Source organism: Paenibacillus luteus, assembly GCF_006542765.1.
GTDB classification, from domain to species: domain Bacteria; phylum Bacillota; class Bacilli; order Paenibacillales; family Paenibacillaceae; genus Pristimantibacillus; species Pristimantibacillus luteus.
Genome location: NZ_SKCD01000032.1, coordinates 1 through 56,701, shown reverse-complemented (window position 1 = coordinate 56,701; position 56,701 = coordinate 1). Strand labels below are relative to the sequence as shown.

General features: G+C 46.5%; 49 protein-coding genes. 35 read left to right on the top strand and 14 right to left on the bottom strand.

Annotation, left to right across the window (positions count from 1 at the left end; all coding sequences use genetic code 11):
- On the top strand, positions 1 to 223 hold a 223-nt coding region (locus E0496_RS36250; RefSeq protein WP_206669836.1), incomplete at its 5' end, for a hypothetical protein.
- A gap of 233 nt (positions 224 to 456) precedes the next feature.
- On the top strand, positions 457 to 1,386 hold the full coding sequence (locus E0496_RS22230; protein ID WP_141503978.1) for a methyl-accepting chemotaxis protein: 930 nt from the start codon (positions 457 to 459) through the stop codon (positions 1,384 to 1,386).
- Positions 1,387 to 1,410: 24 nt separating this feature from the next.
- On the opposite strand, the gene E0496_RS22225 is transcribed toward E0496_RS22230, so the two are convergent.
- Positions 1,411 to 1,821: a hypothetical protein gene (locus tag E0496_RS22225; protein WP_141503977.1), complete on the bottom strand. Its 411-nt coding sequence runs from the start codon at positions 1,819 to 1,821 to the stop codon at positions 1,411 to 1,413.
- Positions 1,822 to 2,057: 236 nt separating this feature from the next.
- On the opposite strand from E0496_RS22225, the gene E0496_RS22220 reads away from it, so the two are divergent.
- The gene (locus tag E0496_RS22220) at positions 2,058 to 2,573 is read left to right on the top strand and encodes a DUF2569 domain-containing protein (protein ID WP_141503976.1); all 516 of its coding nucleotides are present in this window, start codon (positions 2,058 to 2,060) and stop codon (positions 2,571 to 2,573) included.
- Positions 2,574 to 2,634: 61 nt separating this feature from the next.
- Here E0496_RS22220 and E0496_RS22215 read toward each other — a convergent pair whose 3' ends face one another.
- Positions 2,635 to 3,399: a MerR family transcriptional regulator gene (locus E0496_RS22215; RefSeq protein ID WP_141503975.1), complete on the bottom strand. Its 765-nt coding sequence runs from the start codon at positions 3,397 to 3,399 to the stop codon at positions 2,635 to 2,637.
- A gap of 260 nt (positions 3,400 to 3,659) precedes the next feature.
- Here E0496_RS22215 and E0496_RS22210 point away from each other — a divergent pair, with 260 nt between their 5' ends.
- Positions 3,660 to 5,288 carry a family 10 glycosylhydrolase gene (locus E0496_RS22210; protein ID WP_141503974.1) on the top strand — a complete coding sequence of 543 codons (1,629 nt, stop codon included), beginning with the start codon at positions 3,660 to 3,662 and terminating at the stop codon, positions 5,286 to 5,288.
- A 115-nt stretch (positions 5,289 to 5,403) separates the two neighbouring features.
- Here the strand turns inward: E0496_RS22210 and E0496_RS22205 are convergent, their stop codons facing one another.
- The 4 genes from E0496_RS22205 to E0496_RS22190 all read right to left on the bottom strand — a co-directional run bounded on the left by E0496_RS22205 (position 5,404) and on the right by E0496_RS22190 (position 8,949).
- The gene (locus E0496_RS22205; protein ID WP_141503973.1) at positions 5,404 to 6,249 is read right to left on the bottom strand and encodes a Cof-type HAD-IIB family hydrolase; all 846 of its coding nucleotides are present in this window, start codon (positions 6,247 to 6,249) and stop codon (positions 5,404 to 5,406) included.
- Between the two features lie 71 nt (positions 6,250 to 6,320).
- On the bottom strand, positions 6,321 to 7,301 hold the full coding sequence (locus tag E0496_RS22200; RefSeq protein ID WP_141503972.1) for an ABC transporter ATP-binding protein: 981 nt from the start codon (positions 7,299 to 7,301) through the stop codon (positions 6,321 to 6,323).
- A gap of 21 nt (positions 7,302 to 7,322) precedes the next feature.
- A complete protein-coding gene (locus tag E0496_RS22195) occupies positions 7,323 to 8,141 on the bottom strand; it encodes an ABC transporter permease (RefSeq protein WP_141503971.1) in 819 nt (272 codons plus the stop codon).
- Positions 8,142 to 8,151: 10 nt separating this feature from the next.
- A complete protein-coding gene (locus tag E0496_RS22190) occupies positions 8,152 to 8,949 on the bottom strand; it encodes an ABC transporter permease (protein WP_141503970.1) in 798 nt (265 codons plus the stop codon).
- Between the two features lie 183 nt (positions 8,950 to 9,132).
- Between E0496_RS22190 and E0496_RS22185 the strand changes: the two genes are divergently transcribed.
- Positions 9,133 to 9,381: an NAD(P)H-dependent oxidoreductase gene (locus tag E0496_RS22185; RefSeq protein ID WP_241674930.1), complete on the top strand. Its 249-nt coding sequence runs from the start codon at positions 9,133 to 9,135 to the stop codon at positions 9,379 to 9,381.
- A gap of 100 nt (positions 9,382 to 9,481) precedes the next feature.
- On the opposite strand, the gene E0496_RS22180 is transcribed toward E0496_RS22185, so the two are convergent.
- Entirely contained in the window at positions 9,482 to 10,234 is a 753-nt protein-coding gene (locus E0496_RS22180; protein ID WP_141503968.1) for an SDR family NAD(P)-dependent oxidoreductase, read from the bottom strand.
- Between the two features lie 51 nt (positions 10,235 to 10,285).
- On the bottom strand, positions 10,286 to 11,053 hold the full coding sequence (locus E0496_RS22175; RefSeq protein ID WP_141503967.1) for an SDR family NAD(P)-dependent oxidoreductase: 768 nt from the start codon (positions 11,051 to 11,053) through the stop codon (positions 10,286 to 10,288).
- A gap of 327 nt (positions 11,054 to 11,380) precedes the next feature.
- Here E0496_RS22175 and E0496_RS22170 point away from each other — a divergent pair, with 327 nt between their 5' ends.
- The 13 genes from E0496_RS22170 to E0496_RS22110 all read left to right on the top strand — a co-directional run bounded on the left by E0496_RS22170 (position 11,381) and on the right by E0496_RS22110 (position 30,953).
- Positions 11,381 to 11,980 carry a TetR/AcrR family transcriptional regulator gene (locus E0496_RS22170; protein ID WP_141503966.1) on the top strand — a complete coding sequence of 200 codons (600 nt, stop codon included), beginning with the start codon at positions 11,381 to 11,383 and terminating at the stop codon, positions 11,978 to 11,980.
- A gap of 131 nt (positions 11,981 to 12,111) precedes the next feature.
- On the top strand, positions 12,112 to 12,717 hold the full coding sequence (locus tag E0496_RS22165) for a TetR/AcrR family transcriptional regulator (RefSeq protein ID WP_206669837.1): 606 nt from the start codon (positions 12,112 to 12,114) through the stop codon (positions 12,715 to 12,717).
- Between the two features lie 243 nt (positions 12,718 to 12,960).
- Entirely contained in the window at positions 12,961 to 14,508 is a 1,548-nt protein-coding gene (locus E0496_RS22160; RefSeq protein ID WP_161601521.1) for a GH35 family beta-galactosidase, read from the top strand.
- Positions 14,509 to 14,526: 18 nt separating this feature from the next.
- The gene (locus tag E0496_RS22155) at positions 14,527 to 16,272 is read left to right on the top strand and encodes a DUF5605 domain-containing protein (protein ID WP_141503964.1); all 1,746 of its coding nucleotides are present in this window, start codon (positions 14,527 to 14,529) and stop codon (positions 16,270 to 16,272) included.
- 94 nt (positions 16,273 to 16,366) lie between these two features.
- Positions 16,367 to 18,109: a sensor histidine kinase gene (locus E0496_RS22150; protein ID WP_141503963.1), complete on the top strand. Its 1,743-nt coding sequence runs from the start codon at positions 16,367 to 16,369 to the stop codon at positions 18,107 to 18,109.
- Between the two features lie 17 nt (positions 18,110 to 18,126).
- Complete coding sequence (locus E0496_RS22145; RefSeq protein WP_141503962.1) at positions 18,127 to 19,737, top strand: response regulator; 1,611 nt, start codon at positions 18,127 to 18,129, stop codon at positions 19,735 to 19,737.
- A gap of 142 nt (positions 19,738 to 19,879) precedes the next feature.
- Positions 19,880 to 21,427 (top strand): ABC transporter substrate-binding protein, encoded by a 1,548-nt coding sequence (locus E0496_RS22140; protein ID WP_141503961.1) that lies wholly within the window; start codon positions 19,880 to 19,882, stop codon positions 21,425 to 21,427.
- Between the two features lie 197 nt (positions 21,428 to 21,624).
- Entirely contained in the window at positions 21,625 to 22,560 is a 936-nt protein-coding gene (locus E0496_RS22135) for an ABC transporter permease (RefSeq protein ID WP_421924453.1), read from the top strand.
- Positions 22,561 to 22,577: 17 nt separating this feature from the next.
- A complete protein-coding gene (locus E0496_RS22130; protein ID WP_141503960.1) occupies positions 22,578 to 23,465 on the top strand; it encodes a carbohydrate ABC transporter permease in 888 nt (295 codons plus the stop codon).
- The gene (locus E0496_RS22125; protein WP_175598108.1) at positions 23,462 to 25,036 is read left to right on the top strand and encodes a glycoside hydrolase family 43 protein; all 1,575 of its coding nucleotides are present in this window, start codon (positions 23,462 to 23,464) and stop codon (positions 25,034 to 25,036) included. Before E0496_RS22130 ends, E0496_RS22125 begins: the two co-directional genes overlap by 4 nt.
- Positions 25,033 to 27,693, top strand: a complete 2,661-nt coding sequence (locus E0496_RS22120; protein ID WP_141503959.1) for a glycosylhydrolase-like jelly roll fold domain-containing protein — start codon at positions 25,033 to 25,035, stop codon at positions 27,691 to 27,693. Before E0496_RS22125 ends, E0496_RS22120 begins: the two co-directional genes overlap by 4 nt.
- Complete coding sequence (locus E0496_RS22115; protein ID WP_141503958.1) at positions 27,680 to 29,944, top strand: glycoside hydrolase family 3 protein; 2,265 nt, start codon at positions 27,680 to 27,682, stop codon at positions 29,942 to 29,944. Before E0496_RS22120 ends, E0496_RS22115 begins: the two co-directional genes overlap by 14 nt.
- A 265-nt stretch (positions 29,945 to 30,209) precedes the next feature.
- Positions 30,210 to 30,953 (top strand): SDR family oxidoreductase, encoded by a 744-nt coding sequence (locus tag E0496_RS22110; RefSeq protein WP_141503957.1) that lies wholly within the window; start codon positions 30,210 to 30,212, stop codon positions 30,951 to 30,953.
- 84 nt (positions 30,954 to 31,037) lie between these two features.
- Here the strand turns inward: E0496_RS22110 and E0496_RS22105 are convergent, their stop codons facing one another.
- Entirely contained in the window at positions 31,038 to 31,424 is a 387-nt protein-coding gene (locus tag E0496_RS22105) for an SET domain-containing protein (protein WP_141503956.1), read from the bottom strand.
- Positions 31,425 to 31,714: 290 nt separating this feature from the next.
- Between E0496_RS22105 and E0496_RS22100 the strand changes: the two genes are divergently transcribed.
- The 8 genes from E0496_RS22100 to murI all read left to right on the top strand — a co-directional run bounded on the left by E0496_RS22100 (position 31,715) and on the right by murI (position 42,440).
- Positions 31,715 to 32,293 carry a hypothetical protein gene (locus E0496_RS22100; protein WP_206669835.1) on the top strand — a complete coding sequence of 193 codons (579 nt, stop codon included), beginning with the start codon at positions 31,715 to 31,717 and terminating at the stop codon, positions 32,291 to 32,293.
- A 92-nt stretch (positions 32,294 to 32,385) separates the two neighbouring features.
- The gene (locus tag E0496_RS22095) at positions 32,386 to 32,637 is read left to right on the top strand and encodes a hypothetical protein (protein WP_141503954.1); all 252 of its coding nucleotides are present in this window, start codon (positions 32,386 to 32,388) and stop codon (positions 32,635 to 32,637) included.
- A 170-nt stretch (positions 32,638 to 32,807) separates the two neighbouring features.
- On the top strand, positions 32,808 to 34,160 hold the full coding sequence (locus tag E0496_RS22090) for an O-antigen ligase family protein (RefSeq protein WP_206669834.1): 1,353 nt from the start codon (positions 32,808 to 32,810) through the stop codon (positions 34,158 to 34,160).
- Between the two features lie 91 nt (positions 34,161 to 34,251).
- A complete protein-coding gene (locus tag E0496_RS22085) occupies positions 34,252 to 36,387 on the top strand; it encodes an S-layer homology domain-containing protein (protein ID WP_141503952.1) in 2,136 nt (711 codons plus the stop codon).
- A gap of 247 nt (positions 36,388 to 36,634) precedes the next feature.
- Positions 36,635 to 38,746, top strand: coding sequence for an S-layer homology domain-containing protein (locus E0496_RS22080; RefSeq protein WP_141503951.1), 2,112 nt, complete (start codon positions 36,635 to 36,637; stop codon positions 38,744 to 38,746).
- Positions 38,747 to 38,978: 232 nt separating this feature from the next.
- A complete protein-coding gene (locus E0496_RS22075; RefSeq protein WP_141503950.1) occupies positions 38,979 to 39,449 on the top strand; it encodes a RidA family protein in 471 nt (156 codons plus the stop codon).
- Positions 39,450 to 39,646: 197 nt separating this feature from the next.
- On the top strand, positions 39,647 to 41,491 hold the full coding sequence (locus tag E0496_RS22070) for an LTA synthase family protein (RefSeq protein WP_141503981.1): 1,845 nt from the start codon (positions 39,647 to 39,649) through the stop codon (positions 41,489 to 41,491).
- A 151-nt stretch (positions 41,492 to 41,642) separates the two neighbouring features.
- Positions 41,643 to 42,440, top strand: coding sequence for a glutamate racemase (murI, locus tag E0496_RS22065; RefSeq protein WP_141503949.1), 798 nt, complete (start codon positions 41,643 to 41,645; stop codon positions 42,438 to 42,440).
- A 67-nt stretch (positions 42,441 to 42,507) separates the two neighbouring features.
- Here murI and E0496_RS22060 read toward each other — a convergent pair whose 3' ends face one another.
- From E0496_RS22060 to E0496_RS22050, 3 genes are all read right to left on the bottom strand, one after another.
- Positions 42,508 to 43,272 carry an exodeoxyribonuclease III gene (locus tag E0496_RS22060; RefSeq protein ID WP_141503980.1) on the bottom strand — a complete coding sequence of 255 codons (765 nt, stop codon included), beginning with the start codon at positions 43,270 to 43,272 and terminating at the stop codon, positions 42,508 to 42,510.
- An 85-nt stretch (positions 43,273 to 43,357) separates the two neighbouring features.
- Positions 43,358 to 44,005: a DUF2306 domain-containing protein gene (locus tag E0496_RS22055; protein WP_141503948.1), complete on the bottom strand. Its 648-nt coding sequence runs from the start codon at positions 44,003 to 44,005 to the stop codon at positions 43,358 to 43,360.
- Between the two features lie 63 nt (positions 44,006 to 44,068).
- Complete coding sequence (locus E0496_RS22050) at positions 44,069 to 44,656, bottom strand: TetR/AcrR family transcriptional regulator (RefSeq protein ID WP_161601520.1); 588 nt, start codon at positions 44,654 to 44,656, stop codon at positions 44,069 to 44,071.
- Between the two features lie 769 nt (positions 44,657 to 45,425).
- Between E0496_RS22050 and E0496_RS22045 the strand changes: the two genes are divergently transcribed.
- The 8 genes from E0496_RS22045 (at position 45,426) to E0496_RS22010 (ending at position 53,687) form a co-directional block, all read left to right on the top strand.
- On the top strand, positions 45,426 to 45,803 hold the full coding sequence (locus E0496_RS22045) for a hypothetical protein (RefSeq protein WP_206669833.1): 378 nt from the start codon (positions 45,426 to 45,428) through the stop codon (positions 45,801 to 45,803).
- Between the two features lie 128 nt (positions 45,804 to 45,931).
- Entirely contained in the window at positions 45,932 to 49,255 is a 3,324-nt protein-coding gene (locus tag E0496_RS22040; protein WP_161601519.1) for an NEAT domain-containing protein, read from the top strand.
- Positions 49,256 to 49,486: 231 nt separating this feature from the next.
- A complete protein-coding gene (locus E0496_RS22035) occupies positions 49,487 to 49,954 on the top strand; it encodes a MarR family winged helix-turn-helix transcriptional regulator (RefSeq protein ID WP_141503945.1) in 468 nt (155 codons plus the stop codon).
- Positions 49,951 to 50,724, top strand: a complete 774-nt coding sequence (locus E0496_RS22030) for a pirin family protein (RefSeq protein ID WP_141503944.1) — start codon at positions 49,951 to 49,953, stop codon at positions 50,722 to 50,724. The genes E0496_RS22035 and E0496_RS22030 overlap by 4 nt, the downstream gene beginning before the upstream one ends.
- A 36-nt stretch (positions 50,725 to 50,760) precedes the next feature.
- Positions 50,761 to 51,381, top strand: a complete 621-nt coding sequence (locus tag E0496_RS22025) for an NAD(P)H-dependent oxidoreductase (RefSeq protein WP_141503943.1) — start codon at positions 50,761 to 50,763, stop codon at positions 51,379 to 51,381.
- Between the two features lie 171 nt (positions 51,382 to 51,552).
- A complete protein-coding gene (locus tag E0496_RS22020) occupies positions 51,553 to 52,365 on the top strand; it encodes an undecaprenyl-diphosphate phosphatase (protein WP_141503942.1) in 813 nt (270 codons plus the stop codon).
- Positions 52,366 to 52,499: 134 nt separating this feature from the next.
- Positions 52,500 to 53,150 carry an SGNH/GDSL hydrolase family protein gene (locus tag E0496_RS22015; RefSeq protein WP_141503941.1) on the top strand — a complete coding sequence of 217 codons (651 nt, stop codon included), beginning with the start codon at positions 52,500 to 52,502 and terminating at the stop codon, positions 53,148 to 53,150.
- 57 nt (positions 53,151 to 53,207) lie between these two features.
- The gene (locus E0496_RS22010) at positions 53,208 to 53,687 is read left to right on the top strand and encodes a heme-degrading domain-containing protein (RefSeq protein ID WP_175598107.1); all 480 of its coding nucleotides are present in this window, start codon (positions 53,208 to 53,210) and stop codon (positions 53,685 to 53,687) included.
- An 87-nt stretch (positions 53,688 to 53,774) separates the two neighbouring features.
- On the opposite strand, the gene E0496_RS22005 is transcribed toward E0496_RS22010, so the two are convergent.
- Positions 53,775 to 54,281 (bottom strand): DUF2062 domain-containing protein, encoded by a 507-nt coding sequence (locus tag E0496_RS22005; RefSeq protein WP_141503940.1) that lies wholly within the window; start codon positions 54,279 to 54,281, stop codon positions 53,775 to 53,777.
- A 212-nt stretch (positions 54,282 to 54,493) separates the two neighbouring features.
- Entirely contained in the window at positions 54,494 to 55,885 is a 1,392-nt protein-coding gene (locus E0496_RS22000; protein ID WP_141503939.1) for an aldehyde dehydrogenase, read from the bottom strand.
- Between the two features lie 252 nt (positions 55,886 to 56,137).
- Here E0496_RS22000 and E0496_RS21995 point away from each other — a divergent pair, with 252 nt between their 5' ends.
- A complete protein-coding gene (locus E0496_RS21995) occupies positions 56,138 to 56,563 on the top strand; it encodes a DUF6157 family protein (RefSeq protein WP_141503938.1) in 426 nt (141 codons plus the stop codon).
- Positions 56,564 to 56,701: the final 138 nt, after the last annotated feature.

Below are 56,701 nucleotides of genomic sequence, written 5' to 3'. Positions count from 1 at the left end.
CTGTCTTTTCTTTATACTCATCACTAAACCGCTGCCTGCTCTCACCCATACTAGACACCTCTTCCTCTTTGTTGTTTATTATCTGCATTCTCTTATGAGGTGTCCACTTTTTATTCTAGCTGCATTTATAGACCTATTACTCAAAAAACAGCCTTTTTCCGCCGATCGGGTGCTGCATAATACGGTTTGCTCCTACAGAGAAGAATTTGCATTATTAAATTGATTAGCTTCATGGGCAAGGTGCCTCAAGCACCTTGCCTTTTCATTTTAAGGAATAGGTAATCTGTGGTTGCCATCACCGTTACAAGAATGAGAAAACCGCTCTATGAAGGCGTTTAAGCCGGAAATGGACTTAATATAGAAAAAACTTGCAGTTTATGTACATGGTTTGTACAATGCTACTTGAGTAGTGAAATCCACCTACACGTAATATGACTGATAAAGGAGATTCACAACATGACCGGACAAAGTGAATTGCGATACAGAACAACACAAGTGCTCGAACAAGGGTCTGTCTTGACGGCCGTTGAGCAGTCGCTCGCTATGATTGAATTTGATGAACAAGGAAAGGTTTTATGGGTTAATGAAAATTTTGCACAGGCAATGGGTTATCGGTCGGCGGAGATGATAGGCATGCTGCACAAGCAGTTTTGTTCGCAGGATTTTGTGGACAGCGCGGAATACATGCAGCTTTGGAATGGGTTGCGAAAGGGGAAGTCCTTCCAGGACAAAATAAGAAGAATAACGAAGCAAGGAAACCCTATTTGGCTGGAGGCCACGTACATGCCCATCTTGGATGAAGAGGGACAGGTGATGGCGGTTTTAAAAATAGCTACCGATATTAATACAAGGGAACAGACAACTTCAAAGATTACTGGCGAATTATTGGAAATGTCTGATGAGCTGCTTCATCGTGCGAAGGAAGGCATATCCCAAAGCCAAGAGGTAGAAACGGCTATTGAGAAGGTTGCGGTAGGCGCCAGCGAGAACATAGCGGTACTCGAAGCGCTTGAGCGTCAGACGGATTTAATCCGCGGCATTGTACGCACCATTCGTGATGTGGCTTCCCAGACGAATCTCTTGGCGCTGAACGCGGCAATTGAAGCTGCGCATGCGGGAGAGCATGGACGGGGATTCAATGTGGTAGCGACCGAGGTGCGCAAGCTGGCGGGACAAGTTCAGGAAGCGACCAAGGAAGTGAATGGTTATGTAGAGGGAATTGTGAACCAAGTTCAAGAAATCGTTAAAGGCACAAAAAATTCGCAAGCTGTCGTATCGGAAAGCCAGCAGCGCATCAAACATGCAGTCGATGAATTCACGGGCATTGGTGAAGCGGCTCGTCAACTGGACACGCAGGCGAGAGAGCTAAGAGAAACCATGCAATAACGGGAGGAGCAGCGGCTTTTCCGGCTATTTTGGAGAGGCTGAGTCTGGGTCTCTCTTTTTTGTGTCTGGATCTTGGTGCATGCTTCTAGTTTCTATGCCCACCAAGCAACCAAGCAGTAAGAGAAACGCCGGTACCGGAGAGAATAAGATGATTAACAAAGCATTAGTTGAAGTGTTGGTAAAAAACTCGGTTTGCAATAAAATAGCTAGAACAATAATCATATTGACAGCATAATGAACCGTGCTATAAAACAGAGAGATCCAGCGCCCGTCCGAGAAATAATAAGCAAGAATGGCAGGGATAATTAAAAAGAAGGATAAACCGAAAACGGGGATCGCGTCCGGAACGGAAGAGCCTGTGAGTAGAGTGAAGAAAATAAGAGTATAAAGAACAGATGGCGCAGCAATTACTTGCATTTTGAAGAAATACTTCATAGAACACCTGCTTATCATAAAATTCCTCATGATTAAGGGATAACCAACTTCTGGTTTGGTAAATAGAAAGCATTACCTTTTAACCATAACATGAATTATCGTAATTCCAATAATAATTCCTGACAAAAAATAGTTGATCTTTGTTTATGGATATGGAAATATAGGAAGGGAATTCCTGTCGGTTCATCGTATTGATTGTACAGGGGGGCTGTATTAGAAAGAGGAGGAATTTGGAGTTGGACACGGACACACCGCAAGAACGGGTAAAGGCTATGCCTGGTTCTCCATCAAGTATTTCCGGCTTTGGGGGCTGGCTGGTTCTCGTGCAGATAGGCTTGTATATGACATTCTTTCTGCAAATTGTACAATTGCTTCAGTATTCCTTGCCTGCTCTAGGCACAGGAACATGGGATGTTCTGACTTCCAAAGATTCGGAGTTATATGATCCCCTATGGGGAACGGTCATTGTATTTGAAGTGGTCTACAATGTCTTTCTCCTGGTTTTTACCGCTTTTATTATGATTCAGTTTTATCGGCAGAAAGCGTCGCTGCCCCTATTCATGATTATTTTCTACGGGCTAAGCCTACTAATCGGTGTTGTCGATTACGTGCTGCTCGCTCAAATTCCGCTAGCCCAAGAAATGGAAGATGGGAGCTCTATAAGAGACCTTGTTCGTTCGCTCTTCACTTGTCTCATCTGGATTCCTTATTTCATCAGATCTGTACGGGTGAAAAATACGTTCATCAAATAAAACAGATCGACTTTTCACCGCAGCATGCGGTGGAAGTCGATCTGTTTTTTACCAAAGGGAGCTAGCTGCTGTGAAGCATATAATAAGCCATTGCTTGCTGAAGCCACTCCTCCTCCTCAGCAGTGAAAGGGGAGGGAGGCATCTGTTCCATTTTAGCCAATATCTCTTCTTCAGCTTCGAGTACGCCGCTAAAGTCCGCAATGTTTTCTTCTCCAACAAATGCCAAATTCAGCTTCATATGCTCATCAATTAGCCTTTGAACTTCGGGATGCTCGACAGGCGTTCCTGTTAACCGTTTGACTTCTTTGGAGAACTGTATAAATCGTTTGTCCAGGCTCTCCATCTCTTGCTCATCCCGATCATAAAGCTTCGTAATGGCCTCCTCCGATACAAACTGCTCCAGCCAATGCCGCTGCTCGTTCTCCGTTTGTATGCTGTGAATGAGGCTGAGAAGGATATCGCTGTCTACTTCTTTTTCCTCTGCTATCGTCGTCATGACTCTATTTATGGTTTTTAATGAGCTTTTAATATAGGCCTGTTTCTCTTCGAAGGCTTGTTTTTGCAATTGCAGCGTATCATTTAACGCAGAGTTAAATTTCGTTTCTTTCAACAGCTTTATAATTTCATCCAGGCTGTAGCCAAGAAACTTAAAGCTCACAATTTTCTGAATCGTAAGGATATCGTGTTGATCATAGATGCGATGGCCGGAGTGAGGAGCCTTCTGTGGTGTCAGCAATCCGATGTCATCATAATAATGCAGAGTCCGGATGGAAATCCCCGTCTTTTTTGAAAATTCACCGATTAAATATCCTTTATCCTGGTTCAATTTTACCCACCGCCTTCAAAAGTTCGCATTCGCTTCCATTTGATCATATCTCCTAACGTGACTGGAGGTGCAAGCATTTTGTTATTCTTTGATCATATAAAAGTATGGATTATAAATCTCTCATTTCCCGAAATGTTTTGTTTTGTAACGCAACCATTGCGCTTCACATAGCGTCTAATTTCCTGAAATGCTTTTATTTACATAGGGCGATGATAGCTGTTAATACTTGATAACGCATGAAGATAGGGGAATTGAAGCAAATGAAATTAGGGAAATGGACAATCGTATTGCTGCTTACAGCGATGTGCTTAATGGTTGCTGCACCTGTCAGCCAAGCGGCTCAGGCCACAGCCATACAAATCATCATGAACGGAAAAACGATTGAGAGCGAGGTATCGCCTTATATTATTCCGAAGGTCAACGTGACGATGGTACCTCTGCGCATTATTAGTGAGGAGCTCGGAGCAAGCGTCGATTGGAATTCTCCTAGGCAGCTAGTCACGATTAAAGGCAGCGACGGCAAAACGATTTCTATGAACAGCGGCAGTACCTCTGCCGAAGTGAATGGCGCAAGCATCCGGCTGGACGCTTCGGTTGAGGTTAAGGCTGGCCGGGCGATGGTTCCGCTTCGGTTCGTCAGTGAGCAGCTTGGTTTGACGGTGGATTGGAATCAAATCGACAAGAAGATTACACTTACGAGCAAGGTGGTTACTGATCCGTCAGACGGAGGAACGCTGCCACCTGAACCTTCGCTGCCCCCGCAGCCTGATCCTGATCCGATACCGGAAGAGGGTACGAAGCTGCGCGGGGCTTGGGTTTCTACCGTTTATAACCTAGACTGGCCATCCCAATCTTCCTATCAAAATGCGGTCAAGCAAATGGGCGAATACATAAGCCTGCTGGATGAGCTTCAGGCTATGGGCATGAACGCCGTATTCGTACAGGTAAGGCCTGCAAGCGATGCGCTGTACCCGTCCAAATTAGTGCCATGGTCAAAATATTTATCAGGCGTTCAAGGATTGGCGCCTACGTATGACCCGCTTGCTTTTATGATTGAGGAGACGCATAAACGCAAGATGGAGTTTCATGCTTGGTTTAATCCATTTCGGGCAAGCGTAGATACCAAAATCGACCAGTTAGCCACCAATCATGTGGCGAAGCAGCAGCCGGATTGGATCGTTAATGCCGGGGGCAAGCTGTACATTAACCCAGGTATTCCACAGGCGCGCCAGCATATTATCGACACGATTATGGAAGTCGTGAACGGCTACGACATTGACGGCGTGCATTTGGATGATTACTTCTACCCATCTAATGTGGATTTTGCCGACGATGAAGCCTTTAAGAGTTACAATGCTGGCAGCATAAAAACGAAAGCCGATTGGCGGCGCAGCAACATCAATACCTTTGTCCGCCAGCTCGGAGAGACGATTCATAAAGTAAAGCCGCAAGCGGAATACGGGATCAGCCCATTTGGGGTTTGGCGGAACAAGTCGGTCGACCCCACGGGTTCAGATACGAAAGCGGGCGTAACGGCTTATGACAATATGTATGCGGATGTACGGACATGGATTCAAAACGGTTGGATTGATTACGTGACACCGCAAATTTATTGGAGCCTGTCCTTCACGGCAGCCCGCTATGACAAGTTGGTTGATTGGTGGGCACAAGAGGTGAAGGGGACCGGAGTTGATCTTTATATCGGCCATTCCCCCTACAAGCTGGGAACAAAGGAAGCAGGCTGGGATAGCTCCAAGGAGCTTATTAACCAGCTCGAATATAATAAAAAATATCAAGAAGTGAAAGGCGATGTTTTCTTTAGTGCCAAGGATTTGCGAAAAAATACATTAGGCATCAAGGATGCACTGCGGACTTATTATTCGAAATAGCAAGCAAAAAAACGTTCTTGTTACCCAAGCATTTCTGGGTATGCAAGAGCGTTTTTTTGCGATTTAGAATGGGGAAGCGGACTCTTAACTAAACCATATAAACCAGCAATATCGCTTATAGAGCTTGCAGTTCAAACGTTCGGGCAATGTAACGGGCAACGCCATCGCCGTCATTGCTCTCTATAACCAGACTGGCATGCTGGAGCAATTGGGTATGGGCATTGGCCACGGCGACCTTGGTACCGGCTGTTTCAAACATGCCCATGTCATTCAAATTATCTCCAAATACTGTCACATCTGCAGGCTTGCAGCCGGTGAGCTCTGCCCATTGCTTAAGCCCTTCCTTCTTGTTGGCAAGCTGATGGCTAAACTCCAGAAAATAGTGGTCCTCAATATAATTATCTTTCATCAGATGGACATGGACATGATTCCCGAATTGCTCCGCCACCTCATCACGCAAGGGCTCTAGCTCTTCAAGCCTCCCAATATACGTAATAATCAGTGTTCGGAGTTGTTCCGGGCATTTCAAGCAAGCGACCTCGCGAAAGCGAGGATCGTTTGGGCGGCTTTCAAAAAATTGCAAATCTCCATGCCGGGTGAGCGCTTCATGCAAAACCCGTTCCTTATCCATCTCATCCAGAGCGAATAAAAAAGGGATTAGATTGCGACTTTTTCCAATACTTATAATTTGGTTTGCCGAGTCCATATCCAGCCAGCTGCCGCCGATAACCTTATTCGTCAAGGGATCATAGATAACCGCACCATTATACAAGACAATAGGATGTTTCCAAGGAATGACCGAAACGATTTTATTGGAGCTGGTATAGCTTCTGGCTGTCGCATAACTGATGACGATGCCTTTCTCTAACGCATTCGTAATCACCTGTACTGAATTCTCGGATAAGGTTGCATCTGAGCGAAGCAGCGTTCCGTCCAAATCGGTCAGAAAATGGTTTTGCATGCATGATTCGCCTCCGAGATTGAGATAGAGTTTTAATTGTGATAATAGAGTTTTAATTATGAAAATACAGATTAAGTTGTTTTGTAGACCTCTCGAATGGCATCTTCGATATTGGGCTCTTTAACGCTTAAATCTTGAATCGGCAGCTTCTGCGACAGTTCGGAAATAAGCTGGGCGGCAGAAATGCGATCTTTTTCGAACTTATACCAAATTTTTAGCCCGTCTTGTTTAATGATTTCTGCCAATGGATGGGTTAAATCGCTGAATGGATGCTGCAGCTCTACAACAAGCAGCCGATGCGGCGCAAGCTTATGGATAAGGGATACCATCGGGCCATCCTCGACGACCTTTCCATGATTCACCACAACTAGCCGGCTGCAGAGCTGCTCTACATCATCCAGATCATGCGTTGTCAAAATAACTGTGACTCCTCGTTTTTGATTAATTTCCTTAATGAACAGGCGAATGGCATGCTTCGCATCGGCATCAAGACCAATTGTCGGCTCGTCGAGGAAAAGAATCGATGGCGAGTGCAGCATGGCCGCGGCAATATCCCCCCGCATGCGCTGTCCAAGCGATAGCTGACGCACGGGTGTATGGATAAATTCTTGAAGCTTAAGGACATCTGTCAGAATGGACAAGTTGTCCTCGTAGGTTTCTTTGTCGATTTGATAAATCCTGCGCAGCAGCTCAAAGGATTCGCCTAGCCGCAAATCCCAATAGAGCTGGGTCCGCTGTCCGAAGACGACGCCGAGTTTGCGAACAACCGATTTGCGGTCGGCTTGGGGAGAAATGCCGCATACCTTGATCGAGCCGGAGGTCGGATGCAAAATGCCAGTAAGCATTTTAATCGTTGTGCTTTTTCCAGCGCCATTTGGGCCGATATAACCGACAATTTCACCTTGCGCAATCGAGAAGGTGATGCCGTCTACGCCGCGGACCGTTTTTTTCTCGGGGAACAGCAGCCCTTTGAGCGCGCCCCGCAATCCGCTTTCTTTTTTGGTGATGATATATTCCTTTACTAGGTCATTGACCTCAATTACAGCTTCCATCGTTGCCAGCACCTCGCTTATTTATGAGCCTGCACTCTCGTAGCTTTTCATACCAAACCGGAAAATCCATTGTGACAAGAAGAAGCAGGCGAAGCCGATAACGGGAGTCGCAAGCGCGAAGCTAAGCGGCAGTTGGAACGCCTCGCTGCTTTTGTTTAAAAACTCGGCTGCGGGATAGAAGCTAATGAACCCGATCGGCAGGATGAATGTGAATAATACTTGTATGGCGTAAGGATAAATGCTAATAGGATACATGGTTCCTCTCTCTAGCATGGAAAGCGTGAACCCGACCATGGAAGCATTCCGCTTGGTCCAGAACGCAATCGTACCCAAGCTGATAAATAGCGCGGCGCGTATCATCACGCCCCCAAGCAAGACGAGCAGGAGCTTAATAATGTTAAGTAACGTCCACTCGAAGCCGACCAGCTGGCAGCCATAAATGAAAATGATGATGCCTGGAATGCAGTCAATCAAGCCAATAAAGTTGATATAGCTGGCTACTAGTTGGAAGAAAACGTTCATGGGGCGAAGCAGCAGACGGTCAAAGGCTCCCTCGATGACCATCCGGTCGATATGCCAGGTATTAATGAAAAAGACGACAAAGATACCATGGCTGATTAGACCCAGTCCGTATAGAAAGGTAAGCTCTGGAAAGTCCCATCCGTTCAACGGTTGGAAGCGGTCCACAATGATTTTGAGCATCCAGATACCGGAGAAGTATTGGATCGGAATCATGAGAAGCCAGCTGAACAAAAATAACGGATATTCCAGCTGGCGTTGGATCGCTAAGCGAGCAAAGCAGGCTGCGACAGAAAAGTAGTGCCGTATGGACGATCCCATCTTTGTATGATCAGCCTCCTTGGATTAGTGTTTTGGATTTGGTCCGTTTCCAGCATGCAGCTAGCAGAATAAATAATAAGGCTACCCAAATGAATTGAACTCCCATAGCCGCAAGAGCATCCTGTATGCCTATGTTTCCTATGTAAATGCCAAGCGGTGTCTGATAGGTGTACTGGAAAGGAAGGAATTTCGATACGGTCTGTACGCTTTCTGGAAAGAACCAGAGCGGCACGATACTTCCGGACAATACGCGAACGATACTGTCTTTCACCATCCCCATGTTGCCAAGTTCCATGACCCAAAAGGCGATGAGTCCGATAAGAGCGCTAAGCAGCCAGAGGATAGCATAGCTTAAGAGGCAGCTTGGGATAAATAATAGAAAACCAGCTAACGATGCAGGCCAAGGAACTCCAAAGAAGAGAGCAGCGAAGACAAATAAGGGAATAACCTTGTTAATCATAGCGCTGAGCATGCCGCCCAGATCATCAGCTAAGTAACAGGCGAGCAGAGGAATAGGCCGATAAAAATCAGTGACGATTTGCCCTTCTCTAATTTTGTAATAGATCGTATCCTGCACTCCGCAAACAAAAACAGATGCCAGCATAATAGAGAGAACGGTATAGGTAGTTAAATCTTGAAGACTAAGCGCATTAATTTGCTGCGTTCCCCCGCCATAAGCAGCCTTCCATAAGAAAACCGATGCCAGCATTAGAATGAGATTGGTCCCGACGGAAGCAAACACTTCAAAACGGTAAGCGAGGCTGGTTAACAGTCTCATTTTAGTCATATACCAATAAGCCTGAAGCATAGACGACCCCCTGAATCTATTTCATTTGTAAATATTTATCAGTATAAGAGAGCGTAATGAAAGTTACAATAAGAAAATATTTTCCATATGGAGAATTAATGTGTAATTTGTATCGTATCAGCTGCGATTGAAGTAGGCCCAGATCAGCTTGGGATGGAATTGGTTGAAGTTTACGTCAAAATTATGGATGACTATCAAAATGAGATGCTGCTGCAAATGCAAGCCCAGACGATAAGAGAGGATGTAATCATCCTTGGGTGCATCTCTGAGGATATTGAACGCGTCTTTACCTATGGTTTTGCTTACAAGTACGTTAATGGGGAACAGATGGGATTGTTACAAGGGAAAAAAGCAGTCATTATCCATACGCAAGGCAAATCCAATGAGGAATACGCGGCTAGCGGCCTTGATCAGGCGCTGCGTCTGACCTAAGCAATGCTTAATTTTTGCATAAGAGCACCATGCAGGCATAACGAAAAAAGGTTGAACCCCTTCATGATAAGTGGGTCCAACCTTTTGGCATATAATACGATTAAGAACGCTTAAAGATCAGGAAGCCATCCTCAACCGGAATTGTTTGTCCATTGATGGCTGAAGCCTCTTCAGAGAACAGAAAAGCAACGACATCGGCAATTTGCTCAGGTTGAATCAATTTTTTGCTCAAATGCTGCTCGGCAAGGAAGGTTTTGAAATCGTCACCGTCCTTAATGATTGGTGTATCAATGAAGCCGGGAGCTACTGCGGTTACGCGGATACCGTCATCAGCAAGCTCTAGCGCGGCTGACTTTGTCATCATAATGACAGCTGCTTTGGCCGCTTGGTAAGCGAAGCTTCCTTTGGCTGCCATATAGCCGAAGATAGAGGCCGTGTTGATGATGGTTCCTTTCACACCCAGCTCTTTCATCTTCTTGGAGCCATAATAAATGCCAAGGTACACGCCGAACTGATCAACCGAAATCACATGGTTAAAATAATCAGGGGTATGCTCCTCGAAGGAACGAATATCGCCTACGCCTGCATTGTTGAATAGTCCATCAAGCGTGCCATGGGTGTCAACCGCTTGATCAATCATATGTTGAACATCCGATTCACTGGATACATCGGCGCGAACATAAGAGGCTTGTCCGCCTGCTTGCTTGATAAGCTCAGCTGTTTCTTTGGCAGTTGCTTCATTATAGTCCGAAGAGACGACGATCGCGCCTTCGGCAGCCAGCTTCAGGGAGGTTGCGCGTCCAATGCCGCTGCCTGCCCCTGTAACGATAATCACTTTATTTTGTAATTTCATTTGTATTCACTCCATTCGTATGGTCAACTATATAGCTTATGATGCAAATGATTACTGTCCGATCATGCCGCCGTCCACCGTGTAGAGGGAGGCCGTAACGAAGGAAGCCTCATCGGAGAGCAGGAAATTCATGACGGCTGCGACCTCTTGCGGCTCCCCGTAGCGCCCCATAGGTGTAGCAGCTTCATTAGCAGCTTTGAAATCTTCAGGGCTGCCGAAGTTTTCTTCAATTTGGCGCATCATGCGCGTGTTGATGGTGCCCGGCAAAACGGCATTTACTCGAATGCCAAATGGCGCCAGCTCGTTGGCAGTCACGCGAGTAAGCCCGATTACGGCATGTTTGGACATAATATAAGGGGACATGCCCGGTGCTCCCATTAGGCCGGCTAGTGAAGAGGTATTTAAAATCGCACCGGATTTTTGTTTTTTCATCACAGGAATAACATAATGAAGCCCGAGGAAGACACCGCGCACGTTTACGTTATAGACGAGATCCAGCGCCTTGACGCTTTGCTCCTCGACCAGACCCGATGGGCCTTCGATGCCGGCATTATTGGCGAAATAATCGATGGTGCCAAATTTCTCAACCGCTTGGTTGACGTAGTTCTGGACATCTTCTTCCTTCGACACGTCTGCTGCAACGAGAAGGGTGTTATCCTCATTTAGAGCAAGCTCTTCCTTCACTTTTTGCAAGGCTTCCAAGTTTAAATCAACAAGCACCAAATTAAGCTTTCGCTCGGCCAGACGACGGGCCAGCTCCTTGCCAATACCTCCGGCGGCTCCTGTAATGACGGCTGTTTTGACTTGTGATTGACTCATTGTATATTCGCTTCCTTTTCGCGTGGAATGTGGAAAATAAAAAAAGGTGATGCTCTATTTCTAGGATACTGCTCATTTCATTGACATGACAATAATCAGCGGAGCTTTGAATGTCATGTATCCAACAGAATACCGAAGTATGTTATAAATCGATTCAAAATTGAACATATTCGTTTCATTTGTCGCAATTATGTAGAAGACGTACTTGTATTCGTTATGTAGAATGCTCTCCGGAACGAAAAATATGTGAGCAGCTTAAGCAAGATTTCTATCGGGGGGCAGCTGCGTTATAATATAAGCGACCCTAACAAACGGAGGAATAGGCTGATGACGATGGAAGCTCAGACAGACAGACGTATAAGGCGAACCCGTCAGGCCATTAAGGCAGCATTCGTAGCATTGATTTTGGAGATGGGCTATGAAGCTGTTACCATCATCGATATTACAAGTCGTGCTGATTACAATCGCGGCACCTTTTATAATCATTTTGCAGGGAAAGAAGAGCTGTTCCGTGAAATACATGATGATTTTTTGCGCGGAATTGCCGAAGCGCTCTTGGACCCTTACGAGGGGATGGAGAGGGTGGATGCGACAAAAATATACCCATCAACATTACTGTTGTGCGAGCATATCGAGAAGCAGAAAGATGAATTTGTGGCTCTTCTGTCAGTTGACAAAGGACTAGGCCTTGCGTTATGTGATGTGTTGCGGCAGTCGATGAGAACGGATATGCATATCGAGATGGAGAAAAACGATCCTCCAGTCGATTATGAGATTATGTTAAGCTATCGCATGTCAGCTACAGTAGGTGTCATCATGTATTGGGCGGATACGAATTTTAAATATTCAGCGGCTTATATGGCTGAGCAGTTAATGCTGCAAGTAAATAACCGTATTGACTACATTGCTTTTACAAGGAATAGCTAATGGATCAGCAGTTTCTCTGAACATGTAACAAAATCATGATATTGTCACTTGGAACTTCGTTTGATATAGTAAGAGCATCATGTTGAGAGGAGGGAGAGCATTGGGCGATCAGATGAAGCCTTTCATTCTTGATGGCTCTGCTACCCTATATGGCCAATGATCTTCCATTAAGCAAAGAAAATATTTTGGATGCTGCCGAACAGGTGCTTAGGCGTTACGGTCCAGATAAAACCTCCGTGGTGGATGTAGCTAAAGCTCTGCAAGTCAGTCACGGGACGCTGTATCGTCATTTTGCGAGCAAGGCTTCCTTGCGGGAAGCGGTAACTGAACGGTGGTTGCATCGCAGTATAGCCGAGCCACTGACCGCTATCGTGAACCAAACGGAAGGCAGCTCCGCTGATCGGTTGTATGTATGGCTGACGACGCTCATGCATAGCAAACGCGGCTATGCCGTTGATGATTCGGAAATGTTTGCGATGTATGCAGCGGTTACTTTAGACGCGGTAGATATGATTGCTGTCCATGTTGAGCTTTTGGTACAGCAGATTAGCCAGATCGTTGATCAAGGCATGAAGACGAAGGAATTCAATGCCGGAGATCCAGCTGAGACTGCAAGAGCAATATTTATTGCCACTTCACGTTTCCATCATCCTGCACATGCGAGCGAGTGGAGCTCGGAGAAGGTGGAGCACGAATTCAACCTGGTATGGCAGTTGATATTAATTGGACTCGCGTAATCAATTGAAATAAAGGAATTAAAGCTCTGCTGATGCAGCCCATTAGCAGGGCTTTTTTGCGTTGCTGTTGCAAATTTAAGGTTAAAAGGCTTCAAGTCCGTAAAGAAGTCGGTAAAGCAACAGCCGGGAGTCGGATGAGGGGCAGTCTGAGGCGGACACAGCCTTTAATATGAAGAATAAGTCCACTCCGTTGGAGTTGTTAGAAGCGGATGGTAGATGGAGGAATCCACAGGAGGCCAGAAAATGACACAGATCCCGTATTTAAAGAAAGAAAATGGCGTTCACACCTTAATGGTGGACGAGAAGCCTTTTATAGCGTTGGGCGGAGAAATTCATAATTCCAGCTCATCGAATTTGGAATACATGGAACAACAAGTTTGGCCTCACTTGAGAGGACTGCATTTAAATACGGTGATTATTCCTGTTTTTTGGGAGCTGATCGAGCCTGTGCAGGGCGAATTTGATTTTACGCTAGTAGAGGGTATCATCAAGCAAGCAAGATCAGAAGGGGTGCGCTTGGTGCTTCTCTGGTTCGGCTTGTGGAAGAATGGAAGATCCACGTACGTTCCAGGCTGGATGAAACGGGATTACCGTACGTATTTTAGAGCTTGTTATGCAGGGCAGCTGCCTTCAGATACCATATCGCCCCTTTGTGAAGCGGCGGTAACCGCAGATTCGATCGCCTTTCAAAACTTGATGGGATTTTTGAGAGAAATGGACGGCGAGCAGCACACGGTTATTATGATACAGATTGAAAATGAGATCGGGTTTCTGAATAGCGACAGGGACTACTCCGACTTGGCGAATGAACAGTTTGTGAAGACGGTACCCGCTAAAATCGCTGAAAGCACTGGGAAAAGCGGGACTTGGGCTGATTTGTTCGGTCCAGATGCCGGTGAGTATTTTATGGCGTATTCCTATGCCTCGGCGTTAGAGCGGATTGCCAGCGCCGGCGCAAAGGTCTACCCTTTGCCTATGTTCGTAAATGCTTGGCTAGAGCAGCATCCATGGCGCGCAGGCACCTATCCAAGCGGTGGACCGATCGCCAAGGTGATGAAGATTTGGAAGGCTGCGGCCCCGACCTTATGTTTGTATGCGCCAGATATTTATTTGCCGAATTTTGCGGAGGTATGCGCAGAGTATGCAGCAGACGGAAACCCGCTGTTTATTCCTGAAGCGAGAAGGGATGTCGTATCAGCAACCAATGTTTTTTATGCCATCGGCCAGCATGACGCGCTTTGCTTTGCGCCGTTTGGCATAGAAGCTTTCCTCGCTCCTGTGGACCCAAGCCAAGATACAATTTTTGATCCCAATGTATTGTCAGCTCTTAATATCGACATGTCGGCATTCCATTTGAACGGAACTGGCCCCTACTTGGCTGAGAGTTATAAGCTTCTGGGCAGCATGCTGGGGATTATTCAGAAACATCGCGGTACAGGACGGATGAAAGGTTTTCTGCAATACCAGAATACCGGTTGCGTGCTCAGCTTCAGCAAGTATGATCTTAAGCTCAGTTACAATTCGTTAGTCCAAGGGAAGCCGGTTTCGGGAGGGCTGGTCATCGAGCTATCGGAGGACGAGTTTATAGTAGCTGGCATCGGGTTTGCGGTTGAGGTTTTGCCAAAATGCGGCGGGCAGGCAAAAGTTGGCTATATTCGTATTGAAGAGGGCATTTTTGAAAATGATCAATGGATCAGAGGCCGCGTGCTGAATGGCGATGAGTCAGCTTATCGAATTGGAGTGAAGAGACGAGCCTCAGCTTTATTTATTGAAGCTTATCAATATGAGTAAGAAAGGAGGAATAACCTGATGAAAACCTTTGATGCACAAACGAAGCTTGGTTATATATGGGCGAATGAAGAAGCGCGGAAGGTGCTGCTGAAGCATGTTCCCGAGCTGGAAAAATCACCGTACTTGTCCTTCATGAAAATGCGGACACTTCCGCAGCTCGCAGTTGCCAATGAAGCTTGGACGTGGCCGCCAGAGCTGCTAACGACTCTACTTAGCGAGCTTGCGCCGATTCAAGAAACGGCTGAGCAGGATGAGGAGCCGATTCCATCATCTGATTATGAACCGGAGTCCGTAGGCATGGGTTCAGCATATGCGAAAGCGCCAGAGTGGGCGGAGAAGTGGGGCATCTTTGAGATCGTGCTTCAGGGACCGGATTATGGCAATCCGTATGTGGACGTTAGAGTTGACTGCTCATTCACACACGGTGAGCATAAAGTCCAAGTCAGCGGGTTTTATGATGGGAATGGTTTATACCGTATCCGGCTCATGCCTGAACACGAGGGAGAATGGCATTACAAGACGAGCAGCAATGCTCGATCATTAGAAGGAATTACAGGAAAGTTTACTTGTGTAAAGCCTGGCCTGCATAACCATGGACCTGTGCGCGTGCACAATACTTTTCATTTTGCTTATGAGGACGGAACCGCTTATATACCTGTTGGGACGACCTGTTATGCGTGGACGCATCAGAGTAAGGAGCTGGAAGACCAAACGTTGGAGACGCTCAGCAAGTCGCCGTTTAACAAGCTGCGCATGTGTGTGTTTCCAAAATCGTATCAGTTTAACGAAAATGAACCAACGGATTACCCCTTTGAAGGCTCAGTGGAGCATGGGTGGGATGACACAAGGTTTAACCCGAATTACTTCCGGCATTTGGAGAACCGCATTGCCCAGCTTGGTGAGCTTGGCATTGAAGCCGATCTTATTTTATTTCATGCGTATGATCGCTGGGGCTTCTCGGAAATGAAGAAATCGGCGGATAACCGTTACCTGAGGTATCTGGTTGCCCGATTGTCAGCGTATCGGCATGTTTGGTGGTCGCTTGCCAATGAATATGATCTTATGTGGGCGAAGGAAGAGGCCGATTGGGAGCGCTTTGCAGCGATTGTGACGGAAGATGATCCTTATCGTCATCTCCTCTCCATTCACAATTGCTTTGCTTTCTATGATTATAAACGGGATTGGATTACCCATTGCAGCGTACAGCGCATCGATGTGTACCGAACAGCGGAAAATACGACGGAATGGAGAAGCGAATGGAATAAACCAATTGTGATTGATGAGTGTGCTTATGAAGGAAATATCGATATGGGCTGGGGCAATATTTCGGGACCAGAAATGGTCCGCCGCTTCTGGGAAGGGGCGATTCGCGGAGGTTACGTCGGACATGGAGAAACCTATCTTGACCCCGAAGATATTCTCTGGTGGTCCAAAGGCGGCAAACTACGCGGAGACAGTCCAGAGCGTATCGCATTTTTACGAAAAGTACTGGAGTCAGGGCCTGTTGGCGGCTTGGAACCGCTCAAGTCCGAGTGGGACGCGCCCTCGGCAGGCATGAAAGACCAATACTATTTATTTTATTATGGCATAAACCAGCCGAAGTATCGAAATTTCAGCATGAAGCCTGGCATTGCCTATCAGGTAGAAGTTATCGACACATGGAATATGAGTATTCAGAAGCAGCCAGGCCTTTATGAGGGGACATTCCGAATCGAGCTTCCCGGCCGCTCTTATATGGCTATTCGAATGATCAAAGCACAGTAATCAATAGTCTCCAAAGGCGCTGCTCAAGAAGACGGGAGGATCGAATACCCCTGTCTGCTTTGTTGTATAATAGGGGAACGAAGGAGGCGTGCCTATGAAAGGTTTTCTCAAGAATTGGTCGTGGCGCTCCATTCGTTCCAGATTGGCTATAAGCGTCTTAGCCGTAACTTTACCGTTGATTGCGCTGCTGCTGTATAACAGCTTTTATTCAATTAATGTGGTTCGTAATCAGGTGGCAAGCTCCAATAAAAACATGTTGATTTTATATATGGACCAAATCGATAAAAACCTAGAGGACGTCGATCAATATTTGAACAATTTAGTTGCTATTGATACGGATTTACTGGTTATGGGACTGCCTGCACCAGATCAGGAGTATGAGATGGCAAAGCTCAGTCTATTCAGCAAGCTGCAAGAGAAAATTCCACTGTTTAAAACGATAGATGCTTTTTTTGTCTATTCGTTAAGCAGACAGGATTATGTAAGCGCTTTTCGCCAAGTGGGAACGTTCGCCGAAAGAGCGGCGGTACAAGCCTATTTGGCTGGGATCTTGCGAGGCGGGCCAGACGGGGAAGCTATTGGAAGCAAGCGCTGGTACGTTAAAGAAATCAATGGCACCTATTATTTATTTCATATTTTTAAATCGGGTGACAGTTATATTGGAAGCTGGATCAATACGAATCGGCTGGTCGGCGCACTGGGTTTAATTGATTTGGGTGAAAAAGGGCGCTCACTCTTAACGACCGATCAAGGGATTCCATTGACGGAGAAGGCCTATATCAAGGAAAACGGCATCGATCTCAATCGTTCCCTTGATAATTATTATTTAACCGGCAGCAGCAGCCGTTACATGGTCGTGGGCTCGGAATCAAGCAAAGGAAACATTAACTTGATTGCGATGATACCGGATGAGAAAATTTTGGAGAAGCTGCCGTATTTGCGGAAAATCATTTTATTTGTGTCCATTTGCTCTCTGATTATTTTGCCAGTGGGAACGTTGCTGCTTCGAAAAATGATTCTTATCCCGCTGAATCGTATCCTTATGGTCATGAAACGGATTAAAGAAGGCAACTTGGATGTGAGGATCAATCAATCGGCAGGCGTGGATGAATTTCAAATCGTCAATGAGACCTTCAATACCATGATGGCTCAAATCCAGCAGCTTCATGTCAACGTCTACCAAGAACAGCTTAGCAAGCAGAAAGCCGAGCTGCAGCATTTGCAGCTGCAGATTAATCCGCATTTTTTCATGAATTCGTTAAACATTATCTACAGCCTGGCTCAAACTCAGAATTACACGCTCATTCAGGAGCTGTCGCTATGTCTGGTTACTTATTTCCGTTATATGTTCCGTACGAATCTGAGCTTCGTGCAGCTAAAGCAAGAGCTCGATCATACTCGAAATTATATACGAATTCAGGAGCTGCGCTATCCCGATAGTTTAATTGGACGTATTGAAGTACCTGACTTCCTGCTTAGCGCAAGTGTACCGCCACTGTTCATCCAGTCCTTTGTGGAAAATACCGTTAAACATGCGATGACGATGGATGGCTTTATTGAAATCATTATTCTTGTCGATTTGTGGGACGAGGATGGCAAGCCGTATGTGCGAGCGGTTATTGAGGATAGCGGCAGAGGGTTTCCAGAAGAGGTCGTGAACAAGCTGAACGAAGGCGGGAAAATGACCAACGAGCAGGGGGAGCATATCGGCATTTGGAATGTACAGCAGCGGCTGTCGCTGCTTTACAACGGACAAGCCGATATTTCATTCTCAAATCGAACGGAAGGCGGGGCAAGAGTCGTTATTTTGCTGCCGCTGCATGAGAACAACAGCTAGATGGGAGGCGGATTAACATGTATTCATTGCTTATAGTGGATGATGAGGTTCATGCAGTGAAAGGCATTGAAGCGGCAATTGATTGGGAGAAGCTGCAGATTACGTCGCTTCATACGGCATACAATATCCGTCAAGCCAAGGAAGTATTCGATAACCATACCGTTGATATGATGCTGTGCGATATTGAGATGCCCCAAGGGAGCGGCCTCGAGCTGCTGGCATGGGTAAAAGAACATTCACCGCAGACGGAGTCGGTGTTTCTGACCTGTCATGCGGATTTTGCATATGCGAAGCAGGCCATGCAATTAGGGAGTCTTGATTATATTTTGAAGCCCATTCCCTACACGGATTTGGAGCAGGTGATTGTCAAGGCGATTCATAAGATTAGCGCCAATAGCGAGCTAACGGAATTTAGCCGTTATGGTCAATACTGGTTTCAACAGCAGCCCATTCTCATGGAGCAGTTCTGGCTAGATCTACTCAACCAGACCATTCCTTCCAATGAAAATGCGATTCGAAGAGCAGCTGCTGACCGGAATCTTCCTTTTCTCGAAGGGATGCGCTATTTGCCAATACTGATTAGCATTCAGCGGTGGCATAAGACGTTGTCCGTACGTGACGAGAAAATTATGGAGTTTGCTCTTCGCAATGCAGCCAATGAATCGATACTTGAGCATGGACAGCAAGGCCAACTCATTCAACGGGGGAAAGGAAAACTTATTGCGTTAATCACCATCGAGGCAGGAGCTGAGTGGGATCTTGTTGCGGTCAAGTCCGTATGTGACTCGTACATCGCCGCGTGCAACACTTATTTTTATTGTGATTTGTCTTGTTACATTGGGAAGCAGGTACAAGCGAATGAATTAACAGCTTTGGTTGATCAGCTATCTGCTTTGGAGAGCGACAATGTGGCAACAAATAATAAAGCGTTCCTGCTTGATGGCCGCCACCCATCCGCTTATACCTATAATTTGCCCAATATGAGCGTATGGGCACTGCTGCTTGAAGATGGCAAGACGGATAAACTCATTGCTGAGATTACAAATTATTTGGATAATCAGGTGCGTGTCGGTTGTCTAGATGCGAAGCAGCTTCATCAATTCCATCAGGATATGCTGCAAATGGTTTATTCTATTTTTCAAGCCAAGGGAATTCGGGCTCATCAGCTATTGCATGATGCAGTTTCCATGGAGCTGTCTCGCCAGGCTACGCGTTCACTCGTAGATATGGTGGTATGGATGAAGCATATTCTCCGGAAATCGTCGGAGTATGCGAAAGCGGTAGAGGAAACGCAAACTGTTGTGGAGCGAGTCATTGCCTATATCGACTTGCACAAGGACAGGGAGCTGACTAGGGAAGAGATTGCTAGCTATGTGTTTCTAAACCCGGACTATTTGACCCGTATTTTCAAGAAAGAGACGGGGCTTGGCATTTCTGAATATATATTGAGGAAGCGGCTCGATATCGCGAAAAGTTTGCTGCTGATGACGGAGATGTCAGTCAGCGCTGTAGCAGGGCATGTTGGTTATTCTAACTTTTCGCATTTTTCGAGAATTTTCAAGAAGCATACGGGTAAAAACCCCTTGGACTACCGTCACACCGGCACGGCTGAGCATGCTCCCGAATAAAGTCGGAATGTGCATACTGAAAAGTCGGTTACGGAGCAGAGCCGAGAATCTTGTTCTTATAAAATCAAGATAGATTCAGCAGCCGATACAAAGCGGCACAAGGCTTCCGAATCCGATTCTATTACAGTAACGGGGGAGTAACATGAGAAAACGGATAGGCTGGTTCAGTATGCTTTTGGCATTATGCCTCGTGCTTGGTGCTTGTGGCTCGAACAATCCGAATAACGGAAATGCAGGCAATGGCCAAGGAAATTCGGTTCCCGATTCGACAAATACGGCAAGCAGCGGAAATGAGAAGCCGTACGAATTGACGGTGGCCTTCGTAACCTTCGGCAATACGCCAGCGGACATTGCGCAGGTACAAGAGGAGATCAGCAAGCTGGCGAAAGAAAAGATCAATGCAACGGTTAAGCTCTTACCGATTGCCATTGGCTCTTGGAATCAGCAAATGAATCTAATGCTGACGAGCAATGAAAAGCTGGACTTGATTGTCACCGGCTCTAGCGCAACCTTCGGCTATGGTCCGCAGGTAGCCAAGGGTCAATTGCTTCCTCTGAATGATCTGATTGAAAAGTATGGAGAAGGCATTAAAACTGCCGTTGGCGAAGAATTTATGAATGCAAGCAATATTGGCGGCAGCATTTATGGCGTGCCAAGCATTCGCGATCTGGCAGTCAATTACGGGTTATTGATTCGCAAGGATATTGCGGATAAATACAGCATTGATTTAGCGGGCATGAAGACGCTCGATGATTTGGAAGCCGCGATGAAAATCATCAAAGCAGGTGAACCGGATACAGCTGTTATTGCTCCAGGTGCAGCAGGCCAGTCGATTGTTGATTATCTGATGGGCGATATCGATAGGTTAGGCGATACTTTTGGTGTCTTGCAAAATAATGGCTCAGAGCTCAAGGTCGTCAACTGGTATGAAACGACGCAATATGCAGAGCTGGTGAAGCGCGTAAGAAGCTGGTACAATGCGGGTTATATTTTGAAGGATGCCGCAACCAACAAGGAGAGTATCGGTGATTTGATTAAAGGCCAGCGTACGCTTGCTTATGTGGCTAATCTTAAACCGGGAATCGAATCCCAGGAGAGCCGATTGACGGGAACAGAAATCGTCAGGGCCAACCTGACAGAGCCGTTCGCGAAAACCGAAACTGTGACGAATATAATGTGGGGAATTCCCCGTAACTCCAGCAATCCGGAACGAGCTATGCAATTTCTCAACCTTATGTATACGGATAAGGATGTCATTAATCTGTTCGATTGGGGAATCGAGGGCAAGCACTATGTGAAGACGGATACGGATAACGTCATTAAATACCCGGATGGCGTGGATGCAACTAGCAGCGGCTATAACCTTAATATGGGTTGGCTATTTGGAAATCAATTCCTCTCGCATACCTTTGAAGGCGATGATCCGGATATTTGGAATAAGCTGAATGAGTTTAATCAATCGGCTGTCAAATCCAAGGCGCTGGGCTTTACTTTCGATACAGCACCAGTTAAAACGGAGTTTGCAGCAGTTGTTAACGTATTAAATCAAAATAAAATGGGCCTGGAAACAGGAACGCTTGACCCGGAGAAGACGCTTCCTGAGTTTATTACGAAGCTGAAAGCCGCAGGCATCGAAAAAATTATTGCGGAGAAGCAGAAGCAGCTGGATGCGTGGGCCAGCAACAAATAGCATGACGATCAAGAGCCTGTCCCTGTTTCGTGGGGCAGGCTTTTTTTTGCCGATGAGCCTGTCCCGGCATCTTTTATCCTTGTCGTAAAAGCGCAAATAAATGGTCGGTGGAGCGGTAGTTGGCCCCTTCTGCTTCCCTTAAGATAAAGCTATGAACAACGTGCAACGCACAAGCTGAAGGATAAGGAAGGGATCAGATGATGGAACAGACAAAGAAGCGAGGAATCGCCAAAAGGTATGCCCGATATGCACCGCTGTTTCTAATGATGCTGCCAGGCCTGCTCTATCTGGTGCTCAACAATTATTTGCCTATGTTTGGATTGATTATTGCCTTTAAGGACGTTAATTTTGCCAAAGGGATACTTGGCAGCGACTGGATCGGCTTTAGCAATTTTGAATATTTGTTTAAGACGAGGGATGCATTCATCATTACGCGCAATACGCTGCTTTACAATGGAGGTTTTATTGTCATCAATCTCGTTGTGGCTGTTGGCATAGCGATCTTGCTAAATGAAGTGAAAAACAAGTTTATGGCGCGCTTCTATCAGAGCGTGGTGCTGCTGCCTTATTTGATCTCCATGGTGATTGTCAGTTACCTGGTCTATGCCGTGCTTAGCATCGAGACTGGTTTCATGAACAATACGGTACTGCCGATGCTCGGCCTGGGTGATGTTTCTTGGTACAGCGAGTCCAAGTATTGGCCGTATATTTTAAATTTAGTGCATGTATGGAAAAGCGCTGGTTTCCTGTGCGTCGTTTATCTGGCAGCCATTATCGGTATCGATCAGGAATATTACGAAGCCGCTACGCTTGATGGAGCGACTAAGTGGCAGCAGATCAAGGCGATTACGCTGCCGCTCATCTCGCCAGTCATTACGATGATGACTCTGCTTGCGATCGGACGAATTTTTTACTCGGATTTTGGCTTGTTCTATCAAGTGCCGATGGATGCGGGAGCTTTGAGCGATACGACTAACGTTATTGATACGTACGTATACCGCGGATTAATGCAGCTGGGTGACATCGGAATGTCCTCAGCAGCAGGCCTGTACCAATCCATCGTAGGTTTTGTGCTGGTGCTTCTGTCCAACTTCGTCGTTCGCAAAATAAACAAAGACAACGCGTTATTTTAGAGAGGAGTGCATGGAAGATGAACAACGAAAGTCGCGTGTGGCAGTGGGCAGGGCATTTCATTATGATTGTGGTTGCAATTGCGTGTATCCTCCCGTTTGTCCTGCTATTAGTTTCCTCTATCACAGATGAGAAAACGATTATCCAAAATGGTTATTCTTTCTTTCCGTCAAAGTTTAGCGGAACCGCTTATGTGTATCTATGGAACCAGTCGGAGCAAATCCTGCGTGCTTATGGCATCACTATCCTAGTCACTTTAATCGGAACGACCGTCAGTTTGGCGATCACTTCGCTGCTGGCTTATCCGTTATCGCGCCGCGATATTCCACATCATAACAAACTGGCGTTTTTCGTATTTTTCACCCTGTTGTTTAACGGGGGACTTGTTCCCACTTATTTAATCTATACGCAGTACCTGGATATCAAAAATACGCTGTGGGCATTAATTATCCCGGGCCTGCTGATGAACGGCTTCAACGTCCTGCTTATGCGAACTTTCTTTAAAACCTCGATCCCTGTTCCGGTGCTAGAATCGGCCTATATCGACGGGGCAGGCGAATTCAGAACGTTCCGCTCCATCGTGCTTCCGCTCTCGCTGCCGATTATGGCGACGATTGGCTTGTTTCAGACGATCGGTTACTGGAACGATTGGTTTAATGGACTTGTTTATTTGAACGATCCAAAGCTATTCAGCATCCAAAATATTCTTAATCGGATATTGACTGATATCCAGTTCCTGACGAACGGCAGCATGAGCACGAATGCGAGCCAAGGCTTGGCGGCGCTGCCAAGTGCAACCGTAAGGATGGCCATTGCTGTTATAGGGGTATTGCCGATATTGATCGCGTATCCATTCTTCCAGAAATATTTTGTCAAAGGAATTACGATTGGTGCAGTTAAAGGATGAGTAGGGAAGGGGACATAGCTTTGAACTTTCAAAATCCTGTAATCAGCGGGTTTCATCCGGACCCGAGCATTTGCCGGGTCGGCTCTGATTATTATGTTGTGACCAGCTCGTTTGAATACTTTCCAGGTGTCCCTATCTTTCATAGCAAGGATCTGGTGCATTGGCGCCTAATCGGGCACTGCCTGGATCGCGCGAGTCAGCTGCCGCTGCATCAAGCAGGGAGCTCAACTGGAATATTCGCTCCTACGCTAAGGCATCATGAAGGCCGTTTTTATATGATCACGACCAATGTAAGCGCGAAAGGCAATTTCTTTGTCACCTCGGAAAAACCGGAGGGCCCTTGGTCCGAGCCTATATGGCTCGATTGGGAGGGCATTGATCCCTCCTTGCTGTTCGATGAGGATGGCAAGGTGTACATCACCGGTACAGCAGGCTTCCGGAACAATGAGCAGCCCGGCATATACCAGGCAGAAATCGATCCTTGTACAGGGAAGCTGCTTTCGCCCCGCCGGTTCATATGGAGCGGAACGGGAGGAGCCTTCCCTGAGGGACCGCATCTTTACCGGATATTTGGCAAGTATTATCTTATGATTTCCGAGGGTGGAACCGAATATGGCCATATGGTCACAATAGCCAGAAGTGATACTCCGTACGGCCCGTTCGAGAGCAATTCGGCCAATCCGATCCTGTCACATCGCAGCCGAAAAAGCAGCATACAGGCTACGGGCCATGCCGATCTTGTTCAACTGGAGGATGGCAGCTGGTGGGCAGTTTGTCTTGGCATAAGGCCGATTGGCTATCCGTATCATCATCATATAGGGAGGGAGACCTTTCTGGCTCCCGTTCATTGGTCTGACGATCATTGGCCTGTCATTGGTGAGAGCGGCATCATTGAGGAGACGATGGAGGCTGGCAAGCTGTCCGTCGGGCAAGGCGAGCCGTGGAGTGGGATAGAGGAATTTAATGAACATCATCTCGCTCCTTATTGGAGCTTCCTACGGAATCCTTCAGATGATTGTTGGTCACTTAACGACCGCCCGGGGTGGCTGACTCTTCGCGGCTCGGGCATTTCCTTGAACGAAGCAGATTCTCCTGCATTTGTAGGACGTCGGCAGCAGCATTTTACCTGCTCGGTATCTACGCTGCTGGATTTTGATCCTCATGAAGAAGGGGAAGAGGCGGGCTTAACGGTTTATATGAATGAGCGATTCCATTACGAGATCGCATTATCCTGCCTCGCAGGCAAAAGAGGCGTGCTCTTGAGAAGGCGCATCGGCACCTTGTGGAAGACCGAGCTTGTATACGAGTATAGCGGATCGCGTATCGTGCTAGGCATAGAGGCTGATAAACACAATTATCGCTTCACATTTGAAGCAGATGGCGAAGCCAAGCAGGTTGCAGGCGAGGCGGAATGTGGGCTTCTTGCAACTGAAGTAGCAGGAGGGTTTACGGGGGTGTTTTTTGGCATGTATGCGACGGGAAATGGAAAACCATGCAAGGCTGCTGCCTATTTTGACCGGTTTGATTATATTCCGGCAGATGAGATGGAAGGAAAGAGGGGGATGCCATGAGTTCAAGGTTAAAGGATGTATTGGCAGGTAAAGGGGATAACTACTTGCTCCCTTTCCTATGGCAAAGAGGTGAGTCGGAAGCTGTAATCCGTGAGGAACTGGCACGAATCGATGAAGTCGGCATTAAGGCGGTGTGCATCGAGTCAAGGCCTCATCCTGACTTTCTCGGGCCGGGCTGGTGGAGGGATATGGACATCATCATGGATGAAGCCCGAAGCAGGGGGATGCGGGTATGGGTATTCGATGACGATCATTTTCCGACGGGGCATGCCGCAGGCAGGATGAAGGACGCTGCTCCAGAGCTGAGAAGAAGATTTCTTGCAGAACGCCGCATCGATGCAGTAGGCCCCATGAAGGGAAGCTCCTTTCTGGTTAAGCCATGGCTGCAGGAAGGAGACGAGCTTGTAGCGGTCTTGGCTGCGCGACGTGAGCAAGGGAGTGGTGTCATTCAAGGTGAAATACTTGATTTGGAAAACTTCCTTCACGGGGAGACCTTGTATTGGGATGTGCCGACAGGCTTCTGGAGCATTTATCTGATGGTGGAGACATCCGAGGGGGCAGACAGCTCGAAGCGGGAGTATATTAACCCGATCGTTGGCGAATCGACACAAGTGCTAATCGATGCGGTCTATGAAATCTATTACGAGAGATACAGGGAAGATTTCGGGTATACCTTTGCTGGCTTTTTCTCGGATGAGCCTGGCTTTTACAACGATTTTAATAGTTATGACTTTACTTCGGTTCCAGGCAAGCCGCGGGTTGTACTGCCTTGGTGCAAAGACATGCTCTCTAAGTTGAATGTGGAAAAAGGCTCATCATTTAAAGCTCTTCTTCCGCTGCTTTGGGAGGATGGCGGGGAGCAGGCAGCACAAGCGAGATATGTCTACATGAACGTGATCAGCAAGCTGTATGCGGAGCATTTCTGCGGTAGGCTAGGCGAGTGGTGTCGTGAGCGGAATGTGGAATATATCGGCCATATTATCGAGGACAACAATGCCCATGCCCGTCTCGGCTGTGGGCCGGGGCATTTCTTCCGCTCCATGTGGGGCCAGGATATGTCAGGCATCGACGTTGTTTTGCACCAGATCATGCCAGGCTTCGATGAGACTCCTTTTTCTTGGATAGCGGGAAATACAGATAGTGAGTTTTTTCATTATGGGCTGGCGAAGCTCGGATCTTCGTTAGCGCACATTGACCCGAAGAAGAAGGGAAGGGCGATGTGTGAGATTTTTGGCGCATACGGATGGAGTGAAGGCCTAAAGCTGATGAAATGGTTGACGGATCATATGCTCGTTCGCGGCATTAACCATTTCGTGCCGCATGCGTTCTCACAGAAGGATTTTCCCGATCAGGACTGTCCTCCTCACTTCTATGCGCGCGGGCATAATCCACAATACCGTTATTATGGGGAACTCAACCGTTATACGAACCGGTTGTGCCATCTATTGTCCGGCGGCATGCACCGAGCTACTGCGGCGGTCCTTTATCATGCAGAAGCGGAATGGTCAGGAGCAAGCATGCTATTTCAAAAACCGGTGAAGGCGCTGCTGCAAGCACAGATCGATTGCGATGTTTTACCGGCGGACAGCATTATATCAGATGCATTGGTCTCGGAAGGAAAGCTGGCCATTCATGCAGAGGAATATGACTGTTTCATAGTGCCCTATGCAGAGGCGCTGCCGGTGCGTTTGCTGGAGAGGCTGTTTGCGATGGCTGAGGATGGATTACCGATAATATGGGTCGATGCGCTGCCGAAACGATCAAGCGAGGGGAAAGAAATCAGCGCTGAACTAGAGAGACTTCAAGTACTCTCCAATGTACATGTGATTCCTTTAACGAGTCTTGCGAGCAGTCTCAAGAAGCTTGGATTGTATGAGATCGAAGTGGAGGGCGAGCAGCCTTGGTTGCGAAATTATCATTATGAGCAGCCGAATTTCCATGTGTATCTATTTTTTAACGAGCATCCGTATGAAGAGATAAATACTAAAGTGCATCTCCCAAAACATGCGCAAGCTGCCGTTTACAATGGTTTTGACAATACGGCGACCGTGCTGGACGTTGCTGCATTCCATAACGGATTGCTGCTCCCTCTTAAGCTGAGTCCGTATGAATCCATCGTCGTCATTGCCGGCAAGCAGCTTCCTGATGGGATCGAATGGACTGCTGCTGCAGTGCCAGCAGAGGAAGTGTTATTACTGGAGGGAAGCTGGCAAGTATTTACCGCGAGATCGGAGCAATATCCGAATTTTGAGTCATGGGGCAGACTTGATAAGCTGCAAAGCATGGGTCACCCGGAGCTGCTGCCTTCGTTCAGCGGAACGTTTCGTTATGAGCTCGACTTCCGATGGTCACACGAGATAGAGCCTGCGTGGTTGGACCTTGGGGATGCTTATGAAACGGCGGAAGTATGGATAAATGATGAGCGTGTAGGCATCAAGCTTTGCGCTCCCTATCGTTTTAATATCTGCGGTACGGTTCATCAGGGAGCAAACAAGCTGGTTGTTGAGGTGACGAATACGCTTGCAAAGCAGCAGCATGACTTCTTCTCACGATTTATGCAGCAGGAGCCAAGCGGACTGCTCGGGCCTGTTCGCTTCTTAGCGGGAGAGCCGAATAGGGTAAAGGCATTGGAGGGAACAGCAGATGAGCAAGGATAGACGAGGCAGCAATGCTGAAGACATTGTATATGTCCGCAACGAAGTAGGGCCAGTCATTGGTTATTCGGCTGATTCTGGCGTGGGCATTATTCAAACAGATGGGTTTACCTTCAAGGACCTCAATCAGGATGGAGAGCTGCATCCTTATAAAGACTGGCGTTTGCCCGCAGAAGAGCGTGCGGCGGACTTGGCTGGCAGAATGTCCATCGAGCAAATCGCGGGTCTGATGCTTTATAGCAAGCATCAGGCGGTTCCAGCCAGCAAAGGTTTTTTCCCTGCTACCTACAACGGGAAGCCTTATGCAGAAAGCGAAGTAGAGCCTTACGCGCTGACCGACCAGCAGCTAGCTTTTTTTATTTCAGATAATGTCCGGCATGTTCTGCTAACCACGCTGGAAAGCGCAACTGCTGCTGCGCATTGGAATAATCATGCGCAAGCGCTGGTTGAGGGTCTAGGACTTGGAATTCCTGTCAATAACAGCTCCGATCCAAGGCATGGCACGGACGCAAGCAAGGAATACAATGCCGGAGCGGGCGGTGATATTTCCATGTGGCCGGAATCGCTTGGGCTTGCTGCAACGTTTGATCCACAGCTTGTACGGGAGTTTGGGGCTATAGCGGCACAAGAATATCGGGCGTTAGGTATTGCGACGGCCTTGTCTCCACAGGTTGATATTGCTACAGATCCTAGATGGTCGCGCTTTGATGGCACCTTTGGGGAGGATCCGCTTCTTTCAACGGATATGGGCCGCGCTTATATTGATGGTTTCCAGACGACATCAGACGGCGGTGAGTCAAGCGGTGGCTGGGGGCTGGGCAGCGTGAATGCAATGGTGAAGCATTGGCCTGGCGGAGGCTCTGGCGAAGCCGGACGCGACGCGCATTTTGGCTATGGGAAGTTTGCTGTGTATCCAGGCAACAACTTCAATGAACATCTACTTCCATTTCTTGAAGGTGCTTTCAAGCTCCAAGGCGGGACGGACAAAGCATCTGCTGTGATGCCATATTATACGATTTCCTACAAACAGGATCTCGTGAACGGAGAGAATGTTGGTAACTCCTATAGCTCCTATCTTATTAAAGATCTGCTTCGGGAAAAGTATGAGTATGACGGCGTTGTATGTACCGATTGGGGAATAACGGAAGATGAGCCAGCAGCGGTGGATGTATTTTTTAGTCGTCCTTGGGGAGTGGAGACGGGTTATACCGTGGCTGAGAGGCATTATAAAGCGCTGATGGTCGGCGTGGATCAATTTGGCGGAAATAACGATGCCGCGCCAATCTTAGAAGCGTACCAGATCGGAATTGACATACATGGCGAAGACTTTATGCGCAAGCGATTCGAGCAATCGGCTGTTCGGCTTCTTAAAAATATGTTCCGGGTAGGCTTGTTCGAGAATCCTTATGTGCAAGCTGAGGAGAGTGTCCAGACGGTTGGAAAAGCCGATTATATGACCAAGGGGTATGAGGCTCAGCTGAAATCCATCGTTCTGCTAAAAAACAAGCAAAATTTGCTCCCGCTGCCTAAAGGGAAAACGGTATATATTCCGAAGCGGTACCGTCCTGCGGGAACCAATTGGTTTGGAGCAGTTACTCCTGAAATCTACGATTATCCAGTAAATACTCATGTGGTTAACCATTATTTTCATCTGACTGACCAGCCTGAAGAAGCGGATTACGGATTAGTTTTTATTACAAGCCCTGATTCTGGTTTCGGATACAGCCGTGAAGATGCGGATAACGGTGGAAATGGTTATGTACCGATTAGTCTTCAATATGGTGCTTATACAGCGGAAGATGCTCGTGAGCAGAGCATTGCCGGAGATGAGCGGGATGTATTGAACCGTTCTTATAGGGGAAAGGTGGTAGTACCAAGTAATACTTCAGACTTGGCTATGATACAACGGACGAAGGCAGCTATGAAGGGGAAACCGGTTATCGTCATTTTGCATCTTTTCAAACCGGCGGTGGTACAAGAATTCGAAGGGGAGATTGAAGCGTTGGTCGTTAACTTCGGCGTACAGGATCAGGCTGTATTAGATATTTTAATTGGAAACTCTGAGCCCTCTGGTCTGCTTCCGCTGCAAATGCCAGCGAATATGCGCACGGTAGAGGAGCAATGTGAGGATGTTCCGCATGATATGGATGTACATGTGGATTCCGAGGGCAATGCCTATGATTTTTCATTTGGCCTTAACTGGCAGGGAGTTATTCGCGATCAACGGACGGCTAGCTATACCAGACAACGGTAACATGTTATTTTATGCTCGTTTGGCGGCATCTCGGCAGTACAAGCATACGGATAGGGATGGAAAGTATCTCAAAATAGAATAAATTGAAGGGACATTTGGCAAACCATCAGGAGATGGTTTGCCAAATGTCCCTTCTTTAGTTTTTTGGGGAATAACTAGAGAAATGAACTGAATGACAAAATAATAATATTGTCACTTGATATTTGTTTATCGCGCAACTATAATCAGGTTATTAGAACGAAAACATTCCTGGGAGGAATTTATAATGGGGAACATCGCAGCGGGCAAAGTAGCATTGGTAACGGGCGCATCCAGAGGAATCGGGCGTGAGATTGCCGAGAAATTAGCGCAGAACGGCGCCAAGGTCGTAGTTAATTTTGCAAGCAACCCGAACAAAGCTGAGGAAGTCGTAAACGGCATTAAACAAAGCGGTGGAGATGCGATCGCCGTTCAGGCGGATATCAGCAAAGTTACGGAAGTGGAGATGCTCTTTCAAAAAACATTGGAAGCCTATGGGCAGGTAGATATTCTGGTCAATAATGCAGGCATCATGATTACGAAACCGATCGCCCAAGTGACAGAAGAGGATTTTGACAGCCAGTTTGCCATCAATGTGAAGGGAACGTTCTTTGCCTGCCAGCAGGCGGCCAAGCATATGAGCCATAACGGGCGAATTATCAACTTCTCAACCTCGGTAAACGGCGCTATGTTTCCGGCATACAGCGTGTATGCAGGGACAAAAGGAGCGGTGGAGCAGTTTACCCGCCAGCTTGCCAAGGAGCTCGGACCGAAAGGAATAACCATTAATGCGATTGCTCCTGGCCCAATCAATACGGAACTTTTCTCGGTTGGCAAGTCAGAAGAACAGATTAAAAACATTGTGAATTTGAATTCATTTGGCAGATTGGGCGAGCCTGAGGATATTTCTGGCGTCGTGCTGTTCTTGACGAGCAAGGAGTCGCAGTGGATGACCGGACAAACGATTCGTGTGAACGGCGGCTTCGTATAAGAGCACGCCTTTTTTAAGAGTATACCAAAAGACCGCACAGCATAATGCTGTGCGGTCTTTTGGCAATGGTAGTCGGCATGTCGTTTATTCTTCTTTTCCTTCGTTGAACCATAGCGGGTCATCATTGTCGACCTCGCCGTTGTAGTTAATGAGAATCTCTTCTCCAGCCGCTATATCGGTATGGGCATAGAAATCAACGGTATGATTGTCAAAGTTGAGATCATAATAGGCATTTGGCGTGTAGGAATGGTTAAACAACATCCCGTATCCAAGCAGGATAGCGGTATGGTTAGCTCCATATTCAAAAACGTAATCTGCCAAAAGTGTTTTTTCGATATGCTCATGCTCTTCATTTGGGAAAGGGATAACGGGAGCTTCGTGGAGCAATTCACCCTGCGCGATATCGCGTATCGCGAATACTCCTCTATTCAATTCCCCGTCGCTTAGCGTGGAAGTTTTTACTTCAATCATGTTAGTCACCTGCGCGTCCTTTAGTCTCAGTAGTTTCTAGGCGTGCCAAGAAGCTCGCTCACTTTAGGTAATATAACAATTTAATCAAAAAATAGCTAGCTTGTCCGCATGCGATGAGAGATTTTCGTTTTGAATAATTATGGAAACAAAACCCAAGGGGGTTGCGTCTATGCTTTAGAGGTGAGCTTATGCACAGAAAGTTAGGAATCATTACCCTATGTTGTCTAATTTTTTTTAGCACAATGTTGGTGCTTGTGTCACTGGAATCAGCTTTTGCTTGCTCTTGCGCGATGTCGGGTTCGCCTGAGTCGCAAGTAAAGGACGAACTTGAGCGAAAGACAGCCATCTTCTCCGGTACGGTGCTGAAGGTAACTCTGCCGGGTCCAAAGAACCTCATGTCCAGTGATGATTTGACGAAAATACGTTTTCAAGTCGCTACGGTGTGGAAAGGAGAACTGGAGCAGAAGACGGATGTTTATACGGCGATGAGCTCGGTAAGCTGCGGCTATGAGAATTTTCATGAGGGCAAGAGTTATATCGTGTCCGCATACGAGCAGGATGGGAAACTTGAAACAGGAATATGCGAGTTAACGAAGCCGCTCTCTATGGCGCAAGAGGAGCTCAAGGTGCTTGGTGAAGGTTATCCTCCTGAGCCATTAAGTAAAGGGAAGTCGGAAGTGGACATGGATTATGCTGATGGAGATTCGATCTCGCATACAGCTGGAATAACGGCAGCAGAAACAGAAGCACAAACAGAAGCGAAACAGGGATCAAAGCTTCCTTATGTTATTGGGGGAATTTCAATTCTTCTTGTCGCAGTCGCAGCTAGTGTAGCATTGCTGATCAGGCATCGGCGGAATTTTTTGTAAAGCTGATTCACTTCTTTTAGCTGGGGTATGAAATGTGAAGGCTGTAAATATTTGCTGAACAAAGCAGCCTAAGCTAAGGAGGAGTTGGAACCTTGAACAAACAAAGATGGAGTCTTATGCTGCTCTCTTTCGCATTGATTATGGTGATAGGGGCGTGCAGTAATGCAGGGGGGACAGATAATAGCCCTGCAGCTGCGAACAGCGAGCCTGTTCAGACTGAGGCGACAAATAATAGTAGCCGGAAGCTCCAAGGATGGAGCCCGGCTTTTTTTGTCGTTCGATTTCCTATCTACTCCTTTCCAAGAAGAAGAGGGGAAACCAGAAAAATGTCGAACTACATATAGCCAACAAGAAAATATAGATATGGAGCAAACATTTTATGGGTAGTTCTTTGGTATATATGGTTATGCTTTTGTTTTTCTTAGGGGGTACTTTGTTTACGGGGTATATTTCCGAGCATGTATTTCTTATCATGAATGTTCTGTTATATCTCAGTTTTTTTACGGCGTTGTTAATGAGGAAGAAGATTGCGGTTTCTTGGCTGCATCTTCCAATCGCTCTATTTGTCATTTCTTATTGGTTAGCGTGTATAAATGCGATTGATACGGAAGCTGCAGTCCTTGAAGCATTACGAGTAACCGGATTGCTTCCTATATCATTAATGATACCCATGCTGACAGCGGATAAACAGTCTAAAGTACTTAGCCTATGGCCATGGTTGGGAAGTTTTTTAGTCGTTATAGGCGTTGTTTTTCAAATGGAAAGAGAGGGTAGGCTGGAATCAACCCTGGAATATGCGAATACGCTGGCGCTTTTTCTGTTGGTTGGTGTGCTGCTAAGCATTCTGTCATATGCCAAAAAACAATCAAAGCTCCAACTGATTTTATTAACCGTCAATGCGGCGGGATTGCTGCTGACCTTCTCCAGATCCGTTTGGATTTTGTGGTTTGCTGCCGTTGTGATCATTATTGTTATGCTCCCATCATTAAGAACGAAAAAAATGATATGGTTTCTTGCAATGAGTCATCTTGCGGGGTTAATGATAGCCATGCTTATTAAGCAGGATATGCTATTTTTTGTGAACCGGGTAGCTAGCATTCAGGCGAATACCTCCGAATTTCAAATCAGACTTGTCTATTGGCAAGACAGTATTAAAATGTTTTTCGATCATATGTGGTTAGGTACCGGCGGCGGAGGCTGGACGGTCCTTCAATATGAGTACCAGTCACAAGCGTATTATGTAAAATACATTCACAATCATTTTGCCCAAGTGTTTCTTGATACTGGATTAATCGGGGGGGTAAGCTGGTTGGCACTGTTGTTTCTATTCTTTAAGGTGACGATTAAGGCATGGAAAGCCAGCGATAACGAGAATAGCTTACGTGTTCGAGGATTATTGATTATAGTCCCAGTAATGCTGCTGCATGCGGGGTTTGATTTCGACCTGACATTTCCTTTAATGTTCGGATCATTGATTTTCTTTATGCTCCTTATGCCGCAATCGTTTAAAATTCTGGATGTTCAAAGCATGAAGCAGTTGGCTGCATTACTTATACTTGTCATGATCGCAGGTTTATCAACCTGGATAGGAACGGGATATCAATGGAAAGAACAAGGCGTGAGGGCAGCAAGGGCAGGAAATCTGGAGCAAGCACAGGAGAAGCTGAAACAGGCCGAACGAGCGATCCCTTGGTCAAGCTCTATTCTTTACGAAACTGCCAAAGTATATGTAAGAATGGGAAATGAGACCAAACAATCTGTTTATTATGAGCTTGCTGAGCAGGAATTATTGAAAGCTAGGCTGAAAGTACCGCAGCAGAAGCTCTATATTAACCTATTGAATGACATATACGAGAGCGAAAAATAAATAATTTTGTGTAAATTGTCCTATATTTCGGTAAACAACTTTGCTAGAATAGAGAGGTTATGTAAAAAAGTCAATAATAAGGAGCTAATGAATGAACAAGCAATTTAGCAAAAAGTTTAGTGCATCTATCGTTGCCATGCTGCTTTTGTCCATGCTTATGCCCGTGCTATCACATGCGGCCGCTTACATTTCGTTTCACTACAACGAGAAATCGGGGACGTTATCGGGTGAGATCTACACGGCTGATCCTAATAACGTGACCGTTCAAACGTTTGATGAGTCTGGTGCTATCCGAGTGTTACAGGGGAAAACTTCATCCAAAGATCCGGTGCTGTTTGACGACAATAACGTGGCATATAAATCGGTCTATTTTTCAACGGAGATCAGTAAAGACACAACTAAGAAAATTCAAGTTACTGAAGGAACCAATGCAAACAAAAAAACGTTCGAGCTAGATAAAAACGGAAACAGTTCTTATGTTTATGACGATGAGAGTATAAACCTGTTTGTATACCGGATGAAGGGGACTCAGCTATTCTCAGGGAAGCAGCAAAATTCATTCCTGAAGAGTGGGGATAAGATTGTTACGTTTACTCCGGAAGCTTCGGATCACTATGCGATCGAAATTTCATTACCGGAATCCCGCTCTAACGGGCAGTCGGCAACCTTCGTTCCAGAGGCTACGGTTGCATCCGATTTTGCCTTGACGGACATTAGTGTTAACCAAAACGTGAATGTTTCCGGTATTCATGCTGGAAATGCTTTCGCGGATGGACAGCAAAACTTTGTTTACAGCAATAAATCGCTTATTTTAAAATTTGCTCAGCCTCTCCTCAAAGGGCATACCTATGAGCTTAAACTATCCGAATCGAGCGGAGGCAATGAAATTAAGCTTCCGGGGGCCAAAGGCGACTATGAAGCCTCAGTCATCTATGGCGATTTCATTACTTTTAGAGATCACCTGACAGGAGAATTTGTTTATTACATAGACAGTTATAATTATGTGAAATTTAACAATATCTCCATCGCTACCGAAGCCACTACTACTGATCCGGGACCCGGCAGTCCGGGACCTGGTGGTGGAGGCGGCGGTGGCGTCGTGGTCACACCTGAGCCTGAAGCGGGCAAGCAAATTGTCGAGTTGGACAGCTTGAAAAATGCAAAGGACGGCATCGTGAACGTTGCGATCTCGAAGGACAAGCCTCAGGTAGTACTGCCAGTCAAAGCGGCGGAAGCCGTTGGAGACAGCAAGCTCCGACTAGATAGCGAGAGCCTGACGGTGGATATTCCTTCGAAGGTGCTGGCGAAGCTGCAGCAGCTACTGCCAGCCGATCAGCTCGAAGGGGCACAGATCGTCTTTGATTTCAAAACCGTATCGGGAGCTTCGGCAACCGAGCTGTTAAGCAAAGCTAGCGCACAAAGCTTGGCAGCAGTAAAAGCTGCCGGCGAGATTTATGATTTCTCCTTATCGGTTGTTGGCAAGGACGGCAAAGTAACGACGTTGTCGCAGTTCGAGGAACCGATTACGATCAGCCTTAAAGTGAATGAAAAGGCAAACCAAGCGCTTGTTGGCGTCTATTATATTTCGGATAGCGGCAAGCTTGAATTCGTAAGCGGCAAAACGGTTGGTGGAGAAATCCAAGTTGAGATTTCACACTTCAGCAAATATGCGGTTTTGGAGTATAACAAAACCTTTACAGACGTAGCCGCAGGTTTCTGGGCTTCGGATATCATTAAAGCCTTGTCAGCCAAGCATGTGATCCAAGGCGTAAGCGAAACGAGCTTCGCGCCGCAAGCGGATGTGACGCGGGCTGAATTTGCAGCAATGCTGACAAGAGCGCTTGGACTTAAAGCGAGCGGAGCAGCAAGCTTTACGGACGTAAGCAGTGCTGCTTGGTACGCAGAGGCAGTCGCTGCCGCAAGCCAAGCGGGTATTGTACAAGGGACCTCATCCACCACGTTCTCTCCGAACGCGAAGATTACGAGAGAAGAAATGTCCGCACTGCTGGTTCGTGCTTATGAGCTGAAGACAGGCAAGAAGCTGGCAGCGGCCAAAACATCGGAATTTGCTGATCGCGGTCAAGCATCGGCTTGGGCACTTGCCTATATCGATGCTGCTTATGAAGCTGGTTTTGTTCAAGGCCGTGACGACAATCAGTTTGCTCCAAAAGCAAAATTGACGCGCGCGGAAAGCGCCAAAGCGATTTATACGCTGCTGGTTGAGTAGAGTATCTATTGAGTTACTAATAGTTTAATCTATGGAAGCCCTCATTCCCTGCAATCAGCAGGCGATGGGGGCTTTTTCTAATGACTAGCTTGGGAGTATCTCATACAAAATAACTGTTTTACGCTATTGATTTACATATAAGTAAGTAGAAATTCAATAATTTTGTGCATTACGTCCTAGATTTCGACAGATCGGTTTGCTAGACTAGAATAGTTATGTTAAAAAATTGAAAATAAGGGGACACTCTATGAACGTGCAATTCCGTAAGAAGTTTAGTGCTTCAATCGTTGCCATGATGTTATTGTCTATGCTTATGCCGGTGCTATCTCATGCGGCTGCCTACATCACATTTTATTACAACGCAGAAAGAGGAACGTTAGCAGGAGGAATTTATACCGCAGATTATGATAATGTAAAGATTGAACGAATTGATGAAGATGGAACGGTTGAAGTTTTGAACGGTGCAGTTTCTCCTTATTCGGTAACAGACTATGATGATAATAACGTGCCGTATAAATGGGTGGATTACTCTGAAATTTCAATTGCTGATACAACAAAGGAAATCAAGGTGACGGAAGGAAAAGATAATAAAATTTATATTCTTCCGAGAGGTGAAAATGGATTTTACTCTAACCCAGGAGACTCCGTGCCGCTAGATGTTTATCGTATGAAAGGGTTGGAGTTTTACTCTCAGCACAAAGAAAATACTTACCTTGGGAACGGAGATAAGCTCCTCTCTTTTGTGCCTGAAGAATCTGGCCATGATGCCATTGAAATTGAATTGCCTATAGAATATGGGAATGGCGGCAATGCAATTTTTAATTCCGCAGCTGCTGTAGGATCGGATTTTGAATTGACTGATGCTACGGTGAGTCAAAGCGTGTACGCTACGGAAGCATTTCCATCCTCATGGTACAACCACGAACAGGAAAAATATATTTATCAAGACTATTCTTTTATTTTACAATTTAAAGAACCACTCATTAAAGGCCATACGTATGAAGTGAGATTATCGTCTACAAGCGGCGGTGATGAAATCAAGCTTCCTAAAGCAGGAAATAATTACAATGCAAGTTTAAGATATGGTTATTATTCAAGCTATAAGGATTGGCAAACAGGGAAAGATATTTATTATTTCAGTAGTATTAATCTTTCGAAATTTAACAATATCTCTATCGCTAGCGAAACCACAACTAATAACCCGGGACCTGGTAGTGGTGGAGGTGGCGTTGTGGTCACGCCTGTAGCTGATGAGGGCAAGCAAATTGTCGAGTTGGACAGCTTGAAAAATGCAAAGGACGGCATCGTGAACGTTGCGATCTCGAAGGACAAGCCTCAGGTAGTACTGCCAGTCAAAGCGGCGGAAGCCGTTGGAGACAGCAAGCTCCGACTAGATAGCGAGAGCCTGACGGTGGATATTCCTTCGAAGGTGCTGGCGAAGCTGCAGCAGCTACTGCCAGCCGATCAGCTCGAAGGGGCACAGATCGTCTTTGATTTCAAAACCGTGTCGGGAGCTGCGGCAACCGATCTGTTAAGCAAAGCTAGCGCACAAAGCTTGGCAGCAGTAACAGCTGCCGGCGAGATTTATGATTTCTCCTTGTCGGTGGTTGGCAAGGACGGTAAAGTAACGACGTTGTCGCAGTTCGAGGAACCGATTACGATCAGCCTTAAAGTGAATGAAAAGGCAAACCAAGCGCTTGTTGGCGTCTATTATATTTCGGATAGCGGCAAGCTTGAATTCGTAAGCGGCAAAACGGTTGGAGGAGAAATCCAAGTTGAGATTTCACACTTCAGCAAATATGCGGTTTTGGAGTATAACAAAACCTTTACAGACGTAGCCGCAGGTTTCTGGGCTTCGGATATCATTAAAGCCTTGTCAGCCAAGCACGTGATCCAAGGCGTAAGCGAAACGAGCTTCGCGCCGCAAGCGGATGTGACGCGGGCTGAATTTGCAGCGATGCTGACAAGAGCGCTTGGTCTAAAAGCGAGCGGGACAGCAAGCTTTACGGACGTTAATAGCGGCGCTTGGTACGCAGAGGCAGTCGCTGCGGCAAGCCAAGCGGGTATTGTACAAGGGACCTCATCCACCACATTCTCTCCGAACGCGAAGATTACGAGAGAAGAAATGTCCGCACTGCTGGTTCGTGCTTATGAGCTGAAGACAGGCAAGAAGCTGGCAGCGGCCAAAATATCGGAATTTGCTGATCGCGGTCAAGCATCGGCTTGGGCACTTGCCTATATCGATGCTGCTTATGAAGCTGGTTTTGTTCAAGGCCGTGACGACAATCAGTTTGCTCCAAAAGCAAAATTGACGCGCGCGGAAAGCGCCAAAGCGATTTATACGCTGCTGGTTGAGTAGAGTATCTATTGAGTTACTAATAGTTTAATCTATGGAAGCCCTCATTCCCTGCAATCAGCAGGCGATGGGGGCTTTTTCAAGTCAAAATAAAAATAATCTGCATTGTATTCTTTTAATAATCTGACCCTTAATTTTATTATTTTTCTGATCCTTATGAAGAGGTCAATGATGAGGTAAGCTTTGTCATACACAGCAGCATTCAGCTAGTCTAATAATAGAAAGAAGGGGTATCATGCCTGCATCCGAAGGTACAATTGAACAACGAATAACAGCATTAGGTATTATCCTCCCACTAGCGAGTGAACCGGCAGCGAAATACGTGAATTATGTCTATACGAATGGCCTGTTATTTTTGTCGGGAAAAGGTCCATCCGCTCCAATAAAAGGAAAGCTTGGACACGATTTTTCTACAGAGGAAGGTTACCAGTTTGCGAGGCAGGTGGGGATAGAAGTGCTCGCTGTATTGAAGCAGGCGCTGGGTGATTTGGGTCTTGTGCGACAAGTGGTGAAAGCTCAAGGATTCGTTCATGCCGTTCCAAGCTTTGAAGAGCATCATAAGGTTCTTAACGGTTTTTCGGATTTGATGGTGGAAGTATTCGGTGAGAGGGGCATGCATGCCCGTTCGGTCTTTGGGGCGAATTCACTGCGGGATCAATTGCCGGTCATCATCGATTCGATCTTTGAGGTGGAGCTGAATCGTTAGTCTCCTTATCTCAGACGGTCCCGTTACCCGCATTAGTATTTATTAGCCGTTGCAATTACCTTCACATTCCCTTAACATAAATGAATAGATGAGCCGTCAACCAAGACGGTTTATTTTTATTTGGAGCAAGCGTTTATGCTTAAGGAGTGAAGGTCTTGAGGCTTATATCCACGCGTTACGATAGATCTACTTTTTTAATGTTTTTTATAGTCATGCTGCTAAAAATGGGACTGTTTCGCTATTTCGTGTTCCATAGCATTGCGTTTGATCGTCTTCTGGCGGATACGGCTGCTGTATTGGTCCTACTTCTAGCGATTGAACTGGCAACCTCAGCCAAATGGAGAGGTCCGGTATTTGGGATTTTAAATATAGTTCTTTCTCTGCTATTGTTCGCATCCACTGTTTATTTTAGCTATTATGGCACAGTGCCTACGTATACAGCTTTGCACGGGCTGGATCAGGTTCTGCAGATCCGGACGAGCGTAGGCTCGATTATTCAAGCGTCTTATTATTTATTTTTTCTCGACGTTATTATACTTGCATTGCTATATATTGCGAAACGCGTTCAAGGCATACGCAGCGAGGGACGACGTCGTGTTGCCAGACCTTTGTTTACTGGGATCGCAGCGATGCTGTGCGTTGCGGTGTCTAGTGTATATATCTGGTCAGCCAGTGGTATCCCCAATGAAATCGTACAGGCGGAGAGCTTGGGCTTTCTGGACTATCAGGTTGCAGCTGCCATTAAGGCAAATCAAGAACAAAACGCGATTAAAAATGGCAGTGTTGAAGAGACAGCCGCAAGCGCGGATGCTCTTCAAATTTCGCATTTCGATCAAGCTGGCGCTGCGGTAGCTGCGGGGACGCCTAATTACTTCGGTTTTGCCAGAGGGAAAAATGTGATCGTTGTCCAAATGGAGGCGTTTCAAAACTTTGCAATCAATCTGTCGGTTGATGGCAAGGAAGTTACTCCGGTGCTTAATCAGCTGGCTAAGGAAAGCTTTTACTTTCCCCATTTCTTTCAGCAAATCGGACAAGGCAACACTTCGGATGCGGAATTTATGTCCAACACCTCGATTTACCCGACAGGTGCGATCGCGATGTCTACGGGCTATGGCGACAGAGTTTTGCCAAGCCTACCACGGTTGTTGGGGGATAGCGGATACGTCTCGAACACGTTTCATATTAATGATGTTACGTTTTGGGATCGCAACCGGATGTATCCTGCACTGGGATTCACGGCATACTATGACAAACCTGCCTTCAAAAATGATCACTTCAATTCCTTTGGAGCTTCCGACGAGGAGCTTTATAAGGTGGGGCTTGAGAAGCTGCAGAAGCTGAATAAGGAAAGCCAGCCGTTCTACGCACAGTTCGTAACGACCTCAAGCCATCATCCGTTTAAGGTGCCAAGTGAGCGTCAGCGGATTGAGATGCCAGACCATCTTCAAGGCACGCAGCTTGGTGATTATTTAACAGCCATTAATTATACGGATTATGCGCTTGGCACCCTGATTGAGGGGTTGAAAGCAAGCGGACTTTGGGAGAACACGGTGCTGGTTGCATACGGCGATCACTCCGGTTTGCAGGCCAAAGACAATGAACCTGCATGGGTCAGTGAGCAGCTTGGCATCAACTACGATGGGGAGATCAGCCGCTTCAATATTCCTTTGTTTGTTCACGTGCCGGGCGCAGATGGAAAGACAATGGAGCAGGTAGGAGGTCAAGTGGATATTATGCCTACAATCTCCAACTTGTTAGGCTTGCCCTTGCAGGAGCTGGGGTATACCGCATTTGGCCATGACTTGCTCAATACAACCCAAAATGTTGTAGGCATGCGCTACTATTTGCCGACAGGCTCTTTTTTCAATAATGAGATTTTGTTCGTGCCGGGCAAAGGTTTCGAGGATGGCACAGCGATCGATATAAGAACCAAAGAGCCTGTCGCCGACTTTAGCAAGTACCGCGACGATTACGATTATATATTGGAGCTTATGAAGCTCTCCGATGATTATGTCCGATTGCTGCCTAAGCGCGCACCATAGAAAATAGGTAAAACCGCCTCTCATTCTACCGGATGGGAGGCTTTTTTCTTCGCTTAAGAATTATAAGCTTTAATGAAAGAGGGGAATGAGTTAAGATGGATATAGCTCTATCTGAAATTCTATTTCACTTAACGTAAGGAATCGATGAGACATGCGAATTGGCTTTTTTGATTCAGGGATTGGCGGGCTTACCGTGCTTGCGGAAGCGCTGAGAAGGTTCCCTGATAAGGATTTTCTTTATATGGCAGATACGCTGCATGTTCCCTACGGCACGAAGCCGGAGGCGGACGTTAAAGCGTATATTTTGGAGTCAGTCGCCAGGATGATGGGTGAGGGAATCGATGCCCTTGTTGTAGCTTGCAATACGGCGACCAGTATTGCAATTACAGAACTGAGGGAGCGTTATTCGCTTCCTATTGTTGGAATGGAGCCGGCGGTCAAGCCTGCGGTGGAGATGAACCGCGCAACAGGCAAAAGAGTGCTTGTGTTCGCGACGCCGCTAACGCTGCAATTGCCTAAATATTATGCGCTCGTCTCCCGCGTGGATGACATGGGGATCGTGGATTCGCTTCCTTTGCCGGAGCTTGTGCATTATTGTGAATCTCTGCAATTCGATAAATCCATCATGAATGAATATTTTCGGGCGAAGCTCGCGAGCTATGATCTGAACCAATACGGTATTATCGTGCTGGGCTGTACGCATTATCCTTTTTATAAGAATATTTTGCGGGAGATGCTTCCGGCTCATATCGAGATCGTGGACGGCAATGTGGGTACGGTGAAGCGTTTGTCCGCTTTGTTGAACCGCTACGGCATCGCTGAGGGCGGCGGCAGCGGAGATGTGCACTTTATGTGTACAGGCAACGAACCCGCATATAAGGACAAAATGCAAACAGCACTTGCTCTTTTGCTTGAACAGAATTCTGTTTCGGAGACGCTTTCCACATAAACAGGAACCAAAAAGTCGGACAGCCCTCTATGGAGCGCTGTCCGACTTTTATTGTTCTTGAGGCACACTAGCCTGCTATATCTTCCATTGCGAGCAGGACGGGGCAATGATCGCTTCCTAGGACGTGGGTATCGATCTGCGCATCAATGACCAATGGGCTTAGTCTCGCTGACGCCAAGAAATAATCAATTCGCCATCCGACGTTCCTCTCGCGCACCTTCGGCATATAAGACCACCAGCTGTACACTTCCGCACGTTCAGGATAGAGATGCCTAAAGGTATCTATGAAACCAGAGCTAAGCAGCTCGGTCATCTTGCCGCGCTCTTCAATCGTAAAGCCGGAGTTGCCTAAGTTTGGCTTCGGATGCTTCAGATCGATCTCTTGATGGGCGACGTTCAGATCACCGCAGACTAGAACGGGCTTTGCCGCATCCAGCTCCAGCAGATAGCTGCGGAAGCGGTTTTCCCATTCGAGCCGATAATCCAGTCTCGACAGGTCGCGTTTGGCGTTTGGCGTATAAACGTTAACGAGGTAGAAGCTGTCGAATTCGAGTGTGATCACGCGTCCTTCCGGCTCGGAATCCTCCTCCAGGCCGTAACGTACAGACAGCGGTTTGATCCGCGTAAAGATGGCGGTGCCGGAATAACCTTTTTTGACCGCATAATTCCAATACTGCGAATACTCCTCGCCAAGCTCCATCGTAATTTGCCCTTCTTGCAGCTTCGTCTCCTGCAGGCAAAAAATATCCGCATTCGTTTCTTTAAAATAATCGTTGAAGCCTTTGGTGACACAGGCTCTTAAACCGTTCACATTCCATGATACCAGCTTGATCATCTTGATTCTCCCAGCTTTTCTATCGTTTATTTGCAGAGAACGTCGAGTCCCGTTTCTTATTGCTAGTTTAACATAGAAATCATCACGAGTTGAACAAGGTAGGGGACTGGCGGTTTCTGGATGTTAGCCTACGAATGATAGCTTCGATGATCAATAGATTTGGAATCCAGCAAAGCCATGCTACGACACGGTAGCCCGCTTCAAAATCTCCAAATAGGATGGCCATAGGCGCGAGCCAGAGGCGAAGAGTAACCCCGGCGAAGGTGAGGGCATAGCTGCGGAGCATCCAAGCTTGGTGTGCCTGCACATTTTTGCCTATGATTTTCCGTATGGCTGTCCAAGTCGTTGCTACCCACAGCACATCGAGTGCAAGGAAGCCAAGTCCTGCGGCCGCGCCGCCCGTAGCGAAAAAGGAAAGGTAAATGCCAACGATTCCGCTTATCGTAATCGAAATAACATAAATATAGCCGAGCCGTTTATGGAGAAGGGATCGCTTCTTCGTTTGTTTCATAAAAATCTGAAACGGTCCTATAAGAAGAGCAAGTATGCCTGTTGCTATGTGAATATAAAGGACGTAGACCCATGGGGTAAGCTGAAAATCAGGCTTTTGCAGTTTAAAAGCCACGAGCCCCGCCTTGCTGGCATCCAATAGACCGTATTGAACAACGGCATAGCCTGCAATTGCGAAAGAAAATAGAAATACAAGCGCTCGCAGTAATTTGTTTCTCATCGTAAGGACACTCTCCTTTGTTTTTGTTATTAATTGATCATTGTTCAATTAAAGGGTAAAAAATTATGCCAAACCGCGAAGCAATAAATTCACATGCATGTCGGCCAGGTCCGCCACTTCCTCAAAGGATTGGCTGCCTGGTACATAGAAGTTGACGAAGCCATGGAGCGCGAGAAACAGAACCCAAATCATATCATCATTACGGGCATGTTCTTCATTGATTACCAGCAGCGAAGCTCTTACGGCATCAGCGAATTGATCATAGCTGCCCATCTTCGGAGCCATCGTGTAACAGTCGAGCTCAGGCTCCTGAATAAGAAACATGAGCTCGAAGGAGCGTTTGTTCTCAAGCCCAAAACGAATGAAATTAACAAAAATAAGCTGAAGCCGATCACGTCCAGGGCTTGGCGATTGGGCAATCGTTGTTGATAGAAGCTCATTAAGCCGGTTAAAATCCTCAGTTGCCATAGCGCTGAACAAATCAGCCTTCTCACGAAAATGATAGTAGAGCGAGCCAGCCGAATAGCCGAGCTCCTTGGCAATTCCACGCATGGATAAACCACGATAGCCGTGCTGTGAGAACTGATCTCTTGCCGTAAATAAAATACGTTCGCGGCTAAGTTCCTGATTGACTGCTTTTCTGGGTGTCATTTGAATAGGCTCTCCTTTATTGAACAGTGTTTGATTAAAAGATATCATAACCTGTATTTTTTTGTCAATAGGTATTCTGAAGCTTGGGCACAGAGCAGACCAAGAGCATTTTCTGTTTTATATGGCGAAGGGTATTCAGGATTTTAGGAGATAGGCAGAAATTAAGCTTTGTTTGGGTAAGAATACCACGTAAGAAAGGGTGAGGGTTAAGAGATGTTTTTATTCAAGGTGTAGCAAGAATAAAACTTCAATTAATAATGATAATCGTTATCATTTGTGTTCGAAATAATTTAAAGTAATAATTTTAATCCGTATAAGTAATGTTTATTCGAGAATTTCTTTAAATAAAGGCGAGAGTGGATATTAAAATGAATAATAATGGATTATTAAAAAGAAGTAATCGGACAGGAATTACTATTTAAAAAATAAATAGTAGCTGAAATTGGATTGACATAATTTAGAGTATAACTATAAAATCAAGCTATCGATGGACGATGTACACGTTATCGATTTTCTGAAGAGAGGGAGCATGTTACTTGCACCTGCAGGCATGTGCTTCGGCCACGGAAATTTTTTTTACAACTAAGATGATAATGATTATCATTGTCTACATACTTACTTTTTCTGTGGGCTATACCTGCACATTAGAAAGGAGGAGTGAAGTCGAAATTAGCAATGGATAGTGATCTCGCTTAGCGTAATCGAACTATTTTTATCAGTAAAAATATGAACTCAAAATAAGGGAGTGTATTTAATAATGGTAAAATCGATGAAAAAATTAGTTCCAATGATGCTTTTGACTTTGGTCTTCGCGCTTGTTATGGCTATTCCGGCTTTTGCCGCAACACAAAGCTACCGTTTCCTTGATTCAGCTGGCAGCGCAACCTCGTTTACTGCGGTCCATTCAAGTGCGTTCATTAACGGACCTGCAGACGTAACAGGCTCCACAGCTACGATTACACTTACAGGCGACTATTTCCCATCTTTGAAAGTGAATGGCGTATATGCGACAAGAGCAGTCGTTGGCGGCAATACAACTTTCACATTCCCGGTTGCTGACGTAGTAACGAATATTCCGGTTGAGCTTCGTGTCTACATCGAGGATGTCCACGATGCAACGTTCAACCTGCAAATTGACTGGCTATAATTCATATTATAATAGCGACCTGATTGCCTAAACAAAATCATATGACGGAAAAGCGGCCTGGTTTATTCAGCCGCTTTTCGGTCGGTTTGCTAGGTAGAGACAGGAAGCGAAAAAGGAGTGTCCAACAGTTGAAAAAGAATTTGAGAAAATCATTTGCTATGCTGCTTACGTTTGCCTTGCTGCTAACATCTTTCCAATTGAGCTATGCGGCTGAGTCGACAAATGCTAAGGTGCCAGATGGCGAATATGCACTGAGCTACAATTATTGGAAGGATAATACGGAAACAGCATCGGCTGCGGATGGGTTTATGCAGACCGGCAACACAGGAAAGCTTATCATTCAAGACGGTAAAGCAAAGTTCGAGCATGAAATCACGAGTAAGAACTATGCTTATTTTCATTATCTTGGTTCACGCAAGGCAGGCAGCAGCAAGGCAGTTATTACCACATCAGGCTCCAATTACATAGTCAACGGCCAGGATGGTTATGAACCGGTTACTTACCGTCAGGCCAATAACGGAACGGGAAATTGGATCGTTCAAATCGCAATTAATGACCTGTCCCAGAAACAAGATATCCTTATGCACGTAGAGGTTACCGATATTCCTGGATTCACCTATAACCACTGGTACAACGTACAATTACATTTGAATACAAGCTCGCTTCCGCAGATTCCTGAAGAGGGAGAAGGCGGTGGCGGAAATAATGGCGAAAACAACGGAGGCGGCACGGATCAACCGATTACCCTTGAGAACGTAAATGAGCTCATTTCGGTGTCACGTTCCGTTTACGAAAACACATACGAAGGCACATCCTATGGTGATTATCCCGTAGGCTCCAAAACGTCATTCTATAACAGCATTGAACTAGCTGAAACCAAAAAGGCAGCAGCGGGTTCAGATGCAGCTCTTCTGAAAGAAGTTTGTGTACAATTGCAAGCGGCACTAAGCCAATACAAATCCTTGTTAATTTCAGCGAACAAAACAGCGCTTAGTCTGCTCATTACGCTATCCTCGGAGCTAGCAGATTCGTCAGAGGAACTCGGAAAGGCTGAAGGCAACCCGGGTGCATTCTATTCGACGATTACCCCAGGCGAATATGCTAAAAATGCAATAAGCAATTTTGAAGAAGAGATTAGGATTGCGAAAGTCGTATTTGACAATGAGAAAGCAACTCAAGAGGCTGTTGACGCAGCGGTCAAAAAAATAAACGGTTGGTATATAGATTTCCCGACCAGACAGTATATTGCTTCCGCTCCAACCAAAATCCATGTGTTGGATTCATTGGAGCCCACAACTGTGGAATCTTCTAATGCCAATGAAATTGAGAGAACAGCAACATTGATTACGAATGAGAGCCTCCAAAACCGAACAAATGCAAACCTTTCGTTCGTAGGATCTGCGATTGCTGAGGTCGTGCAATCTTCAGCACTTGAAGACGGAGGAATGAAAACAGATGATTTATTATTCACAAGAAATAAGGATAAAGCGCTTTTAGTAACCAAAAGCTCCAGTGAGCAGCAAAAAGTTTATCAAGTCATTATACGAAATTTGCTGGCTGACGATGCTAGCTGGCAAGGCCTTTCCTTTGTCCGATACAAAGCTGGCGACGAGACCAAAGGTGTTTATATCAGTTACAATGCTGAGCAGCTTCAACAGCTTAAGCAAGCGGCACTGAATGCTCAGAACCTGCATGACTTATTAGTTGCTGTCGAAGGCGAAGAGGAAACATATTCGACTGCAAAAGCTCAGCTGCAATCAGCTATTCAAGCAGCAGGAGAAGCATCAAATAACTTAGCCTCTACAAGGCAGCAAATTGCCGCTGAAACTACTGACTTGGAAGCTGCCGTAGCAGCGTTTAAGGAGACCGCAGCAACTACAGTCAATTTCTCTGTTATCTATTCGAATAAGGAACAATTCTCAACCATGGACAGTTACTTTGTGAAGCCGGCACTTGTCAGTACGAATGGCGGTTCAACTTATGTGACGGTGACTGTGAAAAAGAGCTCCCAAGTCCAATCTATTCAAGTGGAGACAGCCGGAGTATTCGAGGAATCTATCGTTGTTAGCGAAGACAAAGCTGCTGATACGCGCGTCGTGAAGTTCAAGGTCGATGATTTGTCGGTACTTATGAACGCTAAAGTTCATGTCGTCGTTAAGGAACAAAACTATGAAATGACACATGATATCCGCTTGAATTTCAATAATGTCAACAATGCCGCATTGGTACTTGCCATTAATGAAGCGACAGCCCTTCATAAAGCTGCGGTAGTGGGAACGAAGAAAGGCGAGTATCCGGAAGCTGCGAAGGTTGTTTTGCAAAGCGCAATTCAGGCAGCAAGCGCAGAAGCGGTGCGAATTACAGGAACACAAGAGCTGACGGATGCGGCAGTAACGGTGCTGCAGGCGGCTGTTACTGCTTTAAAAGCGGCGGAAAATACAACGAATCCCCCTGATCCAACAACTACACCAGCACCGAACCAAGGTCTGGCCGATGGGCAGTATGCGATTGGGGTCCGCGTGTTGAAATACGGTACCGAGCAGGATTCCGTCATGCAGGAGTACATTTTCCCAACGGCGATATTGGTCGTATCCGGAAGCAGCAAACAAATTCATTTGTCCATTAAGCAGGATAAAGAAATAACCGGATTAAAGTTTAATGGCGCTAATGTTGCGTTGGTAAGCAGAAATACAGAAAAAAATACAAGGGTTGTTTCTTTCGCTGTGAGCGATCTGTCCAAGATTACGGATGGCTGGGTGAAGATCGATTGGCCGGAAATGAGCTATTTCCATCAGTACGATATTCAGTTCAAGTTCGATGAGTCGAGCATTCGTCCTTATAATGGAACGGATGATTTAGATCTGGTCGAGGAAAAGGATGGCGAAAAAGGAAATGAAGAGCTGAATGAGCCTGTCGTTACGGATTTTAAAGATATTCAAGGGCACTGGGCACAAGCTTCGATTGAGAAAGCTCTAGAACTGGGCATTGTCAAAGGCTATGAAGATGGCAAATTCCATCCGAATGGCGTCATTACTCGCGCAGAATTTGCAGCTTTGATTAGTCGGGCATTGAAGCTGCCAGGCAGCACGACAACGACAAAGTTCAATGACAATACGAAGATTCCAACATGGGCACAGGAGCATGTTACACGTGCAGTCCAAGCAGGCTTGATCGGCGGTTATGAGGATCAGACCTTTAGAGCAGGAAATGAGATTACAAGAGCGGAGCTTGCGGTTATTATCGCGCGGGCGGCAAAGCTCGAAACGAAGGAGGACGCGGTATTGTCCTTTGCGGATGCGGATAAGTTCCCCGCTTGGGCTAGAAAAGAGGCAGCCGCTGCGATCGAAGCTGGACTCATTCAGGGCAAAGGGAACAATACATTCGATCCGAACGCAAACGCTACTCGCGCAGAAGCACTGACTCTTATTTTAAGAGTGCTTGAGAAGCTGTAGTCGCCCAATTTGGAACTGTTCAGCCGGGATCTTCCGCATAGGAGGTCCCGGTTTTTTTTTTTTTTTGATATAAATGGGAGAAAATTATCCGGTCAAGAAAACGATGCCGCTTTTCAGCATCGTTGCTGATATAGAAAAGGATTTGACAACTATTTATCCTAATGATAGGATATAAGTATCCTAACTTTAGAATTTATTAAATTAAGATATGTACAGTAAGGGGGCAAAAAAATGTATCATGCTGATGAACAAGGCCAGCTTGACCTTAGGCTTTTCCGCGTTTGGTTCAAAGCCTCGCAAGCCGTTAGCGATAATGTGCGGAAGGATATGGAGAGCCATGGCATTAGGCAGGAGCATTTTATGATTCTCGAACTGCTCTACAGCAAAGGGCCTCAGCCTATTCAGAAAATAAGCGAAAAATTCGATATACCGAGCGGCAGCATCACATACGTTGTGGACAAGCTCGAGAAGAAGGGATATGTAAGGCGCGAGCCTAGCGCTACAGACCGAAGGGGATCGAATGTGCTGCTGACCGAGACAGGCCAAACCCTGTTCGATGATATATTTCCAAAGCATGCAGATGTGATTGCAAAAAACCTAGCTTTTATAAGCAACGAAGAAAAAGAACAGCTTATTGTCTGGTTAAAGGCGATTGGCCATGGCGCAGAAGCGCTGGCGGAGAAGGGGACGAAGTCATGAGATTAAACGTATATACACCGCTTCAGCAGGCGATCGGCTCATTTGAAGGAGGTAGGATTACGGAGCAGAAGCCGATCGGGTTTCCTCATGAGCAGGAAGCCGTCAAACGGGTGGGTCCATTGTTTTATTGGGCATGGGCACATGCGAAGGAAGGCGGCAGCATCGGACTGCATCCGCATAAAGGTTTTGAGATAATGACCTATGTGGTGAACGGACTCGTAGCGCATGGTGATACGCTGGGAACGGAGAGTACAGTAGGAGTGGGCGGAGCTCAGGTTATGCAGACTGGCTCTGGTGTCTCGCATCGCGAGAAAATCACGGGTCCTGATGCGGAGCTATTCCAAATTTGGTTTGAACCCGACCTCAATGAAGCTGTGAAAAGAGTGCCTACCTACCATGAATTTATGGCAGATGATTTCCCGCTTACTAGCATTGGCAGCGCTCAAGTCAAAACGATTTTAGGGGAAGGGTCGCCGGTGCAACTTGTGACGGATGCACAGATGTGGGATATCGTCCTTCAGCCGGATAGCGAATATGTGCACACGATTCCTGAAGGTTATTCGATGGCTGCACTAGCGATCAGAGGAAACGGTGAACTGAGCATGCCGGTGGAGACCGGAGGGGTTGCCTCTTTTGATCATAAAGATTTTGCAGTCATAGAGTCTGTTGACCGCGCGGAGACGATTCGGCTTACCAGTGAGCAATTCGGATTGCGTGTCATTGCTATTCAGCTGCCTACTCAAGTAGAGTATCCGCTTTACCAAAGATAAAGCTAAGTGTTATTAAATGTTAAGGGGATGAAGAGAATGTCTAATGGAAGCATTAATCTAGCCGTTATTTATTATAGTGTAACAGGAACAAATTATCAGATGGCCGAATGGGCTGCGGAGAGCGGCAGACAAGCAGGTGCCGAAGTAAGAATACTGAAAACGCCCGAGCTGGCAACGGAGGATGCGATTCAAGCGAACCCCATTTGGAGAACCCATGTTGCGGCAACGACACATATACCGGAAGTAACTTATAAGGATCTGGAATGGGCAGACGCGATCGTGTTCAGCATTCCATCCCGATTTGGTGGTATGCCAGGACCTGTGAAGCAGTTTTTGGATTCGACCGGAGCCTTATGGTTTAACGGAAAGCTAGTGAATAAAGTCGTGAGCGGGATGACATCCGCACAGAATGCCCATGGCGGGCAAGAACAAACCATTTTGAGCTTATATACTTCCATGTATCATTGGGGAGCTATCGTGGCAGCGCCTGGCTACTCGAGTCCGGTTACTTTCGAAGCTGGCGGCAATCCGTACGGCACAAGCGTTACCGTGCAAAGTGGCAAAATGGTTGAAGACATCCAAGCAGCGGTAGAATACCAGGCTAAGCGGACGGTTAACGTTGCTCAGTGGGTGAAGCTCGGGCTTGCGCAGGAGTAAGCATGGACCAATGAGAACAGCACCGAGTGGCAGTTAATCGGTTTTTTATCCCTAGTTGTTACAAAATAGAAAGACCGGCAGTCTTCTTCTTAGAAGAAGCTGCCGGTCTTTGCTATATGCGTCCGGTGCGCTATGATAGATCATAGAGATCGATTTAAGAGAGGAGAAGAAATGACAGACTTATTGCTTTGGTTAAAGTATCTACTGCTTGGAATCGTACAGGGGGCAACCGAACCTATCCCGGTATCCTCCAGCGGTCACCTGATTATCGCTCAGAAACTATTAGGCATAGAGCAGAGAGGCTTGGCATTTGAAATATTGACGAATACAGCCTCGCTGATTGCTATCTCCTTCATTTTCCGCAAGGATATTATGAGGCTCATTGTGGGCAGCTTGCGGTTTGTCCAAACGAGAGAGAAGAGCTATCGGGCAGATTTTATGTTTGCAGCTTATGTGGTCGTAGGCACAGTACCGGCGGTAATCATTGCATTATTGTTTAAGGATCAAATTGAATCCTACTTTTCAAACGTACGTACGGTGGCAGTGTCCTTATTAATAACGGGCGTGGCCCTCTGGCTAATCCGCAATTTACGCGGTCGGAAGCGCGATGGCGATTTGTCATTCAAAGATGCGTTAATTGTCGGGATGGCGCAAGCCGTTGCACTTATTCCCGGCATTAGCCGATCTGGATCGACGGTCATTACGTCCATCGCCGTTGGCATGAAGCAGGATACTGCGCTTCGCTTTTCCTTTATGCTCTATATCCCAATCAGCTTAGGCGGTCTGGTGCTGGGCATATCCGATATTGCGGGTGATCCTGACCGTTCAACCTTAGCGATTCCGTACATCATTGCATTTCTGACAACGCTAGTTGTCACCTATTTTGCAATGAAATGGTTTATGAACATCATGGCCAAAGGCAATTTGATTTACTTCGCTTATTATTGCTTTGCAGCGGGCATATTGCTCCTTATTTTTCTATAGTTTAAAAATATCTAATCCGTACAGGCCAGCGCATTCCGAGGGGGGAAGTGCTGGCCTGTTAATTATGGACTATACGCAATCTAGCTTTTCGCCTATAATAAACGTAGAAAATATTGGAAAAAGGGGAGAATGGTATGTCAGATAGAACGGTTATTTTATTTCAAGGCGATTCGATAACGGATGGGGCAAGAGGAAGAAGCGATGACCCGAATCATATATTGGGACATAGCTATGCCTATATTATTGGGGCAAGACTAGGCTATGAGCAGGCGGAACAGCAGCCTCTTATTATTAATCGCGGAATAAGCGGCAACCGTGCTTCGGATTTGTATGCAAGATGGAATGAGGATGCCATTAGTTTGCAGCCGTCCTTAATCAGCATGCTGATTGGTGTAAATGATGCATGGAGAACGGTGAACGGCGAGACTAGCGGGGTAACGGATCGATTCGAGCGTGCTTATCGTCATGTGTTGGAGGAAACGAAAGAAGTATTGCCGCAGGCTAAGCTTGTGCTTTGCGAGCCGTTTATCTTAAATACAGGCGCTCCTGCGAGCAATTGGGAGGCTTGGTCGGAGTGCTTAACGGCGTATCAGCAGATCGTTCGCCAGCTTGCAGAGCAGTACGGCGCTATTTTCGTGCCGCTGCAAGCCGCATTCAACGAAGCATGCACACGGGCGGAGGCTTCTTATTGGCTATGGGACGGAGTTCACCCAACGGCCGCTGGCCATGAGCTGATAGCTAGGCAATGGATGGATAAGGTGATTGGAAACGAAACGAAAATTTAAAAGATGCATAAGTTCATCACTGATAGCTATTTATAGCGAAGAGGAGCCAGCATACAAATGACGACGCCATCGATGGAACAAAGATTGCAGCAAATGGAGCAGGAGGAGCAGGAGCTCTGGTTCTCATTCTTTACGAACGACACGGCGCTAGAGCTCGGCTTGGCGATCGTGGAGGAAGCGCGGCGTAACGGCCAGAGAATCACAGTGGATGTTACCCGCACGGGGCAGCGCTTATTTCTCCATGCGATGGAAGGAACGTCGGCTGAGAACGAGAACTGGATTAGGCGTAAAAATAATGCTGCCAATCATTTCGGTATGAGTTCATGGCACATCGCTTGCCGTCTTCGCAGTGAGGGAACGACGATGGAGGAGAAGCACGGATTGCCCATTGCTGATTATGTTGAAGCGGGTGGCGCATTTCCGCTGCTTGTGCGGGGGGAAGGGCAGATCGGTACGGTTACCGTTTCCGGCTTGCCGGACCAAGAGGATCATGATTTGCTTGTTTCGGTTCTCCACCGTTTCTTATCGCAATTCTAAGCTTATAAGCAGCAAAGACCGGGATTTCTCCAGCGGAGGACCCGGCCTTTTTTTTATGTCAGAATATCCACTTTCAGCTGTACTGGCTCAAACCACTTTCCTCTTCAGCTTCCGAAGGAGGGGGAGACGGTAATGCTTCAGCACAAAGCGAAGTGCAAAATAGCCAATGAAAGAAAATAGAATGCTATTGACGATCGAGCCGGTCAGAAAGTTGAGTCCAATGTCGCTGAAGCTGTTGAAGTGATCCGCGGCTTCCGAATAATCGGCATCCGGCACGGCTTCATCCAAGGCGTCATCAAGCTCGTAATTGGGTGAATGGAACAAGCTCTCAATAATAAAACCGGATTTGTAGTTGAGATAAAAGAGAAACGGCCAAAGGAAGGAGCCCAGCGAGCCCGATATGACAGCAGCCACAAGATTGCCTCGCAGCAGCCTTGCAAGTCCTATGGAGAGCAGCATGCCGATGCCGAAGGTCGGAAACCAGCAATGAAAGAAACCAGCTATAAAGCCTATGGCAACGACATGGTCTGATTTGCGGATTCGCAGCAGCTTAAGGAAGTAATACTTCATTTTTCGAACGAGCTTCAGCTTCATAGGTGTCAGTTCCTCTGTTCAGTTGATGTATTGTATTATAATAGCAGATTTTGTCCAAAAAAGGATCTAAATATAGGCTGAGAGGACAGAAGTGGTGAGAAATGTAGATATACCGCAAAAAAGCGAAGAAACGATGGATAGATGCATCCCCCATCGTTTCTTCGCCTTAAAGCATTGTTTTGCAGACTGTTCAGAATCTCCATTTAAGCTTTTTATTTCAGCAGCTTTTTGATTCTGTCTAGCTTGTTTGCATATGGAGGGAAAACGAGTCCAAACTCGATTTTGGTGCTCTTCTTCAAGATGCTTTTTTTGTGGGAAAAAAGATCGAAGCTGTGTTTTCCATGATAGGCGCCGACGCCTGAATGGCCAACGCCGCCGAACGGCAGCGATGGGTTAGACACATGCATAATCGTATCATTAATGCAGCCGCCACCGAACGAAACTTTATTCAGTACTTGTTTCTCTATCGTTGCGTCCTCGGTGAACAAGTAAAGGGAGAGCGGCTTGGGACGAACGTTAATGGCGCTAATTGCCTCGTGAAGATCCTGGTATTCGAGAATGGGCAATAGGGGGCCAAAAATCTCTTCCTGCATCGCTGCGCTGTCCCAGGTACTGCCTGCGAGCAGGGTCGGTTCAATATAGAGATCAGCCCGATCGGTTGTCCCGCCGAACACGATCTGGGCTTGATCGCGTTCCAGAATGGAGGCAAGCCGGTCGAACTGGCGCTGGTTGACGATCCGGGCATAATCGTTGTTGTGCTGAATATCGGAGCCGTAGAAGGCCCTAATGGTTTCTTTCATCTTCTGAATCAACGGTTCCTTTATGCTGGCATGGGCCAGCACATAATCGGGCGAAATGCAGGTTTGTCCGGTATTCAGGAGCTTTCCCCAGATGATTCGTTTGGCGGCCAGCTCTAGATTCGCTGCTGCATCAACGATGACGGGGCTTTTCCCGCCAAGCTCCAGCGTGACAGGAACGAGGTTTTTTGCAGCGGCTTGCATGACGATTTTGCCCACCTCGGTGCTTCCCGTGAAAAAGATATAATCAACCGGCGCATGGATGAGCAGTGACGTCGTTTCCCTTTCTCCTTCAATGACGCATATATAGGAAGGATCAAATGCTTCGCTGATCATTTTAGTGATAAGGGCAGATAGATGAGGCGTACTCTCCGAAGGCTTAACGATGGCACAGTTGCCTGCCGCTATGGCACCGATTAACGGCTCGATGACGAGCTGGAAAGGGTAGTTGAACGGACCGATAATCAACACGGTTCCATACGGTTCTCTATAAATGCGGCTCGTTGCCGGAAAAAGATAGAAAGGAGTTCCTACCTTCTCGGGTTTCATCCATTTCTTGAGCTGCTTTAGCATATGGCGAATACTGCTTGTCGTGATCGCTATCTCCGTCATATACGTTTCTAATTCACTTTTGCGCAGATCTTGATATAATGCTTCGCTAATTTCCTTCTCATGACGCTTAATCGTTTCCAAGAGCAAGCTAAGCTGCTTTAGGCGGAATTGGATATCCTTCGTATGTCCTTCACTAAAGTAGCTTTTCTGCTGTTGCACAATATGATCAATGGCCTCTTTGCTGTATTCGCTCATGCCGAATCCTCCTCGCACTAACCATATCTTAACAGGTCATGTTATCAACTTCTATATTATCCTGCTATTAACCCATTATCGTCATATTTACTGAAAATATGATCGCAGCGTCAATATACGGTTTGTGTGAATATTGCTGTTTGAGCCCTCTCTATTTAAGGTGAAAGTAGGGTGCGCTATACTTTAAGAGTCGATAAGAATGAGTAAAGAGTCTATACTAAGAGTATCTATCTCTCACGAGGAGGGCAAGCGATGGACTGGAATTACTATAATACGTTCATTACCGTTTCCGCGGATTGCCTAGTGGAAATCGGAACTATGCCGCCGGACAAGAAGAGCGGAAGAACGAAGCCAAGTTTGGAATATGAGCTGGCAGCCGAGCATCCATACCGTTATACGCAGGAAGAGCTGATGTTTGAGGTGCATGTTCGCCACCAGGGTATTTCGCAGGAGGAGCTTGCAGAACGTGGAGAAACAATCCGCAGTGCCTTTTTCTCCAAGCCGAAAGCTTGTTTGCGAGCGTCCATGCTTCCTAAGAAGTACGGATGGGGCATCCATTTTGATGAGGCAGGCAAGCTTGCGCTCATACCGAAGGAGTCAGCAGAGTATCAACAGTTTGCAGAAGGCAAACGAGAAAATCTGAAGGTAGTCGCTGGCATGAGAAGCAGTAAAAAATAAGCACGATATAATACTAGGACGTGTCTGAAAACTAAATGATTTTGTAGTATAATTTGAGAAAAACGATTGGAGCATCCACCATGATTCAAAGAAGGTATGAACTAAGTGATGAACAATGGGAACAAATTAAGGATATGT

Coding starts and splice junctions, on each gene's coding strand:
- E0496_RS22230 (WP_141503978.1), top strand. CDS start 457: ATGACCGGACAAAGTGAATTGCGATACAGAACAACACAAGTGCTCGAA.
- E0496_RS22225 (WP_141503977.1), bottom strand. CDS start 1,821: ATGAAGTATTTCTTCAAAATGCAAGTAATTGCTGCGCCATCTGTTCTT.
- E0496_RS22210 (WP_141503974.1), top strand. CDS start 3,660: ATGAAATTAGGGAAATGGACAATCGTATTGCTGCTTACAGCGATGTGC.
- E0496_RS22205 (WP_141503973.1), bottom strand. CDS start 6,249: ATGCAAAACCATTTTCTGACCGATTTGGACGGAACGCTGCTTCGCTCA.
- E0496_RS22200 (WP_141503972.1), bottom strand. CDS start 7,301: ATGGAAGCTGTAATTGAGGTCAATGACCTAGTAAAGGAATATATCATC.
- E0496_RS22195 (WP_141503971.1), bottom strand. CDS start 8,141: ATGGGATCGTCCATACGGCACTACTTTTCTGTCGCAGCCTGCTTTGCT.
- E0496_RS22190 (WP_141503970.1), bottom strand. CDS start 8,949: ATGCTTCAGGCTTATTGGTATATGACTAAAATGAGACTGTTAACCAGC.
- E0496_RS22185 (WP_241674930.1), top strand. CDS start 9,133: ATGGATGACTATCAAAATGAGATGCTGCTGCAAATGCAAGCCCAGACG.
- E0496_RS22180 (WP_141503968.1), bottom strand. CDS start 10,234: ATGAAATTACAAAATAAAGTGATTATCGTTACAGGGGCAGGCAGCGGC.
- E0496_RS22175 (WP_141503967.1), bottom strand. CDS start 11,053: ATGAGTCAATCACAAGTCAAAACAGCCGTCATTACAGGAGCCGCCGGA.
- E0496_RS22170 (WP_141503966.1), top strand. CDS start 11,381: ATGACGATGGAAGCTCAGACAGACAGACGTATAAGGCGAACCCGTCAG.
- E0496_RS22165 (WP_206669837.1), top strand. CDS start 12,112: ATGGCTCTGCTACCCTATATGGCCAATGATCTTCCATTAAGCAAAGAA.
- E0496_RS22160 (WP_161601521.1), top strand. CDS start 12,961: ATGACACAGATCCCGTATTTAAAGAAAGAAAATGGCGTTCACACCTTA.
- E0496_RS22155 (WP_141503964.1), top strand. CDS start 14,527: ATGAAAACCTTTGATGCACAAACGAAGCTTGGTTATATATGGGCGAAT.
- E0496_RS22150 (WP_141503963.1), top strand. CDS start 16,367: ATGAAAGGTTTTCTCAAGAATTGGTCGTGGCGCTCCATTCGTTCCAGA.
- E0496_RS22145 (WP_141503962.1), top strand. CDS start 18,127: ATGTATTCATTGCTTATAGTGGATGATGAGGTTCATGCAGTGAAAGGC.
- E0496_RS22140 (WP_141503961.1), top strand. CDS start 19,880: ATGAGAAAACGGATAGGCTGGTTCAGTATGCTTTTGGCATTATGCCTC.
- E0496_RS22135 (WP_421924453.1), top strand. CDS start 21,625: ATGATGGAACAGACAAAGAAGCGAGGAATCGCCAAAAGGTATGCCCGA.
- E0496_RS22130 (WP_141503960.1), top strand. CDS start 22,578: ATGAACAACGAAAGTCGCGTGTGGCAGTGGGCAGGGCATTTCATTATG.
- E0496_RS22125 (WP_175598108.1), top strand. CDS start 23,462: ATGAGTAGGGAAGGGGACATAGCTTTGAACTTTCAAAATCCTGTAATC.
- E0496_RS22120 (WP_141503959.1), top strand. CDS start 25,033: ATGAGTTCAAGGTTAAAGGATGTATTGGCAGGTAAAGGGGATAACTAC.
- E0496_RS22115 (WP_141503958.1), top strand. CDS start 27,680: ATGAGCAAGGATAGACGAGGCAGCAATGCTGAAGACATTGTATATGTC.
- E0496_RS22110 (WP_141503957.1), top strand. CDS start 30,210: ATGGGGAACATCGCAGCGGGCAAAGTAGCATTGGTAACGGGCGCATCC.
- E0496_RS22105 (WP_141503956.1), bottom strand. CDS start 31,424: ATGATTGAAGTAAAAACTTCCACGCTAAGCGACGGGGAATTGAATAGA.
- E0496_RS22100 (WP_206669835.1), top strand. CDS start 31,715: ATGTCGGGTTCGCCTGAGTCGCAAGTAAAGGACGAACTTGAGCGAAAG.
- E0496_RS22090 (WP_206669834.1), top strand. CDS start 32,808: ATGAGGAAGAAGATTGCGGTTTCTTGGCTGCATCTTCCAATCGCTCTA.
- E0496_RS22085 (WP_141503952.1), top strand. CDS start 34,252: ATGAACAAGCAATTTAGCAAAAAGTTTAGTGCATCTATCGTTGCCATG.
- E0496_RS22080 (WP_141503951.1), top strand. CDS start 36,635: ATGAACGTGCAATTCCGTAAGAAGTTTAGTGCTTCAATCGTTGCCATG.
- E0496_RS22075 (WP_141503950.1), top strand. CDS start 38,979: ATGCCTGCATCCGAAGGTACAATTGAACAACGAATAACAGCATTAGGT.
- E0496_RS22070 (WP_141503981.1), top strand. CDS start 39,647: ATGTTTTTTATAGTCATGCTGCTAAAAATGGGACTGTTTCGCTATTTC.
- murI (WP_141503949.1), top strand. CDS start 41,643: ATGCGAATTGGCTTTTTTGATTCAGGGATTGGCGGGCTTACCGTGCTT.
- E0496_RS22055 (WP_141503948.1), bottom strand. CDS start 44,005: ATGAGAAACAAATTACTGCGAGCGCTTGTATTTCTATTTTCTTTCGCA.
- E0496_RS22050 (WP_161601520.1), bottom strand. CDS start 44,656: ATGACACCCAGAAAAGCAGTCAATCAGGAACTTAGCCGCGAACGTATT.
- E0496_RS22045 (WP_206669833.1), top strand. CDS start 45,426: ATGAAAAAATTAGTTCCAATGATGCTTTTGACTTTGGTCTTCGCGCTT.
- E0496_RS22035 (WP_141503945.1), top strand. CDS start 49,487: ATGTATCATGCTGATGAACAAGGCCAGCTTGACCTTAGGCTTTTCCGC.
- E0496_RS22030 (WP_141503944.1), top strand. CDS start 49,951: ATGAGATTAAACGTATATACACCGCTTCAGCAGGCGATCGGCTCATTT.
- E0496_RS22025 (WP_141503943.1), top strand. CDS start 50,761: ATGTCTAATGGAAGCATTAATCTAGCCGTTATTTATTATAGTGTAACA.
- E0496_RS22020 (WP_141503942.1), top strand. CDS start 51,553: ATGACAGACTTATTGCTTTGGTTAAAGTATCTACTGCTTGGAATCGTA.
- E0496_RS22015 (WP_141503941.1), top strand. CDS start 52,500: ATGTCAGATAGAACGGTTATTTTATTTCAAGGCGATTCGATAACGGAT.
- E0496_RS22010 (WP_175598107.1), top strand. CDS start 53,208: ATGACGACGCCATCGATGGAACAAAGATTGCAGCAAATGGAGCAGGAG.
- E0496_RS22005 (WP_141503940.1), bottom strand. CDS start 54,281: ATGAAGCTGAAGCTCGTTCGAAAAATGAAGTATTACTTCCTTAAGCTG.
- E0496_RS22000 (WP_141503939.1), bottom strand. CDS start 55,885: ATGAGCGAATACAGCAAAGAGGCCATTGATCATATTGTGCAACAGCAG.
- E0496_RS21995 (WP_141503938.1), top strand. CDS start 56,138: ATGGACTGGAATTACTATAATACGTTCATTACCGTTTCCGCGGATTGC.